This is a genomic window from Vibrio sp. S457-15 (assembly GCF_000960545.1).
Lineage (GTDB): Bacteria > Pseudomonadota > Gammaproteobacteria > Enterobacterales > Vibrionaceae > Vibrio > Vibrio parahaemolyticus.
This window is the reverse complement of record NZ_JYOQ01000003.1, coordinates 1-57671: the sequence shown is the minus strand read 5'-3', so window position 1 is coordinate 57671 and position 57671 is coordinate 1. Positions and strand designations below refer to the sequence as shown.

The window sequence follows — 57671 nt, the reverse complement described above, 5'->3', positions numbered from 1 at the left end:
GAAAATGGGAGTCCGGTATTAAAACAAACTTCTAAAACATTGTCCCTAGTTCAGAACAGAGTTTTTCAATACAAAGGTGTATGCCTGTTTGTTTATCGAAAAGGTGAGAGAAACCCAAATCTTCGACGTTACTACTTTAAACGATACCGTTCGGTACTCTTGGTCACGTTATTGGCGCATGTTAGCGTTGCTATTGTGGGGTATGGAATAAACAATTTTCATCAGGGAGAAGAATTTGGTGATCGAATTAGTGCGATTGGCAGCGGCTATATTTCGGAAGGCGTTCTTTATGTAACGGGCAAAGAGGATGTAAAGAATTTGCCGTCTTCTTGGAAGAATTTTATTAAGCCATTAGCGAGTGACAAATATGAGCAAGTGTCGCAGTTTAATGTTGCTGTTGTTTCTGAATATTCTGGTAAACCCCTAGATATGAAGATTGTTCGTAAAGATGGATATGACGAAATCAGGGTAGACACCAAAGAAGATGACAATCATTTCATGGCATTGCTGGGCCGACACGGCATCAGCTTCTATCGAGATGAGAACGACAATTGGTATGTTTCTGATCCTACGAAAGTGTCAGAACTTTTAAAAGGTGCGGGGCTGAGCCACATGTTGGCTTCGGTTAAATCAAGAGCAGATAACGCGATTATCATTCCGGATGATCAGTTCCCGTACTCTATTTTTTATTCATCTCACTCTGGCCGATATCTCTTTGATGAGAGCAAGAGGTATTGGGAGGGAAGTGAAGTGCCAAAACTGGGTGTGATTAAGTCAATAGCGCAGGATAAAGTCGTGTTCTTTGACGGAGAGCATACTCGAGTTTATTTGATTGATGTTTAAAGAGAGGTTGAAATGATGAACTCTTCTATTTCTGGGTTTAGCGTACCGTCAGATGTACCATTAACTCAACGCAACGAGGTAGTAGCAGAGCAACTAACTCAACAAAGTCCGATCATACAGCGTGCTGCTTCGTCTGTACCGCATTCTGATGTGCGCGCTTCGGTTAAAGACCCACTGGATTTAATTGATGAGCTTTTAAGTCGCTATTTAGATCAGCAAACGGTTCGAGCGAAAACCATGGCTGATACAATCGAGACTTGGTCCAATGCTATCGCGGAAATCAACCGAATTTGGGGTTTGGTCATGCAAGATAACATGAACCACACGAACCCTAATGACAATAATACCAGAACACCATTGGGTGATAGCGTTTCTGGAAAGCACCTAGAAGATATTGATCGTATCATAAAAGAAGAGTTAAAAGATGACCGTGGTATTGCTGCGATTACTGGGCTAGATCTTAATGCATCCAAAACTCATCGCGTTTCCTACACCGACTTGCAGTCTTTGAACGCAACCATGACGGCGTACTGTGACACTATTCAGGTTGATATCGATACAGAACAACAGAAGTTTAAAAACGTCATGACAGAAGTCACTTCTGCACAAGAGGAAATTCGTGATGTGCGCCGTGTGATTGTAACGTTGAGCCAAGGAGGCTAATTGTGAAAATAGCGATCGATGTTGTTATTGCGCACTGTTCCATGACGCTTGAAGATCTGCTTCACTTGCAAAAGGGGAACATGATAAAAATCGATGATTTCGTACAATCAGAAGTGATGCTTAAAAGTGGCAACGAATTAATTGCAACAGGGACACTGATCAAAATTGATGATCAATACGGCGTATCGATTGACAACGTAAATCAAGTGAAATCGTAATTTTGTGAAAGGGCAAGGAATTGCCCTTTTATTTTAGGTTTTTTTATGTGTTTTTTATTTTATTTTATTTTAGGTTTTTCGTGGGATTTTTATGCTTTTTTCATAACTTTATCACGAGATCATTAAGTGGACGTAGATAATGCGGACCTCGAATTTTCTGGGGCAGGGTTTCTCAATTTGCCCTTAAGAACAGAGATGTTCTCTTTCACTCTCAATTACAAATCAATCAAAATGATGAAAAAGGGTTCACTATGTTAAGAAACTACTTGTTAGGTAACCAAGTTATCTTCGACACACTCAAACGAGAAGTAATCAGCCCTGAGCAAATTATTAGCTTGGGTGGACGTGAGTCAGCGATTCTAAAACTATTGTGTGAGAATGCTAATGTGGTCATTTCCAAAGAATGCATTCAGGACAAAGTCTGGGGAAAAGTGTTAGTGAGTGAAACGTCACTTACAAAGGCGATTTCAAACTTGCGCAAATCCTTACAAATGTTGGAAGGCGTCATGTGTGAGATTAAAACGATCCCTAAAGAAGGCTATATGTTGATCTTAGAAGATGAGAACTTAGGCTTAATGGTCACTGAAGATGCGCCGCCTTTGGAAGTGAAAAGAATCGAGTCAAAAGATGTGGCAATGATCAAGCAACCGATAAGCCACAGTAAACCGATGATACAAAGGGAGCCTGTAAATATGGTTGACCCTAAATGGTATATCATCGGAGTATTTTCAGCCGCACTTCTGTCTTCTATGATTAGTACGATTTTAGTGACATTAATTAAGTGACCCGCAAAGCAAGTGAATACAAACATGGATGTTTCTGGTTCACTTGCGCCTTCCATGACCACTACGCATCACGTTCTTTTCTATCCTGCCTAACAAAAAACAGTCTGGTCTCTTAAACATTAAATATGCCATTTGATCATTTGATTTAGTTTCATTGCTCATTGCTCATTGCTCATTGCTCATTGTTTCTGGCTATGGCTACGAGTGAGCATGACTCTGTCTTCAGCAACGAAGGTATGGCTTCCATTTGAGTCCATCCCCAAAAAATCTTAGTTTTGAACGAATGCGTACATCGGTATTTTTGAAGAGTGTCGTTTGACCTTAATGCCAATACACTAAAACCTCCCGATTGAGTCGGAGGTTACCATTCGTTTCGGCTTTGCTTATATCAACATGGTTTACTTTTGCTTCGTATCCGATAAAAAAGTATTACAGCGCTTTAGGTAAACACCTTTAACAAACACAACCGTTTTGTCTAGCGGTGACCTTGGTTCAATGTCATAGCTTTAGTGTTGGCTCCGAGCATTGACATTGTCGTGCGACAGCTACTCTCAATTCTCATCCCCTTTTAGGGATCTCACACGACCTTGTTTCTTCAGAACGGCCTGATTTACTTAATGGGCTTTCATCTCTATCAATAGAATCAGCTCGAGCGACAGGCAGTTTTCTATCGTGGGTGGCGAAAAATAACCGTTTTGTTTCTTTCTGTCTCTACTGGAAGCCTCAGATTATTGATTAGAGGAGAGATCTATTCTTCTGAGCCCTATATTTGTTTAAAAATCAAACCTTAAAAAGCGAGATGGTGATATTTCGAGGTTGTGTTTTCTATATTGGCAAGAATGCAAACCCAATATCTGTGGTAAGAACGGAGAATAGGGTGTTATTACACAGAAATGCACTTCATAAACATTCTTTTTGTTATGGCAAATTCTGAACATTTGTGTTTTTTGGGTGGGGGTTGCTGCGTTTTTGCGGATGTTAGGTGAGTTGCTTGAGCTTTGTTTGCGTTTTTTTTCAAAATTTCGGATGGTGAGGGTTTGCCGCGTAAGGGTTTTGTGTGTTGAGGGTTTGAGTGTTTTTGTCTCAGGTTTTTTCACTGGTTTTATCGCTCTCCTGGCTGTTTAATTGTTTGCATCCCGAGGGTAGATGGCCTGATGCGGGAATCAAACAATCAAATTTAAAAATTAAGGAGTTTATACATGAACACTATTGGTATGACTGGTCGTGCACTTGATCAAGACTCAGCGCTTAAAACAACAGAAGTAGGTACTACATTTGAAGATTTTGTGAAAACAGCAGATAAAGCAGTAGAAGATTTTATTGCTGACAAGACCAATGCTGGTGCTGGTGCTGGTGATAGCCTATCACTCTCTGCTGGTGAATCGTTAGAGCTGCAACGTCTAATGGGTGACCAAAGTATTACTGTTCAAACAGGTACATCAACGCTTAAGTCAATTAAAGACTCTATTGCATCTGCTGCTCGTAACATTTAATTTTTGCTTAATTATGCCAGGGTTTATGCCCTGGCATATGCATAGGTTTGGGTAGAATCGATATGGTTGAATTATTAAGCCCGCATAATGCTTATGTGGGCGTGAACTTGGTCATGCTGTTAGTGCTGGTCTTGTTATCAGCCGTCTTTTTTATCTGCTTTTCAGGTTTTGTAAAATACAGCATTGTTTTAAATATTATTAAAAACGCGGTGGGTACTCAGCAAATACCGCCTGCTATTGTGGTTAACTTATTGGCAGCATTAATGGCGCTAAATAGCGTGTGGCCAGAAGTGAAGCCCGGCCTCGAGCGTGTGAAACCGTATTTTTCATCTCAGCATCGGTTAGAAGATAGTTTAGACCCTAGCGCTTCTGTTAGCAGTGACGAGTTACCTAAAAACGTTACCATGTTTACGTTGGTGAGTAACCTATTTGAGTTTTTTCCTGAACTGCTAAAAACCGCAGAGGATAAAACCAACAAATTGACATCCTTAATCGAGATTCCTTTGAATTTTGATGAGGAAAACGAAACCTTTAAGTTCTTTATTGGTAGTTTAATTTATGACTTATATAAAGGGTTTGAGTTAGGTTTAAAACTATATATTGTTTTTGTCAGTATCGACTTTTTGATTGCAGTTATTTTGAGTGGTGTTGGTATGACGATGCTATCACCAACGGTTATCTCCACACCGGTTAAACTTGCTGTATTCTATTTTTCGGACAGTTGGACCATTTTATTTAAAGCGTTGGAGTAACTGTATGCAACAGTTACTATTTCCCAATTGGATTTTATTTGCTGGCGTTTTTTTATTTTTAAAAATTTTTAACCCAACACGACTATACCTAGATAATACGCTCTGTCTGGCGATTGCAATCGCCATGGCGATATGTTTAGAAGGGTTCAACTTAGTTGCAGAACCTACCTTGTTATGGTTAGTCGGCGTGGTTATTTTTGCTTTCTATTGCTCAATCCCGTATTGGTTGAGTGGTATGGTGGGGGGCGTAATCCAGCAGATGTTGCTGCTGAACGAACAGTCTGTTCAAGATCACCGCTTCACCGAAGAGTCTGAGGCTTTAGCAAAGCTAACGAGTTTAATCTTTTCGTTTTATGCTCTAGAAAGTGGATTGATTTTTTTCCCTCTCCTCCAGGTTATTCAAAACCAGGTCACGGAGTTTAATGAGTTTAGTATTGATGGTTTTTTTAAGATGTTAGTCGATAACCTTCAAATGACTCTGATTGTTTCAGGGAAATATATCATCCTCATGCTTGTTATTACCATTTGCTGCGGCTATTTAGACTTGTTTTTTAAGAAAGCATCGTTATCGATGTTTGTTACACCAAACATTAAAAGTATCGTGGTGATCATCATTATTAATTTGTGGGTGTTACACGATCAGTTTTATCTTTTTGAACAGATGATGTGGAAGTTAGGTTATGAATAAAATTGAAGCGATTAAAATCGATACTGGTTTGACATATCAAGGCGACAATGAGTTTGAAACAATGCTAAATGAAATCGAAGCATTGAATAAAACAGAAGGAAGCAGCTCAAAGGAAGAGGGGGAGGTTACATTTGGTGACGCTGAAATTGCTGACATGATCGTGGCAAGCGGTGTGATTAATAATGTAATCAGGACAATTAAAGAAGACGAACAGAAATTAAAAGAGATACTTGACGATGTATAGATTAATTTTGCTTGTACTTTGCTGTCTAACCTTCACTGTGCAAGCTGATGTAATGATTAAACAGCAAGATATGAATTTAATTGAGGCCCTCGATGCCATTGCAAAGGATATGCAATTAAAGCTGGCCTCAAATTTAGATACGCAAACACAAAACCAACCAATGACTCAGACGCTATCAGGCCCAGGTCCTGTGCTGTTGAGCAAGTTATCGAAAGTGTTTGATTTTGATTGGTACACTTATGGCGGAACGCTAACGATTCAATCTGGACAAGAGTATATAAATTATACTTACAAACCGAGAAATATATCTCCTGAGCTGTTGCTCAGAGAATTGAAGTTGACGTTTAAAACTAACGAAACGACAAAAATTCGTTTGGTAGAACGTGGGCACTCAATTTTATTTTCAGGCACTAAAAAGTTTGTCAACGATGCCGTTGCTTATGCAGGGATGGTAGATAAAAACCATTTTCTTGAAAGAGGTAATAACCTTGAGTTGGCGAGAATCGAGTTTCATTATATCTCGGTTCTAGACCGTAGTATTGCTACATATGATGGCCAGGCAACATTCCCTGGTGCACAGTCGCTTATCGCGGCCGCAATTACCAATATCGGTCAGTTTAAAAATATCAGTGATGGTGAATTAGTTTCACGAGCCTATAAAGTCAAACTCAGTGAAGGCGACCGTCAGAATCTTGATGAGGAAGAGAAAACCACGAATGTACAGGCGCTACCAGGCTCTAATGCTTTGTTAGTTCGAGGCACGCCCGATGAAGTGAAATTGGCAAAGCGTATTGCGGCTTTGATCGATACGGAGCGTCGTCAATTGTTGTTTTCTCTCAAAGTATATGACGTATCTGCAGAACGAAAAGAGCACTTCGGTGTTGATAGTTCATGGGTCAATGGTTCACGTGGCGTTTATGATCTTGTTGTGCCTCCGTTTACAGAAACTATTGATTTTCTGAGAAACTTTCAAGCATTGGCATCAAACGGTATCGCTCGGGGTGTTTATGAAACTAACTTGCTTGCCTTGGAAAACCAACAAGGCCACTTCGGTAAAAAGCAAACTGCAACCATCGCTTTGATCTCAAATAAACAGGTTGAGACACAAAAAATCGAAGCTGATAACAGCTTATACGTCACGGGGCGCTTACTGCCATCTGGAGATGTGCAAGCAAGAATTCAGTACATTGAGGAATCTTTGGATGACGATGAGGAAGATAGTGATAATTCGAATAGGCCACCTAGAGTAAGTTCTCAGTCTTTGAACTCTGAAGTCTACATTAAGCCGGGACAAACCATTATTCTTGGCGGCTTTGACAACACGGTTACACAACAAACGGAAAGTGGTATTCCTGTTTTATCGTCAATTCCACTATTGGGTGAACTGTTTAAATCAACGTCGGAAGTTAAGAGTAAGTACAAACGTTATGTTTCTATCTCATTCCAGGTAATTGAGTGATGTTACAGCACTATTTTAAGGTCAAGGAGTCATATCAAGACACCGTCCGATGTAAGGTTAATATTGATGCGTTTGTCGGACAGGAATGTTTTGTTGAAACGGTGGATAGTGGTTGGATTCGTGGTGAAATCTTAAAAGTTTCCGGACATGATATCGAGATCAAACTGCTCCAGCCGGGCTCGGTTCAGCGAGGTGGAAAAGTCGAAATCACCCCAAGGCGCTTCTGCTTTCCTCTAAATGAAGAGGCATTAGTCGGTAAGGTGATTAACTGTTACGGTGAGTCCTTATACGGAGAGAGTTATCTCGAACAAGAGGGCAATTATAAGGACTTGCCTATAGCGCTAGAACCAATACCACTTCAGATGCGTGCACCGATAGAAACGGTGTTCCCGACAAAGCTGAAAATTATTGATGGCTTATTTACGATCGGTGAAGGCCAGCGTTTAGGCTTGTTTGCCCCAGCGGGGGCCGGGAAGACAACAACGGTATCGATCATGGCGAACAATATGGATGCTGACGTTGTCATCTTTGCGATGATAGGCGAGCGCGCGCGTGAAGTGGTTGAATTTTTGGAAGGGGAAATTGGTCCGGAAGTGATACAAAAATCAATTACGATTGTATCAACTTCTGAGGCCAACCCTCTGGAAAAGGTTCGTTCGGGGTTAGTTGCCGTTTCTATTGCTCGATATTTTATGGAGCAAGGAAAGAAAGTTGTCCTTTATTTCGACTCCTTAACTCGATTTGCTCGTGCACAAGCGATGTTGGATGGCACACCGATTCAGGGGGGGATTCCGATTGGCGTTTCTCTTGCGTTATCAAGACTAGTTGAAAGTTGTGGTAACTCTATCTCTGGTTCTGTAACCGGTATTTTTACGGTACTTATTGAGAAAGAAATTGATGATGATCCAATTGCCCACGAGGTTAAATCACTAATTGACGGGCACTTGGTGTACTCAACCACAATTGCATCGACTGGTCGATATCCGGCGATTGATGTACTTAAAAGTAAAAGTCGTTTGCAGAACAAAATTCAGGACAAGGAGTACGTTCGGCTGTCTGAGCGGATCAAAGATATGGTTCATAGGTACTTTAGTGTCGAACTGCTTATTCGTGTTGGTGAGTATGAGAAAGGCAACGACCTAGAAACTGATGAAGCGATAGAACTGTATCCGAAAATAATGGAATTTTTAAAGCAAGGGTTTGACGGAGTTGAATATGAAGAAACCCTCAAAGGAATGGAGAGAATTTGGTCAGCTTATTGATATCGTTGATATACGTATAGGTAAGCAAGTTAGATTATTGGATAAACTCAAGAAAGAGAGGCAAGAATTAGTAGAAAGCATAAAAAGTAAATGGCTTGATATAGAAACACTGCAAAATGAATTACAAGTATTAAATATAATACAAGAAAAAGATGCCCTCACTCGCTTGTTCAGGCGACGTGAGGGGATCAAATCTAAAATCGAGAGTTTATTCTTTGAAGCTTCTCTAGCTCGACAAGATCTCGAAGAATTGGATGAAAAAATCCACGATGCTGAGTTAGAAAAAAAGAAACTTGAAAAGCGAAAGGATGCCCTTACAGAAATGAGAGTACATTTATTATGACTGGGTATCATGATTTAAAACCGTTTTCGCTTTCATCTTTTGAACGCAGTGATATTTGTAAAGAAAGTTTTAAGGAAAAAGAAGAGTTTACAAAGATATTGTCTCAGGTAGAGATATCTAGTAAAGCTTCTGAAGGAGAATCTTTATTAGAGGTTGAAGAGGAAACCATTAATGAAGATGAAGATGAATATGAAGATGAAGGGGGCCGACCTGCAATTGAAGGTATTGTAGGACGGGATTGCTTAAATTTTCTTTTGAGGAATCCACACAGAAATCAGCATCTGGAAATTAAAAAAAATGCATTTATTGTTGAATTAGAGTCAATAAGATCATCATGGTCTAGAGATTATAGTTGGCATAATGGTTTTTATCCATTGTCCTTATTCAAGGCGAAATTAGATGCAGAAAAAATTTGTAGTTCTAAACCTTTTGAATGTAACTTAATAGGTTACTCAGAAAGTGAATGTGTCATTTTATGGAAAAATAACCATTTAAATTTGGATAGCACCAATCGTGTTGAAAACACAACTGATGTTTTAAGACAGATTTCTCATGGCACAAAGAAATATTACCAAGTAGAGAATTATATTCTATCGGAACTCGTTTTAGATGGTTGTCTTAAGAGTGGTTTAAAACTCGATGGTGAGTATTTTAAAGACGGTACTAATCTTGTTAAATATAGGGTTTTCTTTAAGAGAAAATATTACTGTTTTACTTTTGATTCAGGTCGACTTATTGATTATTTAGAGGAAAGCCATGACAGTTCTTGACGTTGTTTCGGCTAGCTTAGATATCTTGTCAAATGCAATTATAATATTTTCATTAGCATTTGTGGTTACAGGTGTCGTGGTCGGCTTGCTTCAGACAGTATTTAGTGTACAGGACCCAGGCTTGCCAATGGCAGCCAAATTAGTTGTCTTTATGTTCTTGTTAGCCGAGTTTGGCGGTGGAATATATGAACAGTTCTATCTAGTTTTCAAAGAGTTATAATGCTGGTTAAATAAGGAGTTGTTTTGAAAACATTACGAGAAATTATTTATAAAACGCTGGTTGATAATCTAAATATCGACCCTAGGTTGCTATCTCGAGTAGAAAGCAATGAGCCAATTAGTATTGAGCTTGTTAGTGGTGAAGAGATTTTTATTAGTTTAAGTGATGGTGCGCTACAAACTTTTATAGAAATACCTTTAAAAGACATGAGAAGCCTTCGATTCAAAGCTTCTAAATTGGTAGAGTTACTGCTTGAAGATGAGGATGTGTTTGTTAATTTTAACAAAGACAAAATTGTATTAATTAGCGAAATAGAAAAAGATAAATTAAACATTGATAAAGTTCTATCGAAAAAGCTTACTTTATTCAATAAATTCTCTATTGAAGTTAGACAGCTTTAACCTTTTTTAAAGGCCAATATTTGGCCACCATGAAAGAAAAATTTCATTACAATATATTCGTTTGTTTCACTAACCACTTGAACAGGATTAGCACTGTTTAATATGTTGTTTATTTCGTTTCTGTATTCTCCTAACCGAAAAACAGGACGTTTACCTTTAAACACATCAAAATTATCAAATAAAAGATAATGCTGGTGTGTTTTTTTTGTTATGGTGGAACCATCCCCCACAACCTTATAGTAGTTGGTTTCTTTTTCTGTTGGGTATTCCATTACCGCCATATCTATATCAAAGTTGTTATGTAAAACCTCCATATTTATAAGCGTATAATAGTTAAAATTATTATCTATATCTAACGAATTATAAGACGCTTTGAAATATAGTGTTGGTTGCTCTTTTTCATAGTTTAAATAGACTACAGATAGTACTACGTTTAATATTGTCAATAAAATTGCGCTAGATTTCCACATTGTTTAATTCCTCTACAACTCTAGCTGATATGTATGAAAATGGCAGATTTTTGATATTTAATATGACTTTATTAACAACTATGCCATCACTCCCTATATATGAAAAAGATAGGCTTTCATCAGTGATCATTATGAATAACTTTTCGGGCTTACTTGGTGAACTTCTGTACATTTTTAATATCTCTGAAGCAAGTTTGTCAGACAGTTCAAAATCGTCAGAGTATATTGATAAATACTCATGTTGATAGCTTAGATTGGGGTAGCTTAATAAAACAGGTTTTCGAATATATTCTTCGTTATACAGCTTTATAGATACAGTAACCAAGATAATTAATAGATTCAAATATAAGTATTTGAATCGAAATAAGTTTGAACCTTTCAACTCTTCTTTTGTTGGAATAGATGTTGGCTTTATCTTTGCACTATCAGGTGAAGCAGCCGAGGAGTCGATAAGTTGTTCTACGATGGAGGAATCAAGCACATAGCCAACTTTCGCTACAGTTTTTAACCATAACTGATTCTTTCCATTATCCTCAATAAGATTTCTTATATTTCGGATAGATTGTGTTAGAGAGCTATCAGACACAATCTTGCCTGGCCATCCTTTTTCCATCAAGTGAGCCTTAGACAAAATTTGTCCGGAGTGTTTTGCTAGCTCCAATAAAGTCAAAAAATCATGGCGACCAATTTTGTGTTGAGTTCCGGTTTCGCTATCGACCACTATTTGTGCGTCTTCCTTCAGAATGAATTGTTTTACTTTGTACTGTTTTCTCATGGTGATCTCTGAAGTTGTGGCACTCTTCTTTACATTCTACACGCCAATTTCTGATGAACTCAAACCTAAAGTGTATTACAGAACAACTTTCAATAGCGTGGAGTTTGGTACATAGCTCAAGCTATTATGATTAATATTGATTTTAGTCTAAGGAATAAGCTAACCATTCAGTTAGGGGGCATAGTAAGCTACTTGACTTTTGAGAGCAATATACGGGTCTATGTACCTTCACAGCCCCGAAAACTAAATCACAAGTAAAGATACTATCCGACGGTTAGACACCTTACGAGATAAGAAATTGTCATGAGTGATTTTTAGACAGAATTTGTTCTGGTTACTATTGTGAGAGGCTTCGTTTCCTAATTCGAGTTCAGTTAAAAACTCACCGAATATGATTAATTGTTAGGCGGTCACTATCGTTTCCGCCATACTTCGCCCTGTCAGCTTGTTAACGCTTTTATCATGGTGTAAGTCTTGCCAACTTGAGCAGTGTAATTTCGTAAGCTTAGCTCCTCACCGACCAGTTTCTTTACACGGAACATCGCCTTCTCTGAGAGCGAGCGTTTATGCTAGCCGCACTTTTTTTTCCAATGCTCATTTTAACCGTACAGCTTCTGGTAACCGACTACTAAGTTGCGAGGATGAACTTGTTCCAAAAAAACTACACTTTCTCTTGGTGGAATGAGTAGTGTGGCTTGTTTGCAAATACATGAAAAATGATGGCATGACGGCGGTCGTGGCGTGCGCTTAAAAATAGAGTTAATGAACCTTTAAAGACCTCTCAGCGGCAATGAAAATACACGTTTAACCATAAGAGCCGCAGTAATCGCTAACTCACAAAACAATCGCGGTCTTCCACGGTTCTCCTGCTTGATTTGCTTCAATAGCTGAACGGTCTCTTCATCAATCCAAAACCTCAGTGAACCGTGATTGATTCAAACTTAGTTGTAGTGTTTTCAGTTGGTTGTTTGGTGTTTTTTTCATGATTATTCAGTTTTCTTTTTTGTTTTTTTTTGCTTTTATGATGTCTGACATTCAAGCCTTAGAGCTTCCATCGGCTTCGCTGCAGAAATCGAATGAACTAAATTAAAATCTTACGTTCAGAGCAGGGACATTCATTCACTTACTTTAATTTCATGCCGAAGCCTCGTTACAAAAACACTGACTGGCGCATACGATACAAGGCAGTGTTACAGGGCGATTAGGGTTAAGAAAGCGATACCTCTAATGCATCCGCGTGAGTGAGCAGCCTTTTGGGAAAAAGTGCATCCACGCAATCTGGCGGTTGGCTGTCAGAAACCACTAGGTATCGTGTGAAACAGTTACTTGGAGCATTACTCACTCTTTGGCATTGCAATGCGCAAGTTGGGGAAACTTAAGCCATGATCAAAGCTTTCAACAAGTTAACTGGGGTAGGTATGCCCGAAACTCAATATATAGTTTAACAGGCGAACGATTTAGCTAGCGTCCGCTCGTAAGTTTAATTCAGCAACAAAGCCTATTGTCGAGTCAATCACGCGATGACAAATAGGAGTGCCAGTAAATTAATAATACTGTCCAAAATGCTACCAATGGTACGATATTATCGAGGTATTTATGTTGAATATTAATCTAAATGCAACAAATCAAAGCGTAGCCACATCACCATTAACGGCTACTAAGCAAGATTCTACTCTCCCTGAACCTGTTCTGGTGCTTCTAAATGACAGCGCTACATTAGAAGCGCCCTATTCTCCTGAAACACTACAGACACAGTTGCAACAACAAAAAGCAGCTCTGAAAAGTACCGCACCCAATTTAAGAAGTACCGAATCAAATATATCAGATTCATTGTTAGCAGCAATAGACCAAAGTGCTGTAGAGCTAGAACTTATTGGTATGTGGGCCGAAGGAGGTCAAGCGGGTTTCCAAGCGGCATTAGAGTTTATTGGTCAGCCACTATTAGGATTGACAAATCCTCAAGGCTCTCAATGGGAAGACATATTTCAATTAGCGATGTTGGACTTGTTGATCAATGCCAAAGAGTATGGTGTTGATACCGACGCTGCGTTTATGCAAAAATTGTCGTTTTGCTTAGAATATATAGGCTCAGGTCAACATAACTCGTGGGTAGAGGCGCTGCCTCCTGCTAATAATATGTCCGGCTCGGCCATTGGAGGAATCAGCGGAAATCATCTATTAAACATGGCAAAGGATGTTTGGTCAAAAATGGCAGAGCTGGCATCCAACGGGACAGCTGGTCAAGAATCTTTGCTATATAGAGCGATGTCGAAACTGACATCAGGGTCAATTTCAGCATCCCAATCATTTCCTCGAGAGTTAGAAACTTTATTAACCACCAGTGGCAGTACGACGTCTCAACTACAAAACTCGGGGTATTTTGATACCACCAAAGGCGGCTGGATCACAACTAATAATAACAATATGAGCCCGTTAATCCGATTAGTCTTTCTGAGTAACATGTTAAAAGATAATCCAGAAATGTCTAAGGCCACGCTCGAAACGATACTAAAGGGAAGTCTTAAAGATATTAATGACCTAACACCAACAGGTGGTAACTATCAGCATGTTTATGACTACATCAGTAAATTTGGTGACCCTGACACATTCCAAAAGGGGCAGATGGGCTGGCAGAACTCCAGTTACGGCGAAAACGGTAATGGAGATACTACGGGCGGAAAGAGACCTAATGGGGTCGATATTGCGTTAGATTTTGATGGTTCGTTGAATGCTAGCTGGTTAAAAGCCCTTTATCAAAACTACCCACAACGAGTGTTAGGTGACGAAGACACTAAAGAAATTAACCGCATTGGGGATAACGTGAAAATGATCCAGCAAACCTTAAAATACTGGTATCAAATTTTGCGTGATGAACGCTTAGCGATTGCGCGTAATATATAACTAGTGCTTGTGTCATCCCATACTTCTCAATAAAAACGTCCCTTGGGGTAACTCATATCAGTTAAGAAAATGATCAGTTGAACGAGCCTGTGGTTGGTAGAAAATACCCTCAAGCATTCATGTTTGAGGGTATTTTTATGTTAGCTCACTGGCTGGTTGATGTTGATGACTTTGCTTCTCCCGATTCACTTACGCTTTTTCGAAAAGAACTTCCATTAGAAAGGATAAATCAAGCACTGGATGAAACGAATAAAGCCAGTATGAGAAGGCGAAAACTGCCCATTGAATTGGTCGATTGGTCGATTGGTTGCTTGTCGGTGTCGGCTTTTATCGCGACAGACTGATTACTGACGTTTGGGACAAGTTAGACTTAACATTGTCCAGCTCTTTAGGTGAATCCATTGCCCCAAGTGCCATTCCTCAAGCCAGAAAATGACTTACAGCATGCGCGTAAGCAAGATCCTAGTCTTCCAGAGAAATAGTAAGCGAGCTTGGTCCTGTATTTTAAACCAAAGCAACTTAATCATATAAAAGGCGTGCTAACTTCTCTAACGGATAGCCAATATGACCTTCAACCCCTACTGGATGTCTACTTCGAGCGTTGGTAAGTTGAGGGCAGCTATGGCGAGATAAAACATGACATGTTGGCCGATGAAGTTCTGCTTCGAAGCCGACTAGTGCAGGGATAGAGCAAGAAATCTGGGGGATACTCATCGCTTATAGTCTGGTTCGTGTGGAGACAAGTCGTATAGCCAAAGAAGCGAATGTGTCTCCTCTACGGATAAGTCTCATGATGTCACTTTGAGATATCCAATATGAACTAATGTTGTGTGTAATCGCCTCACCAGGCTCGGTCCCCAAAAAGTCGAGGGCAATGCGAGAGCGAGTGATGAGTTATATTCTGCCAGAACGAAAAAAACGGCCCAAATCAAGAGCCGTTCGTATGAGTAAAACTCGTTATCTAGTTCGCTCCAAGCACCTTAAGTGATAGGAGTTAATCATTACGATGGCTTTATTTTTTATATCAAGCAAAAACATTTAGCTTTTATCTACCGATTTGAGTCATGAGCCAAAATGCGACTCCTTAAATCCAACTTGGCGAATAGAACACCGATGAGGAGAGGGATTAGCATAAATAAAGATTGGTCCGATATTACATCACCGCTTATATATGCATTAATAGAAAGTGCTATTAGGGGAAATATCAGAAAACAAAGTGAAGCGACAAACGGAGAAGACACATTACCTAGTTTAAAGTAGGCCACGATACCTCCCACACTAGCAAACATGCCAAGATAAGCAACAGCTATTATAGATTGAGGCGAAAATGCTAAAGTATTTGGTTTTTCAAACAGGAGTGAACCAATTATAAGCAGTATTGCAGCGATAAAACTTGGCACTACGTTGTAGGTAATGACTTGGATTTCAGCACAGTACTTTTGTACTAAAACATACATGAAAGCGTGGATCAGTACTGCAATGCTCAGGGCTGCTGAACCAAGAAAGATCGCATCTCCTCCGATAGCAAGTTCATTTGATAAAATCACACACAAGCTCACGACTGCCGTAAATACACCAAATATTTGGTGTGCGGCTAAACGAAGCCCAAGGAAGATCGTTGATGTCATCATGACTGCAATAGGCATGTTGGCAAAAATTATGGAAGCTAATCCTGATGAGATAAACATCTCACCTGTAATCATTAAGGTAAATGGGATAGCAAAATAAAAAATAGAGACAATAATAACCCAGTGCTCTTTACCTCGTGGAAATAACAACGGTTGATTTAATACTCTTGCCAAGAAAATCAAAATGGGACAAGCAATGAGAAAGCGCATGCCCGTAGCAAATAACGGAGGAATTGTTGACACGGCTACTTCCATAGCAAACCAGGTCGTACCCCAAATCATACAAACCGAAAAAAATAACAATATTGTTAGTTTGTTTTTAGACATATTAATACCTGTTATGAAAATGTAACGAAAACTCCATTTATAAATGCATCTATCTGTTGATGGCTGATTAGGTCGTGTTTATCAGAACTTTTAGATTCAAGGAGCTGCGCCTTGTTAATAGTGGTTTCCATGAACTGAACAGACATTAACGTAGCTATAACATTTTTATCATTCAATCCGAGGTGTGTATGTGTAGGTAAGGAATTGTCAGTTTCAGTATTTAAAGAGGATACCAAAATGAAATTATGTTTTTCTCTAGGGCTAATACTGATGCATTTTTCGGTCGAGATAAAATAAAGCCAGCTACTAGATTGATACCGATCTGTTGAACGATCCTGTGGTTGATTGAAAATACCCTCAAGCATCCATGTTTGAGGGTATTTTTTATGTTGGCTTACTGGCTTATTGATATCGATGACTTCGCTTCTCCTGATTCAATTGCGCTTTGTCAAAAAGAGCTTCCATTGTAATAAATAAAGCACAGGATGACCCCAAGAAAACCCAATACACAGTATGAAGTTGTTAGACAGTTAGATGAAGAAGGGTGTGATTTGATTGTCGAAATGGGTGTCTCTCAGCATAAGCGTAAGCATGATCTTAGTCTTCCAGAGAAATGACAATGCACAAGTTGGCGAGATTTACGCAATGATGAAAGCGTTAAACAAGCCACAGGGCTAGGTATGCTTGAAACGATAGTGGTTACCTAACAATTAGTCATATTAGGCGCGTCTTTTACTGAATTCGAATTAGGAAACAAAGCCATGGTGAGACAATTTTTGTATGGGTAATTTGGTGAGATTATGTCGGTGAGTTTTATTGTTTCAGAATTTACCTGATGAAATGAAGAAAATTAGAATGATAATAACGCTCTGTGTTCATTATTGAAATGAGTATTATGATTCCTACATTCAACAGAGTTAGCACACCTTTAGTGCAAGATAAACAACCGCTAAATGACCATTTAGATGATCAAAAAATATCAATAGCTAAAGTGTTTCATGACACATCTCGAGCCTCTGAAGTTAAAAAGCATTCTTCTTTGATTTCAAAGCTAAAGGCATCCAAACAGGGTTTCAAAGAAGAAAGTAAGCAAGTAGTGCACGACAGAAGCGTTTCTTCAAAAGCAGAAACAGGTAGGTACGATCAAATTATGCAGGCATGTAGTCAAACTTTCGGGAAGTGGGACTCCCAAATGATTCAAAGTGGTCTTAGACAACATTTTCTGAGCTATGCTGCTTCTTTGCTTGATGCGAATTTTGAACGCCTAGCCGCAATGTCTGATGATATGGCTAAGTCTGTAAAATGTGCTGAAAAACCTATTCGAAATGAGTTGGTGACTTGGCTGTATGCTGGGGGAATCTCCAGCGCAGATGAGACTTGGAGTCAGCAGGCAAATAAGAGTCATTTAGAAAACGGTCTCCGAAATTCTGTAGATGGGCTACCTCAAGCTGCGAAGCAATCAATCGTAGATCGAAAGAAGCAAAGAGAAGACGATTATAAGAGTTTGACTCATGTTGCTAATAAACTGCTTGACGAGTTTAATTTGAATTCTTCTGAACCTATTAGAACTTCTGATTCGAAAGTTTTGACGAGTTCTTCAGTGTCTCGAATGATCTCTGATTTAATAAGTAAACATGTCAATAAGTGAACATTGATAGAAAGGATTTGATTTTAGAGCTTTTTTTGATGCTTTGTTTTTCAGGTTTTTTCATCACATTTCTCTTGAGTTTGTGTGTGTTTGGTTTCATTTTTTCATCTCTTTTCTTTTATAACATGAGGTTGGTTTTGAAAAGAAAATTAATTTCAGTTGCCATTTTTTTGGCTATTTCTGGATGCCACTCTGATGATTCAAAATTTGATATGCCTGGAAGTGAAGTTCCAGAAGTCCCTAGTGATCAAACTAGAAAAGGTAGTTTGTTTATTTCAAATCAGCGCATAAAAGGCGATGTGATTTGTAACGGAAATGAACTTAATAACGAAGCCACTTTTGAATTCTTCGATAGTGATACCGTTGTTAATTGTTATTATGGTGCAGTTGAACTTGGTTCATTTGATACCAATAAATACATTGATAGCAGCATTTCATATCAAAACATAGACAATCAGGTTAATTTTGATTTGTTTGATGTATTGGAGCAAGGAGCTAAAAGCAACTCTCTTAAGGTTTTAAGTAAAATTAATGTTTGCCCGACTGAAAAAGACACGATTTGTTTAGATGAAATTAACAGTTATGATGTTGCTCAGTTGTACGGGTCAACTGATGATGATGCTGTAAATGAATTTCTCAATCCAACCGTTGCCGACAATGTTGAGGGGCCAACATCTCATGTAAATACAAACATAACGCCTGAGGTGTCACCTGGCACGAGTAATAACCTGACTGCATCTTTTGTTTCAGCTTCTGCAGAAAGTGCTTATGAGTATGTTCCTAGCATAGAGAATAAACCACTGACAAAAAGTGTAATTACAGACACTAGTGGTCGTCCTATTGTTGGATTGTCTTATTTTAGTCAATCTTCTCAAGGTGTTACCGATAGTGAAGGGCAGTTTGAATATCTTTGGGGCGAGAACATCATATTTGGTATTGATACATTCGAATTAGGTCAGACGAAAGGTAATAAAGTTCGTTATTCATTGTCTGACCTGAGCACCAATACTGTTGTTCAGCAAAACATAGAATCGCTTATTCTACGTTATGGCGAGATTCTAAATTCAAACATCATTGTTAATAAGGATGTAGTAGACACATTTTCGAAGTATCCCAACGTTATTAATGAGTTGATAAATTTAGAACTTCCTAATGGAGCGAGGCTAGGCGATACAGAATATACGACACCAAATGAATTTGAAGAACAGTTTTCTCGTGGGTTAACTCAAGAGATTGATACGCAGTTAAAAAAGGATAGTAGTTGGTTTAACTATGATATTGATGCCGTTAAAGAGCTTAAGGATAACTCTGGATATGTGACAGAATCTTTGAGCACTATTTATGACGGCGTATCTCAATTTCATATTTTCCATGATAATTATGGCTGGGGTGGTTCGGGCTGGGCTCGCGCTATGCGAAATTTTAACCTAACGAATGAAGCTTTCCCTGTTCTAATGCCTAGAGCTGATAATAACTATTGGTTAGAGTTCGGTGAAGAAGCGGCTTGGACACGAGGTTCTGGCTCCGATAAAAAGCCTTATATTGTTGATGCAACTACGATTGATGATAAATCGTCTGTAGTAATGCAACGTCCAGAGCGTATTTCTAAAGACAATACTGTGTATCAATTACCTACAGTCAGTGCTGGTTCGATCGGTAGTGGTAAAGTCGTGTTCATGGGTAATGCTATGTATACGTCTATTTTATCTTGTCCTGATAATTATTGGGCTGATAAGCAGTTAAAGATCGATGAGACAAAGAAAATATGCACTTACGAAATGGCCGCTTCGAACTCAAACCGCAAGCGTGATACCCGTTTTGATGGTGGAAGCATGAAGCGATTTTTTGAGAACATGATTTCGTGGATGGTTCCGAATGACAGACAACTCAACATTGCTACTAACATTCAAAAAGGACACGCTTTCAGAATGAATGGCAGTGCCGAAGGAAATATTTACAACTTTTTCGTTGATAAGTCCTTTGGTTTCGATGAGTTAACTACGATTTCTAGTGGTAGTTTTGGTGCTCTATCACCACAAACGACACCTTTACTTTTATTGCAGTCTTTTGAAATTAAAACTGGCGGATATGAAACGAAATCGGTGGTCTCTGATGTTTCTCGTCCGAAGTTAACGGTAGAAGATATAAGTGACCTTATTAAGTATGTTAATGAGGGTGGTAACATTATCTTTTTTGATGCGTTGGAGCAAAGTAACCCTGAACCAGTTGCGCGTTTGGCTGATGCAGCCGGAGTCTCAATTGGTGGAGCGAACGTAGCCAAAACTTTGCAAAGTTATTGCGGTGATGGTTTCTGGTGTCACAACACGGATAAGCCTAACCCACCAAATTTGCATGCAGTTGCTGAGCATGATGTTGTAGTTTTAGAGCGATTCTCTGATACCAGTAAGCTTACTATCAATGATGATGGATCTATTACTTGGCCTTCATCCGTGGATATGCCTAAGTTAGAAATTCCAACATACAAAGTAAAGGTTAATGACAAAGTCGTTGAACGTGCTGCTTTTCACATTGTAAAGGATGAAATTGCGAAACATTCGGCCATTCAGGAGTTAAAAGAGAACTTTCCTGGTGTACCAGTGTGTAAGGATGACTATCAGTATGAGGTAAACTGTATCGAGGTTCGCTCTGGACACGGTATTCCGAGCTTTGGTAATCATCATCGCCCTAACTTTACTCGTTACCCGATGAGTCCTGAAGTAGTGGAGGGGATGGTCAAAGCTGCGAACTTGGGTGCAAATATTGATAAGCTATTTTCTCATGAAGTTTACTATCGTAGTAAAGGTAAAGAAGGTGTTCGCTTATCCCAAGCAGATCTGACTGCAACATATGACAACTTGTCTATTTGGTTGTGGAACGATACTCAATATGAGTATAACGCCGAAGTTCAGGACGAACTAGGTTTCAAGCGTTTAGTCGAAATGCTTAACTGCTATACTGATGATAAGCACAGTGGTGGTATGAGTTGCAGTGAAAGCACCAAGTCAGATCTAGTTAAATGGGGGCTACTAAATGAGCGTTCAGAGCTAAATCCATCTTACCCTCTTAACTGGATGGAAAAACCACTAACTCGAATTATGCTCGGTCGTTCATACTGGGATTTGGATATTACTGTCGATACGAACAGTTATCCAGGTAAGGCGTCGGGGGCTGCTACAACTGCAAGTGTAGATGTATTCATTGGAAATCGTCCAGTGGTTGGAACGGCAGGAAATATGCAGTCTACAGGTTTGTGGGCGCCTCAATTAGAGGAGGTTGTTGTATCAGGCGGTGTAAAAGCTACTATTCATGTCGCGTTAGTTGATGATTTGACAGGTCGTGAAAGCCACGAACTCAGTCTGCGCAGGCCACCACGTGTTCAGAAGTCGTTTGAATATGATGGCAATCATTTAGCGTTTAAAGTGCCATACGGAGGGTTGATTTATATACAACCATATCATGTGGAAGAAGAAAAAGGAGTCACTTATACGTTCTCGGGAGTTTTAAAAGCGGACTATTGGAACAACGGAAAGTGGGTTAATAAAAGCAGTGATGGGGTGCCTTTAGCTGAGATTGATACTGGTCATTTTATTTACACAACTCCAGTTGAAAATACGACAGCTTTAGACGTTGATAAATTTGTTGAGGAGCTGAACTTTTTTGCAGAAAGCGCTAGTGATTTCTATGGAAGAGATAGTAAAGCTTCTCACAGTTTACACCAACGGTTTACTAGTGATGCATTACCTGGTTTTAGACACCGTTTCGTGAATGATGTGCAGATATCTATTGGCGCAGCGCATTCAGGATATCCAGTGCAAAGTAGTACCTACGATAAAAAGGCGACTGTAGTTCCAACGAAGCCGTTGGATGATTGGCTGCTATGGCATGAAGTGGGGCATAATTTAGCAAGTGCTCCATTTAATGTTGTGGGTAGTACAGAAGTTGTTAACAATATTCTTGCACTTTATATGCAAGAGAAAAGAGAAGATAAGCCATATATGGAACGGATTGAGTCTGATATTCAGAAATCAGTCCTATGGTTAGAACGATACAATGGTCATGCTTGGAGTGAAGCCAATAACAATATGAAGTTGGCGATGTTTGGCCAACTTAAACGTTGGGCAGAAGAAAACTTTGATCTATCAAAATGGCAGAGTCACTCTATTTTAGATGTGAATCATTCTATTTTTGATCAGGATCAAGGTTGGAATATGTTCAAGTTGATGCATCGCTTAGCCCGAGCTGGAGATGATATCAGTAATAACTATTGTTCTTCCGCCGCTACCGGATTAAGAGATGGAGATCTGTTGATGGTTTGTGCATCATATGTGAGTGGGTATGACCTTTCACCATACTTTGAAAAGTGGAATCCGGGTGAAAGTAAAGCTATTTTACCTGATGGTTCTCCGAGCTACAGCGGAGGTATTACTCAAGAAGGACTGTCTTTTGTGGCAAACTTAAAGTTACCACAGCCAGCTACTTCTCCTGAGCGCTATACCACGGTACATTAGGCTGGAGACTAGTTGTAAAAAATTGTTCATTAAGCAATGGCCCTGATTAGGGCCATTGCTTTTATTGGAATGAAAGAAAGTTGATATTTTATCACCCACCTGAGGATGCCATGAGCGAATTGGAAAAAACGTTACTTAATATTCGTAGCTTACGTGCGCTTTTACGCGAGCTTACGAACGCAGAACTTGAGGAGGCTTACTCTAAGTTCAAAACGGTTGTCGAGGAGCGTCGTTTAGAAGAAGAAGCTATTAGAGCTGAGCAAATTAAGAAAGAAGAAAAACTAGCAGATATCGCTAGACAAATTAAGGAGCAAGGTTTGGATGTTTATGAACTTTTGTCCGCACTCTCTTCAACTACCCCGAAAAAGAAAGGTAAGCGTAAGCCAAGACCTGCAAAATACAAATATATTGATACTAACGGAGTTGAGAAAACTTGGACTGGTCAAGGTAGAACTCCTTTAGTTATTCAAAAAGCTCTTGATGAAGGAAAAAAACTTTTAGATTTTGCTCTTTGAAGTAAGTAAACAACAATCACCCACGTTTAATTTATGGGTGGATTTTTTTGATTAACTCACCATTTACCTGGTGCTTAAAAGTCGCTATCTGATTTTAAGGTTATATTTTAGCTGTTGTTAGGCATCTGTTTTTTTTTGAGTAAATTCAATTTAAATAATTATTATTCACTATTAATAAATTACTAAAACTGATAATTATATAATAGGAAATCTATAGATATGTTTAATAATTCATATATTAATATTGAGGTTTAAAATGCCTATCTCTTTAACCGGATGTTTAAAACAACATAACACAAGTAACACTCTATCAGGTAATTGTAGTGAAAATTTAATAGTTAAACGAATAACTAATTTGGAAAGTGTGCCAAAAAAAACGAAGTCACTAATGCTTGTGCTGGGATCATCAGGATTTGGAAAGGAACGTTTGAATATTTTAGGGCAGCAATTGCCTAGAGTTTTAAAAAGGAAAGATCCTTACACTGCAGCTTTCCTAAACAACAATGCTAAAAAATTTTTTGAAGAATCTATAAAAGACATTAAGAGAATAAATATAGACAATAATCATTTAATGGGGCCAAAAGTTTCTAGTGATCTAATAGTCGAGGCTTTAGTATCTGACGCGGCTAAAATACAGAAAAATGTAGTAATAAATGAATTAGACCTTACTGAATATACTAAAGTATACGTATTAGGGCATGGCAGTGCAGGTGTTGGTGTGATCAAAAGTGGAGATCAATACTTTAATGTCGAAGATATTGTAAACCTTCTTGAAAAAAATGGAATACTGTCAACCATTAAAGATATTAGGTTTGTTAGTTGTCAATCGGCAGACAAAAGAGCACCAGTAAGTATGTCTGATAAGGACATTCAAGAAGCAAATTGTGATAAAGGTATGTTACATAGGGCTATTTTTGGGAAAGAAAAGTCGTTGATAGATTTGATTTCTAATGAAATCTGGTCTCGAGGCTATTCTGATATTTCGGTTTCAGGATATCATGGAAATGGAGTTTTTTATGATGGTAAAAATATCCCATTAGAGCATATAAGAAGTTCTACTATACCCGCATCTGATATTGTAAAAAGGAAGGATGTCAGAGAAACACTGTATTCAGAAGTGGACTGATATCAACGATTAGTATTTGTTCTGACAGAACACGGTCTTTGACTGAGTTCTGTCAGAACCTTTAAAAAATTTTATGTAAACGAACGTATAATATATTTCACAGGAATGATAGTAAGGAATGAGTGGTTGTTTAAAATATACACATCATTTTTTCTACTATTCTTATAGTAGTCTCATTTTCTAAAGATAAAAATATTAGAGATATTGATATGATATAAACAATAAAAACAAAAAAATCATATGAAAACAAATGCTTTTTTAGAAATAATTTAAATCTACGCATTATATTAATAAGGTTTTGGTTTGTTTTTTATAAACACCAATCAATAGATTGGGATGTAAATATAAATCACCACCAACTAGATGGTGATTTATAGCATTTAAATTTGTGATTTACATTCACCAAATGATAATTTGTTGGAAATGCACATAACAAACATATGTCCATTGCCGCTCTCATATGCCTCGACAGTAACAAAGTATTCTGATGTATCATCTAAATAAGTTATACTTGGTATTGATTCTGCGCTGTCATCAACAAAAGATTTTACCGAGGAATAGTCTTGCTTTAGGCTTGTTTTCTCTGATTTTGTGGAGACCGTAGAAATACCATCTTTATAACCAGAAAGAGCTGCCATCGTATAGTTATGACCATTGATGTTTACTGTCATATAGGCGCTTAACCACTTTGATCCTGCTGTTGTGAAAACCGATTGACCGTATACATCTTTGTATGGTTTTCTTTTTATGTCTCGGTTTGTCCAATAGTCCTCCACAATTGCCTTAACCGGGGATTCAGTTTTGATTGTTGTATTTCTAACAACAAATAACAGTTCAGCCGAACCTGGAGAAGGAAAAGGTATTGATGGCAGATCAATCGCGAATGATTTAGATACTGAAAATATTGAAACCAATAGCAAACTGAAAGCAAAGTAGAGTTTTAGTTTCATAATTAATCCTTTATATGATCTTGAGCAAAATCGCTCGAGATAAAGGAAAGCAAATAAACATAAAATATAGAAGTGAAATATTAAGGTTAATGGTGAAAAGGTGTGAGGTTTTTCTAAGGGGGCGATCATGGCTAAGTTAGGGGGCAATAAAAATATTTATTTTGTTATTCCCAACAGTTATAAGTATTCAACAGAACGTAGAGAATGACATGCCGTCAATTTATTTGTCCTTTTAATGATTAGTTATCAACGAAGTTAGTTTTTGATGACCATGTTTCAATCGTCGAGTTTCGAGCACTGTTAAAGCACCTGAATAACGACTCGTCAAAAGCCGAATTATAACTTATGCTCATGGGCTATCTTTTGTTTGAGATTCGAAGATTAAGTTCAAATAATTGCTATCAAAGCAGAAATAGTCGAATATATTGTCAATACTTATTTGTCATAGCTAAGTTTTTTAGTGTTTTTAAGTCATTATTTTCTCTAGATTGCACTCGAAATTGCAGCGGTGTCACGGAATATTTGCGTTTGAAAGCGTCGCAAAAGTATGCAGAGCTACCGAAGCCTGTCCGATAACTGATCTGAGAAACGGTATAGTTGGTAAATGTAAGAAAGTTTAGCGCTAACCCCATTCTGACATCCAGTAACAATTGACTAAACACCATCCCCTCTTTGCGCAGATGTCGGCGAAGGGTGGATGGTGTGGTAAATAATAGTTTTGCGATATCATCAATATGCCATTTTCTTTGTGGATCCTGGGTTATCAATCTTGCGATAGTCTCTTTTTTCGGTTCTTCATAGTTGAAGTGAAAAACATTGTGCACATCCACTCCAGACTCATTCAAAGTCAATAAGATAAAGAATAACCCTTGCTCCATAAGTTGCATATGTAGGGCATGCTCACTGACAGCGTTGTAAGTCTCTTTCATTATCTGAAAGTTACGTTCAACGCACAAAGGCGTTGGCAGCTGATACATCGGTTGGCGATTAAATTGATGGTGTTTATTCACTAGGCGAGCAAAAGCACTCTTTAACATTTCATCTGTAAAGATTAGAAAGTGAGCCTCCATTGATTGTAGAGGAGATTTGGGTGTTAGAGTGCAGGATACGCGACTGTATTTCGGAACGATGACTACGCACGGATTGTCTATATCAATCTGTTGTTCATTGATGCAAATATCCCCTTTTGCGAATGAAATGCTAACAATGTAGTGCTTTTCAACATAGAACTCTTTGAGTGTAAATGACTTGGATGATTGAATGTTTTTGTATTCCATAGTTGTTTATCTTTATTGAAAACTTGTCTGGTAGTAAAAAGTAAAACATCCATGCGACTAAAAACTAAGCAAGTATATAATGAGTTAATGCTTTATTTCCTACAATAGCGCAATGATACGTTACATCTATAAAAGTTAGTCGATGCCTAAATGCCATTGTTCGCATTTGATTCAGGCATGATCACTATTTTTTGGCAAAGAGCTTGGAGTAATTCGATTTGGTGAGAGATCACCAAAATACCTAGCTGGCGGCTCTTTACTTCTTGTAGCAACTGTTGCCAAATTAACCGCTGAGTTGTTGCGTCCAATTGTGCTGTTGCTTCATCGCAGATTAGGAATTGAGTGCTCGGCGCTAACGCTCGAACTATATAGAAACGTTGCAACTCGCCCCCCGACAATTCATGCGGAAAACGTTGGAGTAAATGAGGTTTAATTTTGTAATTTTCAAGTTGCTTGGTGTAACACCTCGATTTATAGGCTTCTTTTAAAGATTTACTCAAAGGCCAGCGTGGATTAAACGCAAACTTACAATGTTGCCCAATCCACTGAACCGGGTTCGCCTGATAACGCTGAACCGTTGGTTTTGTCAGCTTAACCGTTTGCTTTTCTAATTGGTGTGGTGGGAAATGCCCTGCTATTAATTTCGCGATTGTAGACTTGCCGCTGCCACTTGGTCCGGTTAACCCTACAACTTCTCCGCATTTAAGCTCCAAATATGGCAGGTGAATGGAAGCCTTTTGATATTTAAAAACGCCTGTATCTAGCTTAATCAAAATTTTTGACTCCAAAATTGTGGTTGTGCTTGCCAGAGCGCACTAGTGTAATAATCACAATGACCATTTTTGATTTGATTTGGCGAGACTTCTTCAATGATTTCGCCATTAGCAAGTACGATGACCCTATCTGCAATCGACATCATCAATGGCAAATCATGGCTGATAAGTAAAAAGCTTTTGCCCAACTTACTGAGTGAGCGAAACAGTGCCATCAGGCGCTGCGAGCTCTCGGGGTCTAACCCGCAGGTCGGTTCATCTGCGATAATTAATGAAGAGTTTTGCATTATAGCTAAGCATGCCAATACGCGCTTCGCTATGCCACCTGAGAGTTGATAAGGGTAGGCATTGACTATCTCTTCACTCAACCCCACCGTTTTTAAGAGAGGCAATAATTGCATGTGAGAGCAACGAAACAGCTCAAGCTGTTGTCTTATTTTTAAATCTGGATTTAACGCCGTCGCGTGCTGCGCGATTAATGCAGTGGAATACGAGTTGACAATTTGACCACTGAAATTAAAGTCATCTGGCAGTGCTTTCATGAGTAATTGGGCAAGCAAGCTTTTACCACCACCACTTTCGCCGACGAGAGCAACGATTTCATTTGGTTTTACGGAGAATGTCAGTGATCTTAACACGTGTTCTTGTGTGTAACGTTGATAAATTGACACATTATTCATAGACAGCATGACGGGGCTCTCAAATGATTGTTGTGTACCCACACGCGCGTGCAGTGAGACAATAAGATAATAGTAAAGACGAGCATCAAACCGGGTAAGATAGCTAACCACCACTGCCCAGTTAGTAGGTAAGAATTGGCTTCATCAAATATTTTCCCCATTGACGCACGTGTCGGATCTGAGCCAAATCCAAGAAAAGATAAAGCGGCTGAATGAAGCAAGCCATGTGGTAAAAGTAACAGCATTCCGGTCATCCATTGTGGCAGTACGTGTGGGAATGCATGCTGTAAAATGACATGGATTTTCTTGTGTCCGAAGTTTAAAGCATGGCTGATATAGTCAGAGCACATAAGAGATTGAATTTCGCTCTTGCATAAACGAGTCAGCTTTGGCCAGTGACTTAAAGCGATAGCAAACATGACGCCTTGTGAGCCGCTACCAAAACTTACGGTCAAAATCATCAGTAGCAGTAAGCTTGGCAGCGACAGTGCGCAATCCACTATGAAATCGATGAGCATGTTCCATCCACGGTTTAAGTTTGCAATGATTGCTAAAATTAAAGCGATGATCGCACTAAAAAAAATCGCGATTCCAGTCATTGATAGGCTGTGCATTAATGCTTTAAGAGTTCTACTGAACATGTCTCTGCCCAACCAATCTGTACCAAACCAGTGCAAATAGTTAGGTGGGGAAAGTCGAGCCAGCAAATTCATTTCTTGACCTGAGTTGGGCCAGAAGTAAGCAAAAATCAGTAGTCCAATGAATGCAAATGTTGACCAGTATGATTTTGTTTTCATAAAAGGTGTTTTCATTTTAAGGACGAAAGCTACTAGGCTGGCTGATTCGCTGAATGATATTGGCGAATGCATTTCCGGTGGCGATCATCAGTGTGGTACACAAGCTTAATGCTAGTAATAAATGACTATCTTTCGTTAGCCCAGAGTAAACAAACGCATTACCTAGTCCGGGATAGTTAAAAACACTTTCAATGAGCACGGCGTTACCGAGCAACTCGGCAAAAGCTGCAAAATGTAAGGTAACTGTAGGGACAAGGCTTCCTTTAATTAAATATTGACAGATCAAACGCTTCTTTGGTATTTGGTGCATTTGCGCGTACTTGACATAATCACTATCAAGTAATGAAACTACTTTTTCTTTGGTGTGTAGTATTAGTGGGCCTATTCCAACTAAAACTAAACAAACGATAGGTAAGATCATGTGTTGTAAATTATCCTGCCACGTCGAGTTAACGATGGACAATGAGGTCGCTCCTCCTACAGGGAACCAGTGCAACTTAAGTGCAAATATGGCAATGAGAATAATGCCGACCCAAAAGCTGGGTAAGCAAGATAAGATCCATGAGCCGTAGTAAAGACATTTCCCTAGTGCGCTTTTATTTTTAAGTCCAGCTACTAGCCCCAGACCGTAACCAAAACATAAGGTCAGACTCCAGCTGAAAACCAACAAGTTAAGCGAATTACCGCTTCTTTCTTTAAGCACATCGCTAACAGGTTGTTGGTAATAGTTTGAATATCCCCATTCCCCATGAGTTATTTGTACAAGCCAATCGGTGAGCCTATCTAGTTCGGACATATTCGTACCTAGAATATGCGCGATGTTATCCCTTTGCTCACTGGAAACTGAAAATACATTGCCGCCTAAGAACTCGTTAACCGGATCGGTCGGGGAGTGAGATACTAGTAGTACGATGCCCATCACCGTTACCACGAGGAGCAGAAATGTTCTCAGCAACATCAATAAGCCGTGGCGGTTCATTGACATACCCAGCGCCATTCGGCGATGTTGCTCACTAGTGGCCAACCATGGGCGTGAGGTTCCGTTAATGGTGAGCCGAGGTCCAAACATTTATTGGTAGCATATAGGTGGTCTAGGTTGACCAACCAAGTCCAAGGTAAGTCCTTTTCGATGAGCTTTTGAGACTCTTGCCAAAGCGGCAGAGACTCTTGCCAAGAAGAGGCATGAATAGCTTGATCGATTAAATGATCTACCTCTTCGTTTTGGTATAAACCAGAGTTGTAAAAATCCACGCCCGCATAATCAGAGTGAAATAAAGACCGAATTTCATTGGCTGAATGACTGCCAAATCCCATTAATACAGGATTGTTGTGCATATGTTTTGCAATAGTGTCCCAGTCAGCACCGACAATGTCTAACTTGATGCCAATAGGTTTTAGCATTTGACTGATAGTAATTGCTAATTCTTCTCTTACACTGTCACCGGCCTTGTAGTAGAGCGTCATTTCTGCATTGATGCTGTTACGCTCTCTTATTCCGTCGTTGTTACTATCAATCCATCCAGCAGAGGTTAACGTTTGCTGAGCTCGCTTTACATCGTAATGGTGCTCTGAGGGAGTCATTGGACCCCAGGGTAAGCCATCGGCAACAGAGTATGCTGGATGTGCGTATCCATTTAATAGTTGTTGAATAATAACAGAGCGATCGATTGCCAGATCTACGGCTTGACGAATAGCAATATCGCTACTAATCGCACTTTCTTTATTTCCCTCTTTTGTTGAGTGCATTGGCCAGACAATACCGCGGTTATCAACACTATTGATGGACCAGAGTTTGCTCTCTTTCGGTAATGAGCTCACGAATTTTTGAGGTAACGTTGTTAGATGAAGTTGACCTGTTTTGAACAACGCAAAGCGTGAGGACTCGCTTCCAAAAACAATCACTAGCTCGTTAAAAGCTGGTTTCTTAGCATAGTAGTTTGGGTTAACACGTAAAGTGACAGACTGGCCTTTTTTCCATTGAACAAATTGGTAAGGCCCAGAACCTATTGGATATTGAGCATAGTTTTTAGAGTAGGCGTGTTTTGGCACGATACCTATAGAAACAAAGTGGTCGATAAATGTAATATCTGGCTTCTTTAGATCGAAGCGTAAATGCGTAGGAGAAAGCACCACGACGTCTTTTAGGTTTGACAGGTCATGAGCACTCAATGTGCGCTTCGCTTGAAGAAATGTGAATGCGACGTCCTCTGCTGTTAAGGAAGAAAGGTCGCTAAAAAGAATATCTGAGCGGATTTTGATAGACCAAGAAAGCTTGTCTTCAGATAGCTGCCAAGAAATAGCGAGATCGCCTTGTAATTCAAAATTTTTATTATATTTCAATAAAGTAGATTGAATGAGAGGGTTTCCATACTTTCCCCAACCAAGGACCGAGTCAAATCCTTTTACAGGTTCGTCCCCGAGAGCAACAAATAAAGTGTTTGGTTGTGACGCATAAGAAGATGTAGAAAAAGCGCAGAGTAGCGCAGCTATTAAAAGCACGGGTAGCTTTTTCATTTGTTGATTTTACACTCCATAGATGAATTGGAGCGATAAAGTATTGTTCAATTGGCAAAGCTGCAACATCTGTGAATATAGATATTCGCTCATTTTGTTTTGTGAGTGTTTGTATGGGCTTATTTCTATATTTTATGTCATTTTTTCAAAGTGCCAATCCCAACAATCTGGATGTATTATCTCGACCAGAGAGTGGCTTGTCGGCGCGATAACAAGTCGAATACCGTTTTATTTCATCTGATAAAAAATGCACTTATTCAATTGAATTAATGCGAGTAAAAGCGTCAATGTTTCACCGTACTAATGTGTGAAAGCAGCCACTCTCTCTTTTAATCCCATTTTCTTTTTCTAATATGAAGTGTTGGGATCTTCCTTTATTTTTATGTCGGATCGGCAGAGGTTCGTATGTTTGATATGTCCAGCTCGTCATCGGGTTGGGTGGCAGAGATCTATCTGCGTTACCAATTGAAGAGAGGCATCACTCGCCTTATTGAAAGGAAGCAAGTTGGGCCATTAATGGTGCAACGACCGTTTTATCCCGAACACGGGAGCTCTCATACCTATTTATTGCACCCTCCAGGTGGTGTTGTTGCAGGGGACTTACTTAGCATCAATGTTGTGGTTGAAGAAGGTGCTCACTCCTTGATTACTACGCCTGGAGCAACCAAGTTTTATCGCAGCATAGGTGAGGTTGCGCGCCAAGCACAGAATTTACGCGTAGAAGAGGATGCTTTTTTAGAATGGCTACCTCTCGAAAATATCTTTTTTCCCTCTGCTGCCGCAATACTTGAAACAAACATTTCATTAAAGGTGCCATCGCGTTTTATTGGGTGGGATATGCAGTGTTTTGGCCGTCCAATGCTCAATGAGACATTTGAATCCGGTAATGTCATCGGACAAACCAAAATCTTTGTTGATGACAAACTTATACTAGCAGATTCGCTCTGTGTAGATAGTACGAAGTTTAAAGCGGCCGGAATGCGCGAGTTTCCGATGCTTGGAGCTATGTATATATATCCCGCAAGTGAAGCTTTGAAAGAATTAGTTCATTGCTCGATTCAAGACTACTTGATGCAAACAAAAGAGTCGTTGGAAATCGGTTTAACAGATGTTGATGGTTTATTGACTGTTCGAGCACTCGGTCATCAGACAGAGGAAATTATGGGCTGCTTAGTCCTGATTTGGAAAACATGTCGCAAGCTCTGGTTAGGTTATGTACCTGACATACCAAGAATTTGGGCGACGTAAAGATTGTAGGTATCACAGTGGAACTAACACCAAGAGAGAAAGATAAGTTACTCCTTTTTACAGCAGGTTTGGTCGCGGAGCGACGCCGTGCACGAGGTTTAAAGCTTAACTACCCTGAAGCGATAGCTTTGATCAGTTGTGAGATTATGGAAGGTGCCCGTGATGGTCGAACGGTCGCTGAGCTTATGAGTTATGGGCGGAAAATCTTAACCGCTGAAGATGTCATGGAAGGTGTACCTGAAATGATCACTGACATACAAGTCGAGTGTACATTTCCTGATGGGACTAAACTCGTATCGATCCATGACCCAATTGTGTAGGAGTAAACTAATGATTCCGGGTGAGATTAGAGTAAACCACGAATTAGGTGACATTGTTCTGAATGAAGGACGTCGAACCAAAACCTTACGTGTTTCTAATTTGGGTGATCGCCCTATACAAGTTGGGTCGCATTACCATTTTTTTGAAGTAAATAAATTCTTAGATTTTGACCGCGATGAAGCGTTGGGATTCCGCCTTAATATTCCTGCCGGAATGGCGGTTCGATTTGAGCCAGGCCAACGCCGAACCGTCGAACTGGTTACGTTTGCTGGTAAGCAAGAAGTCTACGGATTTCAGGGCGCAATAATGGGAAAATTACAGGATAGATCATGAGTAAAATTTCGCGTCAGGCCTATGCCGATATGTTTGGGCCTACTACTGGCGATTGCGTGCGTTTAGCTGACACGGAGCTGTTTTTGCAAGTCGAACAGGATTTCACGATCTACGGCGAAGAGGTCAAGTTTGGCGGCGGTAAAGTCATTCGTGATGGTATGGGACAAAGCCAAGTGACGAATGATGGCTGTGTCGATGTTCTGATCACTAATGCGTTGATACTCGATCATTGGGGGATCGTGAAAGCTGACATTGGCATCAAAAACGGCAGAATAGCGGGCATTGGTAAAGCAGGAAATCCGGATATTCAGCCAAAAGTAGATATTGTAATTGGCCCAGCAACAGAGGTCATTGCTGGTGAAGGTAAAATTATCACCGCTGGTGGTATTGATACGCACATTCACTTTATCTGCCCACAACAAGCAGAAGAAGGCTTGTCATCGGGTGTCACTACTTTTATCGGTGGTGGCACTGGCCCTGTAGCTGGTACTAATGCTACAACAGTCACCTCTGGCATCTGGAATATGCACAGAATGTTGGAAGCAGTCGATGAGCTTCCTATCAACGTCGGGCTATTCGGAAAAGGTTGTGTGAGTCAACCAGAAGCGATCCGTGAGCAGATTGAAGCGGGAGCGATGGGCTTAAAAATCCATGAAGACTGGGGGGCAACCCCTGCAGCGATTAACAACTGTTTGAACGTTGCGGATGAGATGGATGTTCAAGTGGCCATTCACTCCGATACCCTTAATGAAGGTGGTTTCTATGAAGAAACTGTTCGTGCTATTGGTGATAGAGTCATTCACGTCTTTCACACAGAAGGGGCTGGTGGTGGTCATGCGCCTGATGTGATCAAGTCAGTAGGTGAACCTAACATCATTCCAGCATCAACAAACCCAACTATGCCTTACACCATAAATACAGTGGATGAGCATTTGGATATGTTGATGGTCTGCCATCACTTAGATCCTTCCATTCCTGAGGATGTGGCATTTGCTGAATCACGAATTCGTCGAGAAACTATTGCTGCCGAAGATATTCTTCATGATTTGGGGGCTATCTCTGTTATGTCATCGGACTCGCAAGCAATGGGACGAGTTGGAGAGGTAATTACTCGAACATGGCAATGTGCAAACAAAATGAAGTTGCAGCGCGGCTCTTTAGAAGGGGATAGCGTATTCAACGACAACCAACGTCTCAAACGTTATGTCGCGAAGTACACTATTAATCCAGCTATAGCACATGGTATCTCGCATGAAGTTGGTTCTATCGAGGTTGGCAAACTGGCAGATATCGTTATCTGGGACCCTGCCTTTTTCGGTATTAAACCTGCGCTTGTTGTTAAAGGTGGATTGGTAGCTTATGCCCCGATGGGAGACGTGAACGCAGCGATCCCAACGCCACAGCCTGTACATTATCGCCCAATGTATGCAAGCTATGGAAAGGCGATGTACAGCACATCAATGATTTTTATGTCGCAAGCGAGTATCGAAGCAGGGGTGCCTGAAAAACTGAAGCTACAAAGTATGATTGGTCAGGTAAAAGGTTGTCGAAACCTTTCTAAGCAAGACATGGTACACAACAGTTACGCCCCGACGATTGAGCTAGACTCGCAGACCTATCTAGTTAAAGCTGATGGTATTCCTCTTGTTTGCGAGCCTGCAACAGAGCTACCAATGACGCAGCGCTATTTTTTATTCTAGGTTAACCATTAGCACTTCCCTGTTTATGTGGGAGGTGTGGGAGAGAGCAATGATTCGATTCACACAAGTTATTAATAGTGAAGGTAGAGCTAATTTCACCGACAGAGAAAATTGCCTGAGCGTATGTTTAACCATGGATGAGAGAACTAAAAGCAGACTAAAGGTTTGCTTGAATAACGGTGATGAAGCTGGTTTGTTTTTACCTCGCGGAACCGTATTAAAAGAAGGTGATCTTCTGCAAGCAGAGACTGGTGAAATTGCTCTTGTTGAGGCGGCTGAGGAGGTGGTATCTACAGCTTTTACTGACGATTTATTGTTACTTGCCAAAGCGTGTTATCACCTGGGAAATAGGCATGTACCTCTACAAGTGGAGCTAGGTTGGTGCCGCTATCTGCATGATCATGTACTCGATGATATGGTCAAAGGGCTTGGTTTGGGGGTTCGTGTTGAGCGAGCTAAATACCAACCTGAGCCCGGAGCTTACGGTGGCTCAATAAGTGGTGCTTCTCACGGTCACCATCATCATTAATGTAAATCTGTTGTATTAAGGATTTCTATGTTAACAGATTTACGTTTGTATCAACTTATTAGCCCATCACTACCTGTAGGTGCGTTCACATATTCTCAAGGGCTCGAATGGGCAATCGAAAAAGGTTGGGTCAAGGATGAGCAAAGTCTTGCATTGTGGTTAACCTCACAAATGCAAGACAGCTTAGCGACGTTAGAAATACCAATTTTGATCCAGTTGCATCATTTGCTTGGTGTGCAGAGCTATGAGAAAGCACAGTATTGGTGTGATTTCATTGTCGCAAGTCGAGAGACAAAAGAGCTCAGAATAGAAGAGCGTCAACGTGGGGCTGCATTTGCCAAGTTGCTTCCTCAGCTGGGGATCGATTTGTCGGAGCACACTTTTCCGTTGGTCAATCAAACTCAAGTTGCTGCTTTTGCTCTAGCTGCGGAGAAGTGGGAGATCCCCTTGGTTAAACTTTGCTCCGCTTACATGTGGAGCTGGTTAGAAAACGCCGTAATGGCTGGTGTGAAGCTTATCCCTTTAGGACAAACTGCAGGTCAAAAGTTGTTAATTGATCTCACTAAGTTTGTGCCAGAGGTCATCGAGAAATCGGTGAGATGGCCGTGCGATCAGATTGGTAGTTTTACTCCAGCTCAGGTGATAGCAAGCTGTCAGCATGAGACGCAATACACTCGTCTTTTCCGCTCATGAGAGAAAAAATGCAAGAATATAATAATCAAGATTACAAACAACCGCTGAGAATTGGTGTCGGAGGTCCTGTGGGGTCAGGTAAAACAGCCCTGCTTGAAATCCTATGTAAAACAATACGTGACAAATATCAAATTGCGGTCGTTACGAATGACATCTATACGCAAGAAGATGCAAAAATTTTAACACGCGCACAAGCACTAGATGCTGATCGCATAATTGGTGTTGAAACAGGAGGATGTCCTCATACCGCAATCCGTGAGGACGCTTCTATGAATTTAGCGGCGGTCGAAGAATTAGCAAAACGTCACAAAAATTTAGATGTGGTTTTTGTCGAAAGTGGTGGCGACAATTTGAGCGCAACATTTAGCCCAGAGTTGGCAGATTTAACCATTTATGTCATTGACGTTGCTGAAGGTGAAAAGATCCCACGTAAAGGGGGCCCTGGCATCACCCGCTCTGATTTGTTGGTGATCAATAAGATAGACCTAGCGCCGTATGTTGGTGCATCACTGGATGTTATGGAGGCAGATACTGCTCGTATGCGCCCAGAAAAACCTTACGTCTTTACCAACCTGAAGGATGGTATTGGTCTTCAAAAAATTATTGATTTCATTGTAGACAAAGGTATGCTGCCCAAAGTGGATTAAGTTTGCTCACATTGAGGTCCATGACGTAATAAAGTCACCCGGATATCATGGGTGGCTTTTCGTTTTTTAGCGTATGTCCGTTTGAACTTATCCATCCAAACTGGGCAAGTGATTAAGCGAGATTTTGTTGTTCAAAGTTAGTTGGGCTTAAATATCCAAGCCAAAAGCACGGTGCTTTCTCGTCAGATCATAACTATATGCGCGCACAGAACGTTTGGGGGGCTAGTCTCTCGTCAAATCGGCTCATGCTAGACCGCTTCCACTTTTATGGAATGGAAGGATATCTCAACATAAACATTTTCCCAGCAATTTCCTTTTCTAGTTATACTTTGTCCTAGATTACAAGAGGTTATCAGGCCTCGAGAATTTTTTGAACAGCAATGATCACCTCGATCACGATGAACGAAAATTTGTACAGGGAATCTGTGATGTAATAATACTTTAGATCGTGCATTGCAGACTATCGTAGCAGGTATTCTTGTATCCATAGAGCAGTCAATTAGTTCTCTTGAATCAAAATCAATAATTACTGCCAAGTAGAGCTGACCTTCGCTTGTAGTGACATAGGTAATGCCACCTGCATACTTCTGATTTTATTCACCGTATTGAATTCTTGAGTCTTCAGGCTCATAGCAATCGTCATCTTATGCTTGCTGTCCGTAGTAGATTTGAGCTTGCGTGTGACTTTGGGCGTTAAATTCTGATGCCTCATACTGGCTGCAATGGTTTTAACATTATGATGAACATCGTTCTCAGGCAGTTCTTTCTGGATGCACCTTGAGCCCAGCTCGGCTTTTGATGTTGTCAAAACCGCTTGGAGCTCTGCATAAGTTCTTTGCGCGATGCTTCGCAAAAAATAAGTAACACGGTTAGTCACATTTTTTCACCGAATTGAGCAATAAAGCCTGTTTGTGTCTTTGTTTTTTCAGAATAATTCTGGTGACCTAAAAAAGAATAAAATCCATATTAACTAAAGTAGGTTTGTGATATGCGAGTTTTAAACATATGTCTTTTGAAGGTTTTTGGGATGATTTTTATACGCGAAATAAGGACAAAAAAAAACTGAGTGAATATGTTGTAAGGAAAAAACGAACGATAAGTGGCTATGGATGTTTGACTTATAAGGTTTCAAATGGTTATTTATCCCCACATAGTTACTCTTTATCTAATAGAAATAGTTGATGATATTAGATGTGCGTTTGTTTAGGGCTTTGTAGCCTAGCTCGAGGAGAAGCCAAGATCTTAACGTTTACATCCATTAATTCAGCATCCTTATATCTAAAGTTATAAAACAACTAACAGTACAACGCCTAATAAACTCTAGCTTTCTTATTTTTGGATTAGTGATTGTAGTGGCATAGTGTAAAATACTGCGCAAATACAAACCAATGAACTAGAGGGATACGAGGACATCCAAGGTCTTAGATATGAAAAACAAAGTTGAGCACGAACGCTGATCCACGAGAAAAAGTGGAAAAACATCATGGTTTACTCTCTAAATCAATTACAGTGTTTGCATCATCCTTTTTTCATCTAGATACAGAAAGCAATATAGGAAGGGGATATTACGGGTTTCAATTGCTATTAAGAAAACTCATATTATTTTAAAACCACTGTCATGCACTCATTAAAATTATGTCATTGGTTTTTATATCGAATATGTTGTTTGAATCCTATTTTATTTAAGCCAACAATGGGCCAACACAATATTTAACTAACCGTGTAGGAGAGTAGTTTATGATACCAATTGAAAAATTTATCGCACGAACAGGCTTTGTTGCTTAATTCAGAGATAAGACATACTTGCGCCATTGTGCTTAATTATTAAACGATACACTGAGTTTCAGGCATACCTAGCCCCGTAAGTTTGTTCAGCACTTTGATCATGGCGTAAGTCTCGCCAACTTGAGCGTTGTAGTTCCTCAGGCTTAACTTCCCACCTAACAACTGTTTCACACGATACATTGCTGTCTCTGATAGCGAGCGCTTATGGTAGCCATAACGCTGTTTCCACTTCTTGTTAGAGCCGTAGAGCTTCTGACAACCTACTGCTAAATTACGAGGGTGTCCTTGCTCCTAGAAAGCAGACCCTTCTCGTGGCGGAATGAGCGGAATCGAATGCTTGACTCGTATAGCATCATGGCAACGTCTTGTGTCATAAGCTCCATCACCTGATATCTCAATGATTTTTCGACGTGTTTGCTTAAGTAAGTCAGGGAGCACTTCAGCATCGGTTACGTTAGATAAACTCAGCTCTGCTGCGACTATTTCGTGGGTGCTTGTATCTACAGCAATATGCAGTTTACGCCAGACTCTGCGTTTCCCGTCAGCTCCATGCTTCTTGACTTTCCATTCACCCTCGCCATACACCTTGAGACCCGTGGCATCAATGGCCAAATGCTGTATTGCGCCTCTGGTTTTGGTTTTAAATGAAACCAAAACTTTCTTAGTTCGACGGCTTATGCAAGTGTAATGCGGACTCACAAGCGGGATGTTAGCCAGCTTAAATACTGAGTTTAGAAAACCTTGCAGTGCTCTCAATGGCATAGAGAAAATGCGTTTTATCATCAGTGCTGTAGTAATAGCTAAGTCACTGAATCGGCGAGGTCTACCACGCTTAGCTTCTTTTGCTTGCTTCCACTCGGCTATCGCTTGCTCATCAATCCAAAAGGTCAGAGAACCACGATTTATTAAGGCTTGATTGTACAATTTCCAGTTGGTTGTTTTGTAACGAGGTTTCGGCATTCGGCTACGGAGATTAATGGGTGTAGTCGATCAGATCGTCGCTTCTTGATTTAGTTCCATCGATTTAAGCAACAAAGCCCCTTAAACCTTAAAACATCATACTTACCTGGTTTTTCCAATAAATCAACCATTCTTATGCATGCAAACTTACCACTGGCTTCTGCTATTTTTCCGTCACCTATATATAAGCAAGTATGAGTATGAGATGCATTTGACCAACTAGTAGGGTTATTTATCAGCTGAGCTAGAAATATTCCGAAGTGTATACCGTCAGAAGATTTATCTTTTATGAATAATAGGTCCCCTCCCTCTAGATATATCCATATTCAACAGTCTATGTTTATCTTCACGTAAAGACACCTTAGAATTAGGTTCTACATGCCTAACACTTTTAATTTCATTACCATAACATATTTCTTCTTTTATTGATGGCCCTACTGTAACTTATTAAAAAGACTTATATTTTTAACTATAAATCATTATTCATATTAAATAACCGTTTACAACAATGGATCTAACAGACTATTTTCTATAGCATTTCTACATCAAAGAAGGTAAATGCTGATTTAACTTGTATTAAATAACACAGCGTAAGCTCTATAATCAAAAAGAGTAACAACGATGTGTAGCATTATTAAGATGTTATTTAGGATATCAAGTACCTCTTATGCTACCCCCTAAAAATAATTTCAACAATGAGACACGATCTGTTTCTCATGATAATTAATATTTCACCATGTTTTTCTGGGAGGTGCTCTTGCCAAAAAGAGAAGATGCCCACTGCCTCAGAGGAGTGCATGAAGTATTTATGTATTTGTAAAGTGGGTTAGCTGATTGCAGAGAATTTGATACATAATCTATGGTATTCAAAAACCAATAGTTCACTCGGTTAATGTTTCAACATCAGCTAATCCTCGTAGCCTTATTCCAAAAGCTCGTTTGTTTGATAGAGAGGTTTTTTCTAAGTCACTACTATACTCGTAATGCTATGATTTATAAGTTTTTTTGAAATGCCGTCATTTTTCATTATTATCCTTGTTATTTCATTATTCAGCTTTTTTCTTGTGCGTTCTTATATAGGGGTACCTTCCAAACAAGGGGGTATTTCGTTTGAGTTGGTGTTTTTAGGAGGTTTAAATGAAGAAAAATATAATATTCACCACATTAGCTTTGATAAGTACGCATAGTTTCGCTAGTTCCCAGACAAATATTCTATTTGAAATGGAAAACAAATATTCGAACTGGCACTTCAATGATAATCCAACACTGATCCCAGTTGATGGTGTAATCTCTATTACCGCTACAGATAAGACCGTAGAGGGGGAAACAGTTGACTTGACAGACCACGTGTCATGTATCACTTATTCTACTGGGTTAAAAATACAGGACAACCTGTTATTTGGTGTAAAACCTGGTTCGTATCAAGTTCAATGTTCTGTTTATGATAAAACAGAAAACTATAACATTACTGTTAATGATGTTGAGTTAACTGATCTGAGGGTGGGATCGAGTGATTGGGAGTTGATTAGAGGAAAATCTACAGAACTCGAAGCCTTAGGACGTTTTTCTGATGGGGCATACATTGATATCACTCCATCGGTGTCTTGGTCCGTCGGTAATGAAAGTGTATTAAGTATCAGTAATGGGGTTGCTACTGGTATTGGCCAAGGTTCAACCACTATTACAGCTGCTGCAAGCAATGGGGTAACGAGTTGGCCAGTTCCTATGGATGTGATTGAGTCCCCTTATGTTTCATTAGATGTTGTTGGTCTTCCTTATTCAATAAAAGTTGGCGATCAAGCGCACTGGTATGTAATGGGAGTTGATCGATATGGTCGACGTCATAATGTGTCATCTCAGATTTCTTGGAATATCTCAGACCAATCTACGATTAAGATTGATCCTATTGAGGGTTTGCAAGGTTTGAAAGCAGGAAGCACTCTTATTTCGGCAAAGATAGATAATATTGAAAGTGAGCCACACTACATCGAAGTCTATGAGGTTGTTTTAGATAAGTTAACAGTATCACCAAACATCAGTAAAGTTTTTACCAATGAGGTAGTGCAACTGCATGTGACAGGGCATTTTACTGACGATACAGAGCTTAACATGACTCATCAAGTTGAGTGGAAAGTATCAGACAAAAATATCGCTACAGTATCGAAAGATGGGCTTCTTACGACGTTGCGAGCTGGGGTCGTGACACTAACCGCAATGAAAGACGGAATTGAAAGTGAGACTCAAACTATTCATGTTTCTGTGAATGAGTTAAAAGGAATTAACCTAGAGGTTGTCCCTGAGATAATTTCGAACACCTATTCTCAGGGTAGTGAGGCTGTTATCAGAGTAATGGGGCAATTCGCTGACGGAAGCAATGTAGAGATTAAAGAGGGGGTTGATATTTCGGTTTCGGATAGCGCGATTGTAAAATTGGACAAAGGCGTTGCGCGTGGTATTCATCCAGGAGAAGCTTCACTGCAAGTGATAGTAGATGGCTTCAGCGACTCGCATAGCATTCGAGTTCAATCCAACCCTGGCCCGGTAGTAACAAAACTAAAGAAAAACCCAACAACGCTCTATACTTCAACTCCAACTGTTGACTTTGCTAAAGAGCTTAATGCTGCTTATTACAACACGTTTTCAGAAGATGGTGTTTATGGGCCAAATGGTCTAAAGCCTGCAAGGTTCTCTCATGCAATGGCACGTGAATTTTGTCAGCTATTAAGCCAAGCTAATTATCATGATAGAAGTAATTGGAAACTAGCGACAATCGAACAATTGGAGGTGTTGTTTAAAGAAAACCGAAGCTTATATCTAAGCCATGGATGGCCAACATCGAACACATACGGGACTGATTCGGAAATAAGTCGCAAAGGCACTTATCATAACATTAACATGTATACTGGTTACAAAAGTAGCCATGCTCCAGAGCAGGCGAGATTTGTCTCTTGTGTTTCTGAGTAAAAAGCCACCTATCGAGCTTTTTTCTTAGATATTTGTGAGCAAGGTATTCAGGAGTTAAAGAGGGCATTATGCCCTCTTTTTTTGCTGAAATTGTAAGCTACGTGACAATTTGAGTGTAAGCTGTTTTTGGGTGGTGGTTTATGTATTTTGGGAAATGATTAATTTGTATTAATCGCTATGTTTGATTTTCTGACAGCATTTCAGTGTTTGATAGCATCTTTCGCATTGCGCACATTCCGTTTGCGACTCTTTCTGTGTGCAAAAAGAATGTTGTTCATTACATCATGCTTGTCCGTTCTTTTTTTGATGTGTACATAAAGAATGGTTAGTTTTGTGGGTATGCAGTAGCGACTCCATTTTTGCCCTGCGTGCACCAGAGATTAAGCGCTGCGTTGAGCTCATTTATAGTGTTTTCAATAGGTGTTGATTTTGCTTAGATAATGCCTACTGAGATAGGTTCTTAGTCCCCCTTGCTTTCAGAGAGCTACGGTTTTGTTGCGTGTTTCTGGTTCGCTTTTTTTGTAATGAGGCTTCAGTGTATGGTAATAGGCTAATGTGGTCGAGTTGTTCGCTAGCTGCTGAGTATTTAATCCAATGCGAGTTGCTTGTCTGGTTATTGTATTAGAATTGGCTCGTTTGATGAATAAATTGAGACTGTTCTAAAAAACCACACTGTAATTTCGATTCGGAGGGCATTGTATTCAATTGTAGAAAAAACATTTCCAGTTTTTCGAAGAGTTAAAATATAACCATTTTGGCGAGGAATTTTGGTTGATGAGCCTTACCTTAAGTAAGATTTTCCATTATCTATTTAGAATAAATAATGAAAAACTGGTATAAACAGAAAGCCAGGCATACATCCATGTCGCTGGCTTTCTTAAGGTATGAAACATTAAAGTTTCACAATGAAGTTTTACGGTCAATATCATCAGCACATAGATAGCTGCGCTGACGGATGTAATTTTACTCATCATTATCCAATCAAGCAACCTAACATGGCTGAAATGTGACAAACCTATTCAAAAAAGCAATTTGATGTATATCGCATAACGGAAAATATAGAACTGCGGTGTCTAAAAAATTAAAATTATGGTATATATTTAGCATATTTTTCGCCATATTAGACAGAAGGGTGGAAATTTTGGTATCTTAGAGTTGTGACTGAGGATGTTATATTTTCAATAAACCTGCTGATGGTTATTATTTGGTCTCTTTCTGATGTTGGTTAATAATTCTTGATGCTAATAATTTAAAATGAACATCTAGTAGACATCGATATTTATGACTAAAATATAAATAAATTTAATTTTCCCTAGGGTTACTCTGTCCAATTAAAATAAATGAAACTGAAATTTAAGGAGTTTGTAATATGCTTCAACGCAGTGTTTCTTTACCAAATCTTAACAGTGAGTTTATTCTTCAAAGCGAAGTCCCAAAAAACATGATTGCCATATCATCGATTAGCACCATTGCAATAGAAAATATGCCTGAGAAGCCGGTGATGTTAGATATGGATGATATCGATGGAATAAAATTAAAAGCGGTACGTGTTGGATTTGACACACCGCTTGCTAGTGTAGCTGTAGAAGTAAACAACGCTGGTAAAGATAAAAGTGTTAATGTTGGAGTAAAAGTACTTGGATTTGGGGCTCGTTTTGGAATGGATTACGAAAAAACGTCAAATAAAAACAAATCTAACAATAGCAATGATTCTACAGAATACAACACTTGGCTTTGAAACATGCAAAGTCTCAATTTTACGAGGTACTAACATATTTGACTTATTAGAAGATAAATATGTAGAGGGAAACTAAAATTGTCCAAAATTTTTAAGTGTTTTGTTTTATTGTAGGGTGTTCAGTGTTTGGTACTTGCAACTAATCACTAACCTACAAGATGTTGGTCGATTCAAATTTAACTAACACAGTCGTTTTGGGTTTCTATGTAGGAGTTTGATATGTACTTTATTGGTTATCATGGTACAAGTGAGAAGTCTGCTATTAATATCTTAAATACCGGAATCCGTCGAGAATGTTTACCTAAAACAGGACAAATAGGTCCTGGATTTTATGTTGCCAAAGTTAAAGGAGCTCTTCCTGAATGGGGTGCTGAACAAGCAACAAGCTTAGGAAGGCATAATCTTAGTATTTTTCAGCGAACACTGAATAATGTACTAGGAGAAAGAAATAACCTCTTTCTTCCAAGTGATGCTAAAAGAACCATTCTCAAAATATACTCAACCAAATATATCTCTCATTGCAATTGGAACACAATGAATCCTGTGGATTTATCTTGTGTTAATGAGATTTTAAAGGAGACGCCACAATCTAGAGATTGTGCGCTAAACAATCTCATTCAAGAGCGAGCGGAGTGGCTTCAAATGGTTATAGCTCCGGAGGATTTAAAGTACATATTTGCATGTCGAGATGATGGTAAAAGAGAAAAAAATAGTAATTGGTTTTCAAAAGAATCCCCGTATTAAGTCAAACTTGCAATCCAAGTTAGTCAGCTAAGTCTTGAAGAATATGTTGATAAGATTTTGAAAGCCAGTAAGGCTTTGCTACGCTAAGTAGAGGTAGAACTACGACATCGTTTCGTGTGTGTCTTATTTGATACTACAGGTTTCAAACGTATCTAACCTAGTAGCTTGTTCAAGCCTTTGAGCATTGCGTAATTGTTGTAATCTCTTAGGCTTTATTTTCCCCCTAACAACGGCTTCACTCGATACATAGCTGTCTCTGATAGCGAGTGCTTATGGTAGCTATATCGATTTTTCGGTTATTATTGCAGCCGTCAAGCTTCTGACAACCTACAGTAAAATTGCGAGGATGTACTTTTCCCAGAAGCTTGCCCTCTTTTGTAGCGGGATGAGTGGAATCGCTCTCTTAATTAGTATGGAGTCATGACAATTCCTTGTATCATAAGATCCATCACCTGATATATCGGTGACTTTGCGACGTGTCTGTTTGAGTCAGTTGGGGATCACTTCGGCATCGGTTACGTTAGATAAACTCAACTCTGCTGCGACTATTTTGTGAGTACTTGTATCTACTGCGAGATGCGCTTACGCTAGACTCTGCGCTTCCCATCCCGTCGTACCATACTTCTTGACCTTCTATTCACCTTCGCTAAAAACCTTGAGACCAATAGCATCAATGATTAGATACTGTATTGATCCTCTGGCTTTCCGTTTTAAATGAAACTTCAACATCCTTCACTATGAGGTTTATACAGGTGTAATGCGGACACACAAGCGGATGCTAGAAAGCCTTGTATTGATCTCAATGGGATAGAGAATACGGGTTTTACTATCAGTGCGGAAGTAATGGCTAAGTCGCTGAATTGTTGTGGTCTACCACGTTTGCCTTGTTTGTTATGCTTCCACTCGGCTTTGTTGTGTAATAGTGAACTCACAAAGAATTGGTGCCTAAATTCAGCATAAAACTCTTAGCTCACTTCAGGTATCTACTAAGCGATAAAGTTCTAGTGTGCTTATCAACGCTTGAGGAATAACAAGTGAAGTGGATTATTTCTTACATAACAAAGCCTATTGTTACCAGAGGGGCCTTTACATCATTACATATCTAGAACAACGAAATAAAAAAAACCAACGCTTAAAGCGTTGGTAAATAAGAGTAGATATAGATGTATAAAGGCCAGTATGTTGGCGCAACGTCATTATCCCTGTTCGACAGACAATAGCAAATATATGTATATCAATATGTGACATCCCTTCTCACACTAGCTGAATCTAACTAAATTGGCTGAAAATGCGCGATACGTGCGAAATGTTTTACTGTAATTATAAAAAATCAGATATCTGAGGTCCCAATTTTTGCTGAAGGATATATTTTTTTCGCAGGGTTGTCACATTTTATGTGCCTTTAGGTACATAGTGGAGAAATAGTGAGTAATACATCCTACATCGATAAAAAATATTTAAGGTTTCATGATGTTTACTGTACTGAGAACGTCATTTTTTACAACATAAGGAAACTTGTGATATGGATGTTTATATTGAAAGAAATAAAAAACAGTTATTGAATTACTAAAGATATTATATCGGCAGATTAAATTTATTGTAATTTATTTGCCAATATACATTGATACATAGAAGTTTAAATATAGTGAGATTTATAATGGGCTTTGTTGCGTAATTCGAGGGAACTAAAGCAGAAGGTTACGATCTGATCGGCTAAGTAAGTTAATTCCCCTAGTCTCATGCCGAAACCTCCCTACAAAACAACGAACTGGAAACAGTACAACAAAGCCTTAATCAACCGTGGTTCACTCACTTTCTGGATTGATGAAGAAGCCATTCGCCAGTGGAAGCAGAGTAAACAAGATAAACGTGGTAGACCTCGTCAGTTCAGCGACTTAGCCATTACCACTGCACTTATGGTGAAACGAGTTTTCTCAATGCCGTTGAGAGCATTGCAAGGGTTTATCGATTCTGTTTTTTCATTGGCTAACGTCCCTATAGTCTGCCCACATTACAGTTGTATAAGTCGAAGAGCTAAGCAAGTCGAGGTTTCATTTAAACCCAAGACTAGAGGTGCAATACAGCATCTAGCTATTGATGCGACGGGTCTCAAGGTTTATGGCGAAGGAGAATGGAAGGTCAAGAAGCATGGTACTGACGGGAAGCATAGGGTCTGGAGAAAATTGCATTTAGCGGTAGATACCAGTACTCATGAAGTCGTCGCGGCAGAACTGAGTTTATCTAATGTTACCGATGCAGAAGTCCTTCCTAACTTACTCAAGCAAACACGCCGAAGAATTATCGAGATATCTGGTGATGGCGCTTATGACACAAGGGATTGCCACGATGCCATACGGTTCAAGCGAGCTGCTCCACTCATCCCTCCAAGAGAAGGGGCAGCCTTCTGGGAGAATGGTCACCCTAGGAATTTAGCGGTAGGTTGCCAGAAGCTCTACGGCTCCAACAATAAGTGGAAGAAGCGACGGCTATCATAAACGCTCACTATCAGAGACAGCAATGTATCGAGTGAAGCAGTTGTTATGAGAGCGATTAAGTCTGAGAAACCACAATGCTCAGGTTGGTGAAACTTACGCCATGATTAAAGCGCTGAACAAACTTACAGGGCTTGGTATGCCTGAAACTCAGTGTGTTGTATAAGAATTACTCAATTGCAGGCAGTTTGGTTCTCTGATCGAATTACGCAACAAAGCCTATCACGTGTTGAAAAAAGTCGTTTAGATGACTTTAAAAATTTATTGCGAAAGCAAGCAATTGCAAAACATGTAGTCATTGAACAAGAGAATAAATATCTCGAAGCGGAAAACGAACTGCATGTTTATAAATCACAGTTAGAGCAAATTGAAAGTGAAATATTATCAGCTAAAGAGGAGTATCATCTTGTTACTAAATTGTTTGAAAATGAAATTTTAGATAAAATACGAAAAACAACAGATAGCATTAAGTTATTAACACTGGAAGTGGAAAAAAATAAAGAGCGCCAACAGGCTTCGATAATCAGGGCTCCTGTGTCAGGAAAAGTTCAGCAAATAAAAGTTCATACTGAAGGCGGTGTTGTTACAACAGCCGAAACATTAATGGTAGTAGTACCAAATAATGATTTACTAGAAGTTACCGTATCAGTACAAAATAAAGATATTGGGTTTATTCAAGTTGGACAGATTGTCATTATTAAAGTAGAGTCATTTCCTTACACGCGATATGGTTACTTGACTGGTAAGGTGAAAAATATAAATTTGGATGCTATAGAAGACCCCAAATTTGGACTTGTTTTTAATGTCATCGTTTCTCTTGAAGATAATTATTTATCAACTAAACATAACAAACTTCCATTGAGCTCCGGTATGTCTGTAACAGCTGAGATAAATACAGGAATGCGAAGCATAATAAGTTATCTTCTCAGTCCTTTGGAAGAGTCAGTAACCGAAAGTTTACATGAGCGTTAGGTTTCTGTGTGTGATTCATAGACATCCTTTCAACTATACTGGATATCTATGGACAGAGAAATCCACTGAAGACTACAGTGGATAAAAATGTATGAAGAGTCTGGTGATGCAAGCTTCGTAAGTTGCCGCTGTGGTATTTCTAGGCCAACATTACTCTATACAAGCAGGATGTAATTTCTGGTCTGGAAAGCCATAGTAGACGGCCTCATTCTTCTCTTGATACTAAAATTACGTACGAATTGAGAGCATTGAATCTTTAGATGCGTGTGAAACATAACCTAGGGGCGTGGTGCTTTCAAGCAGAATTCATTCGTTTTCACCAAATATATCTAATCACAGCAATAATCCACAAAGTACTATCAGAAGTTTCGGTGAAACCGATAGTTACTTACCTACGAAACAAGACTTCCAAAGGCACGAACGTCCGACTCCTGGTGACAGAGCTCAGATGGATTCTTGTAAAATAGCGTTAGGGATTTACCAGTACACGGCCATTGAAGACTGCTCTAGCTATCGGGTTTTAAGGTGCTATTCTCGGCGTACATCGGGAAATTCAGTCGATTTTATCGAATGTGTATTAGAGGAAATGCTATTTCCTATGCAATGTATTCAAACAAACAGAGGGCGCGAATTCTTTGCAGATAAAGTCATGATTTATGGCATCAAGAGCTTAGTGCCAACAAGCCAGGTTCATCTCACTTGAATGGCAAAGCTGAACGTTCCTAGAAAACAGATAAAAGTGAGCTTTATCCGACTATAGATGTTGGTGTGTGGCTGGAATAGCTGGATCCGTTGCTATCTGAATTGCAGCACTACTATAACTGGGAGCGACCACATAGATATCTAAAAGGGTTAACACCAATAGAAAAGGTTACGGAACTATCTGACAAAACACCTTCGTCTGAAAAGGTATATCAGCACGATCGGATATGGAAAGACAGTTTCCAAGAGTAGAATTACAAGCTTGATATTCAGCTAAGAAAGTTGAAACCATCTCTATGGAGTGACACAAAAATTTAGCCCAGAGACAATCTGACAGTCACCGAGACAAAAGTGGATAACTGTCAGAGCTGGTCTGAATTAGTAAAGTTAATCGGCTCACTAGTATCACCGATCCTGATTGCAAATTAAAAGTTACTTGCTGTTTAGGTAATCTAGAACAACTTCATGATGGTCTTTGGTTTTGAACTTATTAAATACATGCTCAAGATTCCCAGATTCATCAATAAGGAAGCTTGTACGAACCACGCCCATATTCTCACGGCCCATGAACTTCTTAAGTTGCCAAACACCGTACTTCTCACAAACTTCGTGTTCTTCATCGGCTAACAATGTGAAGTTAAGTTCTTGCTTATTGATAAAGTTAGTCAGTTTTTTGGGTGTGTCTGGGCTTAAACCTAGTACAACAACGTTATGAGCATCTAGTTCAGCCTTAGTATCACGAAGCCCTTGAGCTTGGGTTGTACAGCCAGGCGTTGAAGCGCGTGGGTAGAAATAGAGTAGTACTTTTTTTCCTTTCAGCTCAGAGAGGGTTACTGGGTTGTTGTCTTGGTCGTTTAATGTGAAATCTGGAGCGATTTGTCCTGCTTCGATAGCCATGGGTTATCCTTACTTTCTTTAATTTACTCTGAATCGAGCTTTCTTTTTATTTTGACGTCTAGTTTTATCTATGCTTGCTAGTGCTGTCTAGTGGTAACTTGAAACGAGGCTCAGTTACTTTCTAAAATTACCATCAACGATGTTATTTGGTCTGGTATTAACTACCTTATCCATCGCCTTCTCGCGCAGACTTTCATGTAGCATTTCCATTAGTTCTTGAACTACCTTTATATGGGTGGCGGCTTGAACAGCTAATGCCTCCTTATGGCTTTGAGCCTCATCGTAATATTCTTTTTTCTTCTTATTGGCTTGCGTTCGTTCACCTTTGAGCGCCTTTATTTCTTTTTGAAGCACTTCAATAGGGGAGTCAGCGGTTTCATCCTGAGTAACTTGTACCTCTAATGATTTGTTTTTTATCATCAGAACGACGTCGTTGTGTCTTCTGAGAGCGCCAGCAGAAAGCCCAGCTTCTTTTTCAACGTTACTATTGTTGATTTTGAGTTTGCCTTTTCGCGCTTTATTACGCAGCTCTCTCGATGTTAACTTTGCTACATCACCGCTTAGTAGCCTTTCTAATGCGTCAATTAGCTTCTTTTTTGTTGCCTGTGACATTATGAAACAACTCCAAATGGGATGAGTAAATCCCTAACTTCATTAGGAAAAACGACAGGCTCATAGTCGATACCTAAATCACTCATAATACGTTCTGCCGCTTGAATTTTAATGTAAGATTCAGAGGCAGTTTGAGATGTGAGTTCATTACTTTCAATATCGTAAAGCATGTGAATTTCAGCTTCTTTACGCTTTGCTTCAGCAAATACGGCATCCACGATGTAGTCATTCTTGCAATCTACACATTCAATGAGGTTAACAAGCGTTCTTAAGCCACAAGTGGTCGAAGTGCAATATATCCCTGGTGCAACCGCATGAAGGTGTCGTTTTTTATTTCGAATTTGCTTTTTCCAGAAATTTAGAGAAAGCATGTCATTATCCACCTTGTCTGTGAATAAGTTACGGTCTGTTTTGGTCATGCTTTTAGCAAACTCTTTGCCTTTACCGCCTGCAACTCTTTCCTTGTTTGCCAATTTCTCATAGATACTTAAATAGACACGAGCTTTTTGATTGATTCGCTCGTTATCAATTTCGTTCGCAAGGGTCTTATTTTTTTTCCTGATTTTTTGAAACTTACTGGCATTTTTAGCGTAATGCCGTGTCATTGCCACAGACATATGGCTGAACTGTTGTTTGAGTTGTGGGAAGTTGCAAAGCTCGTAACCAATTAAGTAGTAAGAGAAAGAACGGCGAAGTTGATGTGGCGTAAACTCGTAATTGTTACCTAATTCAAACGATAAATTTGGGTCAGATACTTTTAGGTCAATTAAATCTTCATTGGTGAGTGCAAGCTCGTCACCCATAGCCTCTTTGAACCAAGCTATAGAGTGAGTACCTATTACTTTTTTGCTTATTTCACTGAAATCCTCTTTTATTTTATGGAAGAAGGATTGTGAGCTAGGGTGTCTTTTTCTAAGCGGTGTATGCAGCGCTTGAAGGACTTCATAAGCTTTCATACCAATCTCAGTGGTGACAAACTCATCTTGCATTGATTGAGATCCTTTGGCTGTCTTTGAAAGATTGGCATGGATAACGTATATATTCTGGCGGTCGATGATATCTTTGGTGCAGCCTTGTGCGGTGTTTAGATTATACATCTCATCGCTTCTCATTCCTGTTCTAGCCATTACTCCCCATAAGCAGCCACCATTAAGCATTATAAAAAGTGACTGGGCTTCTTTTAAACCAGTGATTGCCCACTGCCCAATCGTCAGCTTTCGCTCGGTGTGGAATTTATCTAAATGCCTGGTTTGTATCTCTGGTTTATGGAGGAGTGCGAGAGTCAGTGTCTCTTCTTCATTTGGAGAGTGAATTGCTGTGAAGGCTTGCTGAAAAGAAATGATGCGCTTTTTGCTTTCTTTATTCGACTTGGCTAAGCACCATTTAATACCACCGTTTTTTTTTCTAGCGTCACCACTGACTAGGTACTTAGCATAACCTACATAGGCTTTTTCAAAATAGGTGGTAATGTAATCTGCCAGTTGCTCTAGTTCATGACGAAGAGCGTAAGCTCTATTAATCAGCTCTTCCGACTTTTGAAGCCCCATATAGTAGAGCCTTTGTGGAATGACGGTATATTGTTTAGCTTCTTTAAGAGTTAAACCAAAATTCGAGGCGTTAAGCTTTTTGTTTAGATTAACCTCAAATGGCAAGCCTTTGGCTTCTAGGTAAAGGCGGTTTAATGCGATGTATATTCGATCTCTTTCAAAATCGATATCGGTAAAGTTCGTTAACACCCAAGTTTCGAGTCGGTCAAAGTCAAGCGCAGACAACGTATTAAGTCCCTCATTTAAAAGCGGGTTGATGACTTTTTTTAGACCGTTTAGAGCCTCATAAAGAGTACCAAAGGAGTGGTCATGAGGTGAAAGCCACATCATTTTAAGTATGAGTACTCTAAGTTCATTTTTTAGGTTGCGCTCAATCACCCTACCATCGTTGGTTAAATCTAGGGTCAAGGCCCTCTTTGCTTGCGGTTCGATATGGTACTGCAAGTTTCTCCAAGCTTCATCATCGGCAATTTTGCCTAATGATTCACCTGTCACCGTAAAGCCTATATCAAGAGCTTCGAGTTCATCCCAATCGCCGCGCTCAATCGCTGGTTTTAACACATCTATTAAGTAATTAGCATGAACGCCAACGTTTTGTTGCGCTTTAAGAAGCTTGTTTTGGTGCTCTAGGTCAGAGAGTTTTATCATGTAAGCCTCCGTAACTACATAGATAGAAATGCATGGTCGATGGACACTCTTGGATGACGACCTTGGGTATTAAATTTTTTCATGCCTTCATCGAATACATCGTCACTTGCCCCATCCAGCGTATACTCAAACGCTTCGATTTTTTCTAGAGCATCCCCTTTCGAATCGGGGAACATATCAAGCCCTTCCTTAAAAACATCGATGTATGAAATAAGCTTATAAATAGCATCAGCGTCATTTACCGCTTTGGCAGATTGGCACTTGTGACACATATCAAACTCGGTGCAAGGTAAGTCTGCGCCTAGCGCATAGTTCGTTTCTCGCTGTGTATTTTTACCATCAATCATAACTTGCTTCCCATCACAAACTATTCCGTTGGGGTTGGTTTTACGCTTTTTATCACCTTCCTCGTATGTCAGCATCGGAATGCCGCGCCTTTTAGCAACAGCATCTTTTACTTGCTCTAAGTCATTATCAAAGAGGTTTTCGATGACTTCGATACCCTGAGAAAGAATGACTTTATTAAGTGATGGAAGCCCGTTTATGTAACTTCTCTCTATTGTGTTTCGCTTGTTTTGGAGCAAGCTTTGAACGGCTTGAATCCCTACCTCTGCATAGGCTTGATTACTGCTCATTTCTCGCCAGCGACTTGATTGAAGAGAGAGGTAATAATGGTTGGGTTCAACAGACCATTGTCCCATGAGATTCGCTGAAATAGGGCTAATACCTTCCCAATCATAAGGAACATCACTGGAAGTTCTTGCTAAAAGCAGTCGTTCGTATTTCTTAGGCTGTTTGTCTGCTTTTTCTTTCGCATATTGCTCTATATTTTTAATAAGCGTTAAATCACAAGCAGGGACTTTGAAATATCCTGTTTCGCCACTTCTATAGTTAAAAGAAATGGTAACATTGCCATCGCTATCAATTTCGGAATAGGTGAGCGGAAGTAAAATCCCTTTAAGTGGAAGGTCTGTGTAACAAGATAAAATGCAATAGGCACTGATGGTCGCTCCTTGTCTTGCCTTAGCTTTGGAAATTTCCTGTACTTCTTTATGAACAACCATGCGACCTAAATGATTCGTGACCTTCTTTAATCTGATGACTTGTTGGTTTCGATAGGTGTAAAACAGCTCTTGAAACCAAGGTAGATTACCAGCCCGGTGGGGAGATAATAGGTGTAGTTTGTTAACGAGGGTTTTATTTAGCTCTCTCAAATTAAAGGTATCACTGACTTCTGAGTAATTATTGAGAGTAAAAAGCAGCACAGAGCCATCTTCACCATTGCCGTAGAGTTTGGATAATCGTTCTAGTAGCTTTATAAACTTTACGCCATCGCGCTTATCAACGTCAAACGGCTCACCTACGAGCAGAGCATCGACTTCGCTGCTTGAGCGAGGCTTATAGCTTAAGACCTTGACCACTTGCATACTCTTATCTCGCTCCCCTGTTTTAACATCAATTGGGTGGGCGATATGTCGAATGTTGGTGTCGTTCAGTGAGGTAAAAAAGCACATTAAATGATAGGCGGCACCCATTGTAAGGTTAAAGGCTGCGCCAGCATTAACAGCGGTGCCATTTTTGCTTTTGCCTGTACCTCGCACTTTCAATGATGTTGGAATTTGAATTGTTTCCTCATGCAAACCAAGACTAATGATAAGAGGCAGAGTTTCGGGTAAAGGTGTGTTGTTTTCTTTAGCAGCAATGAGCTGTGGCGCAAGAGTGAAAAACAATGCTTCTAATCGTGTGATCAGAAGCTTTTCTTCTTCATCTGAGTACCCCTTAAAGGGCGTTGCTTCTCCTGTAAACCCTCGGTGATGCCTAGCCCAATCGGAAATAGGCAGGCCGCACCATTCAAGCGCTGTGCGAAGGGATGAAAGTGAGCCCGCAATGCTTGATTCTTTAATGCCTAACTCCTCACCATGATTGTACTCCCACAGGCGTTTTGAAGGGATAAAAACTTTAATACGATGTCTCAATTCGCCATCGTTGCCTACATACTTCAAATAGCCACTTTCGGATAATGGGTCAATATTTAGTGCATCACAAAAAGCAAGGTAAGCGCGTAAGTTCTCATAGGATCTTGTGACGCTTTGTGGAGACTTGCCATTGCTGACATATTGATGAGCTTTTTTGCAAAAAGACCTGATAAATACGGTTCGGCGGCCTATTTTTTCGTTTTCTTTGTTATTCCCAAAATACAATAGGTGAGAAACATCGAATGGCTTTACTCTAGTTGAATTAGCATCTTTATAAGGAATATCAAGACTCAAAGGAACAACATTTTGATTGTTCCGCACATGCTTGACGGCTTTGGACTGTTTTGCGATTTTACTTTTCGCCATTACGACCAACCTCCGTTCATTTTTCGGTTTTTGGCTTTAGCCGTTTTGATTTGGTCGTCCAGCTTATTCATGTACTGAATATACTTTTCAGTGGTCGATGTGCTGGCGTGTCCCATTAAATACGCTAACTCACCCATCAGGTAATCATAGCTAACATTTCGACCTTTTGACTCTTCCCAAAGCCAGTGAGTAGCAAAGGTAGAACGTAAATCGTGAATTCGGTAATACCAAGAAGAGTCCACTTCGCGAATTTGCTTTCTAAGGTTTGAAAAGTGCGTTTCTAATGTATTAGCTGAGTAAGGCTCGCCTTTGTTTGAGAGAAATAGGTACTCAGCGGTATCCATTTCGCTGCCTGCCTGAATAAGAACATTGCGCTTACTTAGGTATTTAAGTTGCGTGTAACTTTCTTTATGTATCTCTAGCTCTTCGTACAGCTCGATAGGGATTTCTACGGTACGCTCTTTACTGCCTTTAGTGTGAGTAATTTTGATTGGTACAGCATCTAAATCACTGTAGTCAGCGTTTCCGATGTCATGAGCGGGGAAGTGAATGGCTTCATCTATTCTAAATCCTGCTTCTGCACATAGCTGAAATATGAGTTTTGTTGTCTTTGGGAGTGATGTTATATGCTCATTGAATAAAGCTTTGTGCTCGGGGTGCATGGGCTTGAGTTTTTTGTGGGCTGGCGTATTTTGCTTTTTAGGAAACTTCTTCATGATATTGGAAGTTTCATAAGTACGCTGAGAGCCAGATTTTGTGTGAGCCAGCATATCGTGTTGGTTTAACTCCTGATGCACTGTTTCTGTGGTGTAGTGCGTAACGATATTTTCATCATTATTTTTGACGTAGCCGTTTTTTTGTATCCACTTATAGAATCCAATAACCACACCCATATAGGTGCGAGCTGTAGATAAACTAAAAGCCTCGCTGCCATTAGAGCCTTCAATATCATTGCAGTTCGCAAGCAGGAACTCAGCAAATCGCCAGGGAACCCCTTCTTCTTCGTACTTCGATAGGGTTTTATACGTTAGGTATTCACATGGTATTTCATGACCATCTTCATCAACTTGAGAGTGGTGAGTCGAATCCAAATAACGAGTGAAAGCTAGCAAACCTTTTGCGATTGAACCTGTGTCTTTTACAGCCGCTTCACCACGCAATTTAGATACTAGGTAAAGAGACTGTGGATAAACCACTCTACCGTCAGGGGCAACGATGATATCGGTTTTCTTTATGCGTGATTTTAGATTGGAAGGAGAGAGGTCGGGAGAGTATGTCACTTCCCCTGATTTCGTATCGGTATTTGTAGAGATTCTCAGCTTTGCTAATGTATCGACTTCGACAGAAAGAAGTCGGTAGTCATCATAAACATCAGAACATTTTTCTTTGTACGTTTCTATCACAAAACAATCCTCGATATGCTACCCACATATCAAAGATAGATTTGTCATAAAAAATATCAAGGTTTTCTGTCATTAAAAACTTCTAAGGGTAAATTTCTTTTCGCCCCACACACCAAATTGTTCAGCAACAGCGTGATCTTCGTCAGACAGTAGCGTGAAGTTTAGCTCATCACGTTCAATGAACTTACCTAGGCGCTTAACTGGGTCGATACTGACACCCAGAACAACCACGTTGTGCGCATCTAGTTCTGCTTTTACATCACGCAGGCCCTTTGCTTGCGTGGTACAGCCTGGAGTCATGGCTTTTGGGTAGAAATAGAAAAGGACTTTCTTGCCTTTAAAGTCATCAAGAGTAACAGTATTGCCGTCTTGGTCGAGCAAAGAGAAGGCTGGCGCTGGCGAGCCTGCTGTCAGCGTATTCATTATAATTTCCTTTACTTTATAGTGTGTTTTTAATGAAATTCAGAGAACCTTGTACGTTGAGCGACTTACAAAGTTCATCGAAATCTTCTTGTAATTGCATTAGGTTGCAATCGGCACTGACCGATGCTGTGATCGCAATATGAAATTGGTCAGCATCAAGCTGCAGTTTGGATTTGCTAATGGTTTGTGCGCTGAGCGAATCTAAGCCAATTTGTTGGTCTGCGAAGAACTGAGTAAATTTCTCTGTCAGTCCTGGACGATCTTCAGATTCAATAAAGACTTCCATCGTGTAACTGTTGTCGAGCAGCTCGTGCGCAGACGTTCGCTTCATGATGGTGATTAGGTCATGTTCTTGCCCTAATAGTGGCAGCTGTGTTTCAACACGAGTGATGTGACTGGCATTTCCAGTCAGTAGCATGATCAGAGTAAATTCATTGCCAAAGATAGCGATGCGGCTATCAACGATGTTACAACCAGCTTGAGTCACGAGCTTAACCACTTGGTTACAAATGCCCGGACGATCCGTTCCAACTGCTGTAAGTACCAGATGTTGCTTCATAAATAAGCTTCTTGTCCTTTCTTCAATAGAGAGATGTTAGCACAGATATCGAAGATAAATATCGAGTGAGTTCTTTTTTTAGTTCGTAGGATAATTGAGATTAAAAAAGGTGAAGTGCTAAGTAGTGAGTATGGGGTAGACTGGGAGACAGAAGGCCATCGAGCAGGGAAAATGCCGAAAATAAGTACAATATGAGCAGTGAAAACTTGGCGAGCCTCTATCAGTGGTTTATTTGGCGCTAAACTAGCCTTTTTATTGGTTCATCGCGGATAAGCGGGAACTAAAAACGGTAGTAAGTGATAGAGTTTTATCGCCAAACAAAACCTACACAAACTACCGTTTTCATGTCGAATCATACTTTCCTATCTTCATTCTGGGAAGG

General features: G+C 39.7%; 49 protein-coding genes and 8 pseudogenes (1 of these 57 running past the window's edge). 35 read left to right on the top strand and 22 right to left on the bottom strand.

Annotated elements, in window-relative coordinates:
• From UF05_RS00260 to UF05_RS00195, 14 genes are all read left to right on the top strand, one after another.
• Positions 1-843 carry the 3' portion of a hypothetical protein gene (locus UF05_RS00260; RefSeq protein ID WP_031846316.1) on the top strand. The gene continues 156 nt to the left of window position 1, outside the view, so 843 of the gene's 999 nt are visible here — the last part of the coding sequence; its start codon lies beyond the left edge, outside the window; the stop codon is at positions 841-843.
• A gap of 12 nt (positions 844-855) precedes the next feature.
• Positions 856-1506, top strand: a complete 651-nt coding sequence (locus UF05_RS00255) for a hypothetical protein (RefSeq protein WP_031846317.1) — start codon at positions 856-858, stop codon at positions 1504-1506.
• A gap of 2 nt (positions 1507-1508) precedes the next feature.
• Entirely contained in the window at positions 1509-1724 is a 216-nt protein-coding gene (locus UF05_RS00250; RefSeq protein WP_031779626.1) for a FliM/FliN family flagellar motor switch protein, read from the top strand.
• 251 nt (positions 1725-1975) lie between these two features.
• Positions 1976-2509 carry a winged helix-turn-helix domain-containing protein gene (locus UF05_RS00245; RefSeq protein WP_045545015.1) on the top strand — a complete coding sequence of 178 codons (534 nt, stop codon included), beginning with the start codon at positions 1976-1978 and terminating at the stop codon, positions 2507-2509.
• A gap of 1199 nt (positions 2510-3708) precedes the next feature.
• Complete coding sequence (locus UF05_RS00240; protein WP_045545014.1) at positions 3709-4002, top strand: hypothetical protein; 294 nt, start codon at positions 3709-3711, stop codon at positions 4000-4002.
• Positions 4003-4064: 62 nt separating this feature from the next.
• Entirely contained in the window at positions 4065-4754 is a 690-nt protein-coding gene (locus UF05_RS00235) for a flagellar type III secretion system pore protein FliP (RefSeq protein WP_045545013.1), read from the top strand.
• Positions 4755-4758: 4 nt separating this feature from the next.
• Complete coding sequence (locus tag UF05_RS00230; RefSeq protein ID WP_045545012.1) at positions 4759-5442, top strand: hypothetical protein; 684 nt, start codon at positions 4759-4761, stop codon at positions 5440-5442.
• Complete coding sequence (locus tag UF05_RS00225) at positions 5435-5686, top strand: hypothetical protein (protein ID WP_045545011.1); 252 nt, start codon at positions 5435-5437, stop codon at positions 5684-5686. The genes UF05_RS00230 and UF05_RS00225 overlap by 8 nt, the downstream gene beginning before the upstream one ends.
• On the top strand, positions 5679-7145 hold the full coding sequence (locus UF05_RS00220) for a secretin N-terminal domain-containing protein (RefSeq protein ID WP_045545010.1): 1467 nt from the start codon (positions 5679-5681) through the stop codon (positions 7143-7145). Before UF05_RS00225 ends, UF05_RS00220 begins: the two co-directional genes overlap by 8 nt.
• On the top strand, positions 7145-8407 hold the full coding sequence (gene vscN2, locus UF05_RS00215; RefSeq protein WP_021821930.1) for a type III secretion system ATPase VscN2: 1263 nt from the start codon (positions 7145-7147) through the stop codon (positions 8405-8407). Before UF05_RS00220 ends, vscN2 begins: the two co-directional genes overlap by 1 nt.
• Entirely contained in the window at positions 8361-8750 is a 390-nt protein-coding gene (locus UF05_RS00210; protein ID WP_031846323.1) for a hypothetical protein, read from the top strand. The genes vscN2 and UF05_RS00210 overlap by 47 nt, the downstream gene beginning before the upstream one ends.
• The gene (locus UF05_RS00205; protein WP_045545009.1) at positions 8747-9520 is read left to right on the top strand and encodes a hypothetical protein; all 774 of its coding nucleotides are present in this window, start codon (positions 8747-8749) and stop codon (positions 9518-9520) included. The genes UF05_RS00210 and UF05_RS00205 overlap by 4 nt, the downstream gene beginning before the upstream one ends.
• Entirely contained in the window at positions 9507-9740 is a 234-nt protein-coding gene (locus UF05_RS00200; RefSeq protein ID WP_005499519.1) for a flagellar biosynthetic protein FliQ, read from the top strand. Before UF05_RS00205 ends, UF05_RS00200 begins: the two co-directional genes overlap by 14 nt.
• A 23-nt stretch (positions 9741-9763) precedes the next feature.
• Positions 9764-10141 carry a hypothetical protein gene (locus UF05_RS00195; RefSeq protein ID WP_005484512.1) on the top strand — a complete coding sequence of 126 codons (378 nt, stop codon included), beginning with the start codon at positions 9764-9766 and terminating at the stop codon, positions 10139-10141.
• On the opposite strand, the gene UF05_RS26415 is transcribed toward UF05_RS00195, so the two are convergent.
• From UF05_RS26415 to UF05_RS23760, 3 genes and pseudogenes are all read right to left on the bottom strand, one after another.
• Complete coding sequence (locus UF05_RS26415; protein WP_231583789.1) at positions 10138-10611, bottom strand: hypothetical protein; 474 nt, start codon at positions 10609-10611, stop codon at positions 10138-10140. The genes UF05_RS00195 and UF05_RS26415 overlap by 4 nt on opposite strands.
• The gene (locus UF05_RS00185) at positions 10598-11386 is read right to left on the bottom strand and encodes a winged helix-turn-helix domain-containing protein (RefSeq protein WP_045545008.1); all 789 of its coding nucleotides are present in this window, start codon (positions 11384-11386) and stop codon (positions 10598-10600) included. The genes UF05_RS26415 and UF05_RS00185 overlap by 14 nt, the downstream gene beginning before the upstream one ends.
• A 402-nt stretch (positions 11387-11788) precedes the next feature.
• Positions 11789-12321 (bottom strand): annotated as a pseudogene (locus tag UF05_RS23760) (transposase).
• Between the two features lie 205 nt (positions 12322-12526).
• Here UF05_RS23760 and UF05_RS25370 point away from each other — a divergent pair.
• From UF05_RS25370 to UF05_RS00175, 3 genes and pseudogenes are all read left to right on the top strand, one after another.
• A pseudogene (locus tag UF05_RS25370) lies at positions 12527-12831 on the top strand (IS5/IS1182 family transposase); the annotation flags it as partial.
• 151 nt (positions 12832-12982) lie between these two features.
• On the top strand, positions 12983-14287 hold the full coding sequence (locus UF05_RS00180; RefSeq protein WP_045545007.1) for a hypothetical protein: 1305 nt from the start codon (positions 12983-12985) through the stop codon (positions 14285-14287).
• A 137-nt stretch (positions 14288-14424) separates the two neighbouring features.
• Positions 14425-15275 (top strand): annotated as a pseudogene (locus tag UF05_RS00175) (transposase domain-containing protein).
• A gap of 61 nt (positions 15276-15336) precedes the next feature.
• Here UF05_RS00175 and UF05_RS00170 read toward each other — a convergent pair.
• The gene (locus UF05_RS00170) at positions 15337-16242 is read right to left on the bottom strand and encodes a DMT family transporter (protein ID WP_045545006.1); all 906 of its coding nucleotides are present in this window, start codon (positions 16240-16242) and stop codon (positions 15337-15339) included.
• Positions 16243-17173: 931 nt separating this feature from the next.
• Between UF05_RS00170 and UF05_RS00165 the strand changes: the two genes are divergently transcribed.
• The 4 genes from UF05_RS00165 to UF05_RS00150 all read left to right on the top strand — a co-directional run bounded on the left by UF05_RS00165 (position 17174) and on the right by UF05_RS00150 (position 24039).
• The gene (locus UF05_RS00165; RefSeq protein ID WP_228841943.1) at positions 17174-17890 is read left to right on the top strand and encodes a hypothetical protein; all 717 of its coding nucleotides are present in this window, start codon (positions 17174-17176) and stop codon (positions 17888-17890) included.
• Positions 17891-18027: 137 nt separating this feature from the next.
• A complete protein-coding gene (locus UF05_RS00160; RefSeq protein WP_045545021.1) occupies positions 18028-22398 on the top strand; it encodes an SslE/AcfD family lipoprotein zinc metalloprotease in 4371 nt (1456 codons plus the stop codon).
• Between the two features lie 110 nt (positions 22399-22508).
• Positions 22509-22913: an H-NS family histone-like protein gene (locus tag UF05_RS00155; RefSeq protein WP_005484475.1), complete on the top strand. Its 405-nt coding sequence runs from the start codon at positions 22509-22511 to the stop codon at positions 22911-22913.
• 256 nt (positions 22914-23169) lie between these two features.
• Positions 23170-24039, top strand: coding sequence for a hypothetical protein (locus UF05_RS00150; RefSeq protein WP_045545005.1), 870 nt, complete (start codon positions 23170-23172; stop codon positions 24037-24039).
• Positions 24040-24419: 380 nt separating this feature from the next.
• Here the strand turns inward: UF05_RS00150 and trh2 are convergent, their stop codons facing one another.
• The 7 genes from trh2 to UF05_RS00115 all read right to left on the bottom strand — a co-directional run bounded on the left by trh2 (position 24420) and on the right by UF05_RS00115 (position 31030).
• Positions 24420-24989 carry a TDH-related hemolysin TRH2 gene (gene trh2 / locus UF05_RS00145; RefSeq protein WP_045545004.1) on the bottom strand — a complete coding sequence of 190 codons (570 nt, stop codon included), beginning with the start codon at positions 24987-24989 and terminating at the stop codon, positions 24420-24422.
• A 428-nt stretch (positions 24990-25417) separates the two neighbouring features.
• Positions 25418-26266, bottom strand: coding sequence for a helix-turn-helix transcriptional regulator (locus tag UF05_RS00140; protein ID WP_021821911.1), 849 nt, complete (start codon positions 26264-26266; stop codon positions 25418-25420).
• A 146-nt stretch (positions 26267-26412) separates the two neighbouring features.
• On the bottom strand, positions 26413-27039 hold the full coding sequence (locus tag UF05_RS00135; protein ID WP_045545003.1) for an ATP-binding cassette domain-containing protein: 627 nt from the start codon (positions 27037-27039) through the stop codon (positions 26413-26415).
• A complete protein-coding gene (locus UF05_RS00130; RefSeq protein ID WP_045545002.1) occupies positions 27036-27728 on the bottom strand; it encodes an ATP-binding cassette domain-containing protein in 693 nt (230 codons plus the stop codon). Before UF05_RS00130 ends, UF05_RS00135 begins: the two co-directional genes overlap by 4 nt.
• Complete coding sequence (locus UF05_RS00125) at positions 27716-28516, bottom strand: ABC transporter permease (protein ID WP_045545001.1); 801 nt, start codon at positions 28514-28516, stop codon at positions 27716-27718. Before UF05_RS00125 ends, UF05_RS00130 begins: the two co-directional genes overlap by 13 nt.
• A 16-nt stretch (positions 28517-28532) precedes the next feature.
• Positions 28533-29501: an ABC transporter permease gene (locus UF05_RS00120; protein ID WP_229652239.1), complete on the bottom strand. Its 969-nt coding sequence runs from the start codon at positions 29499-29501 to the stop codon at positions 28533-28535.
• The gene (locus UF05_RS00115; protein WP_029803334.1) at positions 29492-31030 is read right to left on the bottom strand and encodes an ABC transporter substrate-binding protein; all 1539 of its coding nucleotides are present in this window, start codon (positions 31028-31030) and stop codon (positions 29492-29494) included. Before UF05_RS00115 ends, UF05_RS00120 begins: the two co-directional genes overlap by 10 nt.
• Positions 31031-31435: 405 nt before the next feature.
• Between UF05_RS00115 and UF05_RS00110 the strand changes: the two genes are divergently transcribed.
• Genes UF05_RS00110 through ureG form a run of 7 tightly spaced genes read left to right on the top strand, consistent with a single transcriptional unit; the run spans position 31436 to position 36501 of the window.
• A complete protein-coding gene (locus UF05_RS00110) occupies positions 31436-32278 on the top strand; it encodes an urease accessory protein UreD (RefSeq protein WP_045545000.1) in 843 nt (280 codons plus the stop codon).
• A 17-nt stretch (positions 32279-32295) separates the two neighbouring features.
• Positions 32296-32598: an urease subunit gamma gene (locus UF05_RS00105; RefSeq protein ID WP_045544999.1), complete on the top strand. Its 303-nt coding sequence runs from the start codon at positions 32296-32298 to the stop codon at positions 32596-32598.
• A 10-nt stretch (positions 32599-32608) separates the two neighbouring features.
• Positions 32609-32932 carry an urease subunit beta gene (locus tag UF05_RS00100; protein WP_005499468.1) on the top strand — a complete coding sequence of 108 codons (324 nt, stop codon included), beginning with the start codon at positions 32609-32611 and terminating at the stop codon, positions 32930-32932.
• Positions 32929-34632, top strand: a complete 1704-nt coding sequence (gene ureC / locus UF05_RS00095; RefSeq protein WP_045544998.1) for an urease subunit alpha — start codon at positions 32929-32931, stop codon at positions 34630-34632. Before UF05_RS00100 ends, ureC begins: the two co-directional genes overlap by 4 nt.
• A 49-nt stretch (positions 34633-34681) precedes the next feature.
• Positions 34682-35161 carry an urease accessory protein UreE gene (ureE, locus tag UF05_RS00090; protein ID WP_025537107.1) on the top strand — a complete coding sequence of 160 codons (480 nt, stop codon included), beginning with the start codon at positions 34682-34684 and terminating at the stop codon, positions 35159-35161.
• A gap of 27 nt (positions 35162-35188) precedes the next feature.
• The gene (locus UF05_RS00085) at positions 35189-35854 is read left to right on the top strand and encodes an urease accessory protein UreF (RefSeq protein WP_029803332.1); all 666 of its coding nucleotides are present in this window, start codon (positions 35189-35191) and stop codon (positions 35852-35854) included.
• 8 nt (positions 35855-35862) lie between these two features.
• Positions 35863-36501: an urease accessory protein UreG gene (ureG, locus tag UF05_RS00080; RefSeq protein ID WP_020842397.1), complete on the top strand. Its 639-nt coding sequence runs from the start codon at positions 35863-35865 to the stop codon at positions 36499-36501.
• 248 nt (positions 36502-36749) lie between these two features.
• Here ureG and UF05_RS26795 read toward each other — a convergent pair whose 3' ends face one another.
• Positions 36750-37037 carry a DDE-type integrase/transposase/recombinase gene (locus UF05_RS26795; protein WP_079877084.1) on the bottom strand — a complete coding sequence of 96 codons (288 nt, stop codon included), beginning with the start codon at positions 37035-37037 and terminating at the stop codon, positions 36750-36752.
• Positions 37028-37378: a hypothetical protein gene (locus UF05_RS23720; protein ID WP_052697641.1), complete on the bottom strand. Its 351-nt coding sequence runs from the start codon at positions 37376-37378 to the stop codon at positions 37028-37030. The genes UF05_RS26795 and UF05_RS23720 overlap by 10 nt, the downstream gene beginning before the upstream one ends.
• Positions 37379-37489: 111 nt before the next feature.
• Here UF05_RS23720 and UF05_RS26790 point away from each other — a divergent pair, with 111 nt between their 5' ends.
• Positions 37490-37567: an SVM family protein gene (locus tag UF05_RS26790; protein ID WP_371190714.1), complete on the top strand. Its 78-nt coding sequence runs from the start codon at positions 37490-37492 to the stop codon at positions 37565-37567.
• Between the two features lie 758 nt (positions 37568-38325).
• Here UF05_RS26790 and UF05_RS00070 read toward each other — a convergent pair.
• Positions 38326-39246: pseudogene (locus tag UF05_RS00070) on the bottom strand (IS5 family transposase).
• Between the two features lie 1137 nt (positions 39247-40383).
• On the opposite strand from UF05_RS00070, the gene UF05_RS00065 reads away from it, so the two are divergent.
• The 3 genes from UF05_RS00065 (at position 40384) to UF05_RS26410 (ending at position 44692) form a co-directional block, all read left to right on the top strand.
• Complete coding sequence (locus tag UF05_RS00065) at positions 40384-42210, top strand: Ig-like domain-containing protein (RefSeq protein ID WP_045544997.1); 1827 nt, start codon at positions 40384-40386, stop codon at positions 42208-42210.
• A gap of 1369 nt (positions 42211-43579) precedes the next feature.
• Positions 43580-43948 (top strand): hypothetical protein, encoded by a 369-nt coding sequence (locus tag UF05_RS00060; RefSeq protein WP_029802400.1) that lies wholly within the window; start codon positions 43580-43582, stop codon positions 43946-43948.
• A 219-nt stretch (positions 43949-44167) separates the two neighbouring features.
• The gene (locus tag UF05_RS26410) at positions 44168-44692 is read left to right on the top strand and encodes a hypothetical protein (protein ID WP_005499450.1); all 525 of its coding nucleotides are present in this window, start codon (positions 44168-44170) and stop codon (positions 44690-44692) included.
• A gap of 215 nt (positions 44693-44907) precedes the next feature.
• Here UF05_RS26410 and UF05_RS23750 read toward each other — a convergent pair.
• Positions 44908-45597, bottom strand: a pseudogene (locus UF05_RS23750) (IS5 family transposase); the annotation flags it as partial.
• Between the two features lie 834 nt (positions 45598-46431).
• On the opposite strand from UF05_RS23750, the pseudogene UF05_RS00050 reads away from it, so the two are divergent.
• The 3 genes and pseudogenes from UF05_RS00050 (at position 46432) to UF05_RS26200 (ending at position 49110) form a co-directional block, all read left to right on the top strand.
• Positions 46432-47350: pseudogene (locus tag UF05_RS00050) on the top strand (IS5 family transposase).
• A gap of 11 nt (positions 47351-47361) precedes the next feature.
• Complete coding sequence (locus tag UF05_RS00045) at positions 47362-48156, top strand: HlyD family type I secretion periplasmic adaptor subunit (protein ID WP_269428331.1); 795 nt, start codon at positions 47362-47364, stop codon at positions 48154-48156.
• Between the two features lie 87 nt (positions 48157-48243).
• Positions 48244-49110: pseudogene (locus tag UF05_RS26200) on the top strand (integrase core domain-containing protein).
• Between the two features lie 180 nt (positions 49111-49290).
• Here the strand turns inward: UF05_RS26200 and bcp (UF05_RS00040) are convergent.
• The 7 genes and pseudogenes from bcp (UF05_RS00040) to UF05_RS00010 form a co-directional block, all read right to left on the bottom strand.
• Complete coding sequence (gene bcp, locus UF05_RS00040; protein WP_005484388.1) at positions 49291-49755, bottom strand: thioredoxin-dependent thiol peroxidase; 465 nt, start codon at positions 49753-49755, stop codon at positions 49291-49293.
• A gap of 114 nt (positions 49756-49869) precedes the next feature.
• Positions 49870-50367: a hypothetical protein gene (locus UF05_RS00035; RefSeq protein WP_005484390.1), complete on the bottom strand. Its 498-nt coding sequence runs from the start codon at positions 50365-50367 to the stop codon at positions 49870-49872.
• Entirely contained in the window at positions 50367-52562 is a 2196-nt protein-coding gene (locus UF05_RS00030) for a tyrosine-type recombinase/integrase (protein WP_029802406.1), read from the bottom strand. Before UF05_RS00030 ends, UF05_RS00035 begins: the two co-directional genes overlap by 1 nt.
• A 14-nt stretch (positions 52563-52576) precedes the next feature.
• Positions 52577-54904, bottom strand: a complete 2328-nt coding sequence (locus UF05_RS00025; protein WP_045544996.1) for a hypothetical protein — start codon at positions 54902-54904, stop codon at positions 52577-52579.
• Positions 54904-56307 (bottom strand): tyrosine-type recombinase/integrase, encoded by a 1404-nt coding sequence (locus tag UF05_RS00020; protein ID WP_045545018.1) that lies wholly within the window; start codon positions 56305-56307, stop codon positions 54904-54906. Before UF05_RS00020 ends, UF05_RS00025 begins: the two co-directional genes overlap by 1 nt.
• A gap of 90 nt (positions 56308-56397) precedes the next feature.
• Positions 56398-56730: pseudogene (gene bcp, locus UF05_RS00015) on the bottom strand (thioredoxin-dependent thiol peroxidase); the annotation flags it as partial.
• A gap of 16 nt (positions 56731-56746) precedes the next feature.
• Positions 56747-57289: a glycine cleavage system protein R gene (locus tag UF05_RS00010; RefSeq protein ID WP_005465166.1), complete on the bottom strand. Its 543-nt coding sequence runs from the start codon at positions 57287-57289 to the stop codon at positions 56747-56749.
• Positions 57290-57671 lie beyond the last annotated feature (382 nt).

What these genes read in the sequence shown, in the direction of transcription:
- UF05_RS00150 (WP_045545005.1), top strand. Translation starts at nt 23,170, where the DNA reads ATGCCTATCTCTTTAACCGGATGTTTAAAACAACATAACACAAGTAAC.
- UF05_RS26790 (WP_371190714.1), top strand. Translation starts at nt 37,490, where the DNA reads ATGCGAGTTTTAAACATATGTCTTTTGAAGGTTTTTGGGATGATTTTT.
- ureG (WP_020842397.1), top strand. Translation starts at nt 35,863, where the DNA reads ATGCAAGAATATAATAATCAAGATTACAAACAACCGCTGAGAATTGGT.
- UF05_RS00130 (WP_045545002.1), bottom strand. Translation starts at nt 27,728, where the DNA reads ATGCTGTCTATGAATAATGTGTCAATTTATCAACGTTACACACAAGAA.
- bcp (WP_005484388.1), bottom strand. Translation starts at nt 49,755, where the DNA reads ATGGCTATCGAAGCAGGACAAATCGCTCCAGATTTCACATTAAACGAC.
- UF05_RS00120 (WP_229652239.1), bottom strand. Translation starts at nt 29,501, where the DNA reads ATGTCAATGAACCGCCACGGCTTATTGATGTTGCTGAGAACATTTCTG.
- UF05_RS00035 (WP_005484390.1), bottom strand. Translation starts at nt 50,367, where the DNA reads ATGTCACAGGCAACAAAAAAGAAGCTAATTGACGCATTAGAAAGGCTA.
- UF05_RS00245 (WP_045545015.1), top strand. Translation starts at nt 1,976, where the DNA reads ATGTTAAGAAACTACTTGTTAGGTAACCAAGTTATCTTCGACACACTC.
- trh2 (WP_045545004.1), bottom strand. Translation starts at nt 24,989, where the DNA reads ATGAAACTAAAACTCTACTTTGCTTTCAGTTTGCTATTGGTTTCAATA.
- UF05_RS00030 (WP_029802406.1), bottom strand. Translation starts at nt 52,562, where the DNA reads ATGATAAAACTCTCTGACCTAGAGCACCAAAACAAGCTTCTTAAAGCG.
- vscN2 (WP_021821930.1), top strand. Translation starts at nt 7,145, where the DNA reads ATGTTACAGCACTATTTTAAGGTCAAGGAGTCATATCAAGACACCGTC.
- UF05_RS00225 (WP_045545011.1), top strand. Translation starts at nt 5,435, where the DNA reads ATGAATAAAATTGAAGCGATTAAAATCGATACTGGTTTGACATATCAA.
- UF05_RS00010 (WP_005465166.1), bottom strand. Translation starts at nt 57,289, where the DNA reads ATGAAGCAACATCTGGTACTTACAGCAGTTGGAACGGATCGTCCGGGC.
- UF05_RS00110 (WP_045545000.1), top strand. Translation starts at nt 31,436, where the DNA reads ATGTTTGATATGTCCAGCTCGTCATCGGGTTGGGTGGCAGAGATCTAT.
- UF05_RS00060 (WP_029802400.1), top strand. Translation starts at nt 43,580, where the DNA reads ATGCTTCAACGCAGTGTTTCTTTACCAAATCTTAACAGTGAGTTTATT.
- UF05_RS00085 (WP_029803332.1), top strand. Translation starts at nt 35,189, where the DNA reads ATGTTAACAGATTTACGTTTGTATCAACTTATTAGCCCATCACTACCT.
- UF05_RS26415 (WP_231583789.1), bottom strand. Translation starts at nt 10,611, where the DNA reads ATGTGGAAATCTAGCGCAATTTTATTGACAATATTAAACGTAGTACTA.
- UF05_RS00065 (WP_045544997.1), top strand. Translation starts at nt 40,384, where the DNA reads ATGAAGAAAAATATAATATTCACCACATTAGCTTTGATAAGTACGCAT.
- UF05_RS00115 (WP_029803334.1), bottom strand. Translation starts at nt 31,030, where the DNA reads ATGAAAAAGCTACCCGTGCTTTTAATAGCTGCGCTACTCTGCGCTTTT.
- ureE (WP_025537107.1), top strand. Translation starts at nt 34,682, where the DNA reads ATGATTCGATTCACACAAGTTATTAATAGTGAAGGTAGAGCTAATTTC.
- UF05_RS00205 (WP_045545009.1), top strand. Translation starts at nt 8,747, where the DNA reads ATGACTGGGTATCATGATTTAAAACCGTTTTCGCTTTCATCTTTTGAA.
- UF05_RS00230 (WP_045545012.1), top strand. Translation starts at nt 4,759, where the DNA reads ATGCAACAGTTACTATTTCCCAATTGGATTTTATTTGCTGGCGTTTTT.
- UF05_RS00125 (WP_045545001.1), bottom strand. Translation starts at nt 28,516, where the DNA reads ATGAAAACAAAATCATACTGGTCAACATTTGCATTCATTGGACTACTG.
- UF05_RS00255 (WP_031846317.1), top strand. Translation starts at nt 856, where the DNA reads ATGATGAACTCTTCTATTTCTGGGTTTAGCGTACCGTCAGATGTACCA.
- UF05_RS00025 (WP_045544996.1), bottom strand. Translation starts at nt 54,904, where the DNA reads ATGGCGAAAAGTAAAATCGCAAAACAGTCCAAAGCCGTCAAGCATGTG.
- UF05_RS00180 (WP_045545007.1), top strand. Translation starts at nt 12,983, where the DNA reads ATGTTGAATATTAATCTAAATGCAACAAATCAAAGCGTAGCCACATCA.
- UF05_RS00155 (WP_005484475.1), top strand. Translation starts at nt 22,509, where the DNA reads ATGAGCGAATTGGAAAAAACGTTACTTAATATTCGTAGCTTACGTGCG.
- UF05_RS00185 (WP_045545008.1), bottom strand. Translation starts at nt 11,386, where the DNA reads ATGAGAAAACAGTACAAAGTAAAACAATTCATTCTGAAGGAAGACGCA.
- UF05_RS00235 (WP_045545013.1), top strand. Translation starts at nt 4,065, where the DNA reads ATGGTTGAATTATTAAGCCCGCATAATGCTTATGTGGGCGTGAACTTG.
- ureC (WP_045544998.1), top strand. Translation starts at nt 32,929, where the DNA reads ATGAGTAAAATTTCGCGTCAGGCCTATGCCGATATGTTTGGGCCTACT.
- UF05_RS00170 (WP_045545006.1), bottom strand. Translation starts at nt 16,242, where the DNA reads ATGTCTAAAAACAAACTAACAATATTGTTATTTTTTTCGGTTTGTATG.
- UF05_RS00200 (WP_005499519.1), top strand. Translation starts at nt 9,507, where the DNA reads ATGACAGTTCTTGACGTTGTTTCGGCTAGCTTAGATATCTTGTCAAAT.
- UF05_RS00140 (WP_021821911.1), bottom strand. Translation starts at nt 26,266, where the DNA reads ATGGAATACAAAAACATTCAATCATCCAAGTCATTTACACTCAAAGAG.
- UF05_RS00220 (WP_045545010.1), top strand. Translation starts at nt 5,679, where the DNA reads ATGTATAGATTAATTTTGCTTGTACTTTGCTGTCTAACCTTCACTGTG.
- UF05_RS00100 (WP_005499468.1), top strand. Translation starts at nt 32,609, where the DNA reads ATGATTCCGGGTGAGATTAGAGTAAACCACGAATTAGGTGACATTGTT.
- UF05_RS26410 (WP_005499450.1), top strand. Translation starts at nt 44,168, where the DNA reads ATGTACTTTATTGGTTATCATGGTACAAGTGAGAAGTCTGCTATTAAT.
- UF05_RS00240 (WP_045545014.1), top strand. Translation starts at nt 3,709, where the DNA reads ATGAACACTATTGGTATGACTGGTCGTGCACTTGATCAAGACTCAGCG.
- UF05_RS00210 (WP_031846323.1), top strand. Translation starts at nt 8,361, where the DNA reads ATGAAGAAACCCTCAAAGGAATGGAGAGAATTTGGTCAGCTTATTGAT.